Origin of the sequence: Pseudomonas macauensis (assembly GCF_047902425.1) — a bacterium.
GTDB lineage: Bacteria > Pseudomonadota > Gammaproteobacteria > Pseudomonadales > Pseudomonadaceae > Pseudomonas.
Map to the genome: position 1 here is coordinate 451,258 of NZ_CP138377.1, position 56,023 is coordinate 507,280.

The following is a 56,023-nucleotide window of genomic DNA, read 5'->3' on the forward strand; positions in this document are numbered from 1 at the left end:
TCGAGGGCGCTCTGGTAGTCGGCGGCCAGGTCGGCGGGAGCATGCTGCATGCCCGTTTGTACGGCCTGGGTGGCCTGCTGGAGGCCGTCGACGGCGGTATTTTCCAGCGCGGGATTGTCGACGCTGGTGTAGGCAAGCACCTGGAAGCGCGCTGCCATCACCTGGCGGCCCAGGCTGGCCAGTGTCTGCAGTTGCTGCAGGCTTTCGCTGCTGTCACTGGCGACCAGTTTCTGCTCGGCCTTCTCCAGGCCGCCGGTGATGAGCGCGGCATTGCGGATGAGGTTCTGCTTGGCGGCGTCACGGGCCGCGAAGGACTTCAGCAGTTCGTCATACAGCCGGCGGTACTCCGCGGACAGCTCATGCTGCTGGTCCAGCTTGCGGCGGTCCTGCGCTTCGCTGAACTTGTCGTAGAGGGCCTTGTGGCGCTGGTCCAGCTGGTCCAGGGCGTCGACCACCAGCTTGGCGTCTTCCGGCGCGCGGGTGGACTGGAACTTCAGGCGGGCGATGCGCAGGTCCTTGGCGCCGGCCACCAGCTCGGAAATCTCGCCGAGCTTGTCGCCACGGTTGATCACGTTGCCCAGGTTGATCCAGCCGGTGAGGGCGATCAGCAGGGTGAGCAACAGCACCAGGCCGAAGCCTGCGGCGAGTTTGAGTTTGACAGTCAGGTTGTTGAACCAGCGGAACATGGCGGTGGGGCTCCAGCGATGAACAGGGCCGGTACGCATGGCTGAGCGGGAGATGCGCAGAGTGGGAGCGACCGGTATTGCGGATATCGGCGCCTGCGCTCGGAACTGAAGCCTGTCGCGGTGTTTTTCTGACTGGTGGTTCACGCTGGACACCGCATGGTTGCTGGCCTGGAGCCAGCCTGGACTAGAACAGGCGTGCCAGGAGCGCGGTGACGGCGGTTTCGACGCGCAGGATGCGCTCGCCGAGCTGGACGGGGTTGAGCCCGGCTTCGCGGAGCTTTTCCACTTCGTAGGGAATCCAGCCACCCTCCGGGCCGATGGCCAGGGTGACGGGCTCGGCGAGGGCGCGCGGGCACTCGGGCCAGGGGCCAGGGTGGCCGATCAGGCCGAGGCTACCGGCGGCCAGGGCGGGCAGGCGGTCCTCGACGAAGGGCTTGAAGCGCTTCTCGATGATCACCTCCGGCAGCACGGTGTCGCGGGCTTGTTCCAGGCCGAGGATCAGTTGCTCGCGCACCGCCTCGGGTTCGAGGAAGGGGGTCTGCCAGAAGCTCTTTTCCACCCGGTAGCTGTTGAGCAGCACCAGGCGCGGCACGCCCATCGCGGCCACGGTCTGCAGCACGCGGCGGAGCATCTTCGGGCGGGGCAGGGCGAGCAGCAGGGTGAGCGGCAGCTTGGCCGGCGGCGCCTGGTCGAAACTGACCCGCAATTCGGCTTCGTTGGCGTCCAGGCGCAGCAGGCGGCCTTCGCCCATCAGGCCGCCGAGGCGGCCGACACGCAGGCTGTCGCCGCTTTCGGCACGGTGGACTTCCTGCATGTGGGTAAGGCGGCGGTCGCGCAGGATCACGCGATCCGCCGCGACGAAGTCGGCGTCGTCGAGCAGCAGCAGGTTCACGGACGGGTAGCCGGCGGCTGGTCGCCCTTGGACTCGTCTTCTTCCGTCTCCGGGCCGCGCTTGCGGATCAGGTGGCTGAACAGCACGCCGGCCTCGAACAGCATCCACATCGGCACCGCCAGCAGGGTCTGCGACAGCGGGTCCGGCGGGGTGAGGATCATGCCAACGACGAAGCAGCCGATGATCACGTAGGGGCGGATCTTCTTCAGGTAGGCCACGTCGACCACCCCGATCCACACCAGCAGCACGGTGGCCACCGGAATCTCGAAGGCCACGCCGAAGGCGAACAGCAGGGTGAGGAAGTCCAGGTAGCTGTTGATGTCGGTCATCGGCGTCACCCCTTCCGGGGCCTGGCCGAGGAAGAAGTGGAACATCAACGGGAACACCAGGAAGTAGGCGAAGGCCATGCCGGCATAGAACAGCACGATGCTGGAGGCCAGCAGCGGCAGGGCGACGCGCTTCTCGTGCTTGTACAGGCCCGGCGCGATGAAGCCCCAGACCTGGCCGAGGATCACTGGCATGGCCAGCAGCACGGCGACGATCATGGTCAGCTTCAGCGGCGCGAGGAAGGCCGACGCCGGGTCGATGGCGATCATCGTCGCGCCTTCGGGCAGGAAGCGCCGCAGCGGCTCGGAAGCCAGGGCGTAGATCTTCTGCGAGAAGTACAGCAGGCCGATGAAGATCACGAAGATCGCGATCACGCAACGCAGCAGGCGGGTGCGCAGCTCGGTCAGGTGCGAGACCAGGGGCATTTCCTGGTCGTTTTCGGGCTGGTCGGGTTTTTCGGCGCTCATGGGTTACGCGGCGTCTCGGACGAAGCGGGCGGCTGGCTCGCGGCGGTCGGTTGGCTGGCTTCCGGCGCTTGTGGCGCGGCGGCAGGCGCCGATTCCGGGGTGGCCGGCGGGACGATGCCCGCGCCCGGCAGGCTGTTCAGGCGGCTGTTGGGCGCGATGGTCGGCGCCGCGGGTGGCTCGATGGGCGCGCCCTGACCTTCGGGCTGGGCCGGCTGCTGCGGGTTGAAGGTTTCCCGAGCCTGGAATTGCAGGTCGGTCAGCGGCGCCATCAGCTTCTTGGCTTCCTGTTCCATCTGCAGGATGTGTTCGTTGTGCAGCTGACGGCGGATTTCGTCCGCACCCAGCTCACGCTCCACTTCCGTCTTGATGGCGTTGAAGCTGCGCTTGAGCCGGCCGATCCACAGCCCGGCGGTGCGCGCGGCACCGGGCAGGCGGTCAGGACCGAGCACCAGCAGGGCGACGAGGCCCACCAGCAGCAGTTCGCTGAAGCTGATACCGAACATGGTTTATCCCATCAGTCCTTGCGAGCCGGCTCTTCGACCTTCTGCGCCGTGGCGTCGATGGTGTGCGGTTGGTTCAGCGGCGGGGTGCCGGCAGCGGCGTTGGGGTCTTTCTTCTCGTCTTCCTCGGTATTCATCGCCTTGCGGAAGCCCTTGATGGCTTCGCCGACGTCCGAACCCAGGTTCTTCAGGCGCTTGGTGCCGAAGACCAGGACCACGACGATCAGGATGACGACCCAGTGTTTCCAGTCAAAGATGCCCATCTTGTTCTCCTTGAGGTAATCGGGTTCAGGCCGACGGTTGGCGGGCTGCCTTCTCGTCGTGCCCGGAAAGGCCGAAGCGGCGGTCCAGCTCGTCCAGTACCGCCTGTGGGTGCTGGCCGAGGGCGGCGAGCATGACCAGGGAGTGGAACCAGAGGTCGGCCGTTTCGTAGATCAGGTCCGTGCAGTCACCGCTTGCGGCGGCGTCCTTGGCGGCCAGGATGGTTTCCACCGACTCCTCGCCGACCTTTTCCAGAATCTTGTTCAGGCCCTTGTGGTACAGGCTGGCCACGTAGGAGCTGTCCGGTGCGGCATTCTTGCGCGCTTCGAGGACTTCCGCCAGACGGGCGAGGGTATCAGTGCTCATGGGGTTTTCCTGTACCTACGTGGGAGTAGATGGCATCCGGGTCCTTCAGGACCGGGTCGACGGTCTGCCAGGCGCCGTTCTCGAACACCCGGTAGAAGCAGCTTTCGCGACCGGTATGGCAGGCGATGCCGCCCAGTTGCTCGACCATCAGGATCACCACGTCGGCGTCGCAGTCCAGGCGCAGTTCGTGCAGCTTCTGCACGTGCCCGGAATCCTCGCCCTTGCGCCATAGCTTGCCGCGCGAGCGCGACCAGTAGATGGCGCGGTTTTCCGCCGCGGTCAGGGCCAGGGCCTCGCGGTTCATCCAGGCCATCATCAGCACGCGACCGGTGCGATGGTCCTGGGCGATCGCCGGCACCAGTCCATCGGCATTCCACTTGATTTCGTCCAGCCAGTCTTTCATCTCGGGTTCCGTACGGCGGGCACACGCGGTGCCCGGAGCCACTGTCTACAACGCTTAAGTGTGCCAGCCGGGGCGGCGACTGGCTATCGGCGCAGGATCAGATATAGACCGCCGGCCAGCATCGCCCAGGCCGGCCAGGCCGCGAGGCTGTGGGTGGCCAGGCCGGTTTCGGCGGCGCCGGCGACCAGCACCGCGCCAATCAGACGCGCCGGCCAGGCGCTGGCCATGCCTGCCTGGCCGTTGCCGTCGCGGGCTTCGTTCTGCGGTTCGCGGGACAGCCGTTCGAGCGTGTCGCGGGTCATCTGCGCGAGGTGCGGCAGCTGCTCAATGTGTTGCTGGGCGTTGCGCAGCAACTGGCCGGGGCTGACGCGGTCGCGCATCCAGCGTTCGAGGAAGGGCTGGGCGGTGGTCCACAGGTCCAGCTCCGGGTAGAGCTGGCGGCCCAGGCCTTCGATGTTCAGCAGGGTCTTCTGCAGCAGCACCAGCTGCGGCTGCACTTCCATGTTGAAGCGCCGCGCGGTCTGGAACAGGCGCAGCAGCACCTGGCCGAAGGAGATGTCCTTGAGCGGCTTCTCGAAGATTGGCTCGCACACGGTACGGATCGCCGCTTCGAAGTCGTTGACCTTGGTCTCGGCCGGTACCCAGCCCGAATCGATGTGCAACTGGGCGACCTTGCGGTAGTCGCGCTTGAAGAAGGCGATCAGGTTGCGCGCCAGGTAGTCCTGGTCCTCGTCGGTGAGGCTGCCGACGATGCCGCAGTCCACCGCAATGTACTGCGGGCTCCAGGGCGTACGGGTGCTGACGAAGATGTTGCCCGGGTGCATGTCGGCGTGGAAGAAGCTGTCGCGGAACACCTGGGTGAAGAAGATCTCCACGCCACGTTCGGCCAGCGCCTTGAAGTCGGTGCGCTGGTCGCGCAGGGTGTCCAGGTCGGTGACCGGGATGCCGTAGATGCGCTCCATCACCAGCACCTTGGGGCGGCACCAGTCCCAGTAGACCTGGGGTACGTAGAGCAGCGGCGAGCCGTCGAAATTGCGCCGCAGCTGCGAGGCGTTGGCGGCTTCGCGCAGCAGGTCGAGCTCGTCGTAGATGGTCTTCTCGTAGTCGCTGACCACTTCCGCCGGGTGCAGGCGGCGGGCGTCGGCGGAGATGCGTTCGGCGGTGCGGGCGAGGATGTGCAGCCAGGCGATGTCGGAGCGGATCACCGGCTCCAGGTTCGGGCGGATCACCTTCACCACCACTTCTTCGCCGCTCTTGAGCTGCGCGGCATGGACCTGGGCCACCGAGGCCGACGCCAGCGGTTCGCGCTCGAAGCGCGAGAACACCTGCTCGATCTTCGCCCCCAACTGCTCCTCGATGCGCGCCACGGCGAGCTCGGGCGGGAAGGGCGGAACCTTGTCCTGCAGGCGCGCCAGCTCGTTGGCGATGTCGTCCGGCAGCAGGTCGCGGCGGGTGGAGAGGATCTGGCCGAACTTGATGAAGATCGGCCCGAGGTCTTCCAGGGTCAGGCGCAGGCGCTCGCCGCGCGTGAGCTGCAAGGGTTTGCGCGGCAGCCAGCGCCACGGCAGCAGTCCGCCGACCAGTCGCAGCCACCAGGGCAGGAAGGGCAGTTCGAGGACCATGTCGTCGAGTCGGTAGCGGATCGCCACGCGCTGGATGCGCAGCAGGCGGCGGAAGGCGAGCAGCTTCATGCGTCGGGCTTGATCTTCTGGGTCAGGCGGGTAATCCGCGCGTCGAGGCGGTCGAGGGATATCTTCAACTGGTCCAGCTCTTCGAAGCGGGCTTCGGCTTCATGCTGGCCGACCAGGGTACGGCTTTCTTCGGCCAGGTAGTCGGCCAGGCTCAGGCGCAGGCTTTCCAGGCTGTCGCCGGCCCAGGCCATGCCGCCGCGCAGGCGCGCGCCGAGCAGGTGCGCGGGCACCGGGCCGAGCCAGCGGGAGACTTCGTATTCCCAGTCCAGCTCCAGGCTCTGCAGGATGTCGGCAATCTCCAGCAGCATGGCGCTGTCGCCGCTCATCTCGACTTCCGGGCTGTGCAACACGCGGGTCTTGTCCCGCGCCAGGGCCAGTTGCAGCAGGCTGCCGGCTGGTGCGCGCAGGGTGCAGTCGACTTCGGCCTCAAAGTGCGCGGCCAGGTGCAGACCGTCGGCGTCGGGGAGGATGAATAGCCTGAGCGCGGGCGCCTGGCAGTCCACCTCCAGCACTTCGCCGGCCAGTCGGCCCAGGCGCTGCAGCGCCACGCCGTCCAGCCGCAGGACGCGGTTCAGGGTGGCTTCGGCGCTGGCCAGCACGGCCTGGGTCAGCAGGGTCATCAGGGCTTGATGCCGCGATGCAGGGCGACGATACCGCCGGTCATGTTGTGGTAGGTGACGCGGTCGAAGCCGGCTTCCACCATCATCGACTTCAGGGTTTCCTGGTCCGGGTGCATGCGGATCGACTCGGCGAGGTAGCGATAGCTTTCCGAATCGTTGGTGACCAGCTTGCCCATCAGCGGCAGGAGGGTGAAGGAGTAAGCGTCATAGGCCTTGGACAGCAGGCTGCTGGTGGGCTTGGAGAATTCCAGTACCAGCAGGCGGCCGCCCGGCTTGAGCACGCGCAGCATGGAGCGGATGGCTTCGTCCTTGTGGGTGACGTTGCGCAGGCCGAAGGCGATGGTCACCGCGTCGAAATGGTTGTCCGGGAAGGGCAGCTTCTCGGCATCGGCCTGGACGAAGCTGACGTTGCCGGCAACGCCGCTGTCGAGCAGCTTGTCGCGGCCGACCTTGAGCATCGAGGCGTTGATGTCGGCCAGCACCACTTCGCCGGTCGGGCCGACCAGGCGGGAGAACTGGCGGGTCAGGTCACCGGTGCCACCGGCGATGTCCAGCACCCGGTTGCCGGCGCGCACGCCCGACAGCTCGATGGTGAAGCGCTTCCACAGACGGTGGACGCCACCGGACATCAGGTCGTTCATCAGGTCGTACTTGGCCGCCACCGAGTGGAAGACCTCGGCGACCTTCTCGGCCTTCTCGCTCTCGCGCACGGTCTTGTAGCCGAAGTGCGTGGTGGGATCGGCGCTGTCCTGGCCGGCTTGGGGCTTGCGCGGTTCGCTCATGGCATTTCTACCCTGGAAGTCAGTGGCGGGCATTCTAACAGGAAGCACGGAAAACGCCGCCCCGCTCGCAGCCCGGGCGGGGTGCGGCGATACGGCGCGGCGCGTATGATCGCGGAGTCAGTCAGTCACGGAGTCCCAGCATGTCCCGTATCCACGTCGAACGTCCCCATTCCCTCGGCCGCGAGGCCGCCCGCGCCAAGGCAGAGAAGCTTGCCGACAAGCTCACCCGCGAGCACGGCGTGAGCAGCGAGTGGCAGGGCGACACCCTGGTGATCAAGCGCAGCGGCGTGGACGGGCGCATCGAGGTGGGCGAGGACAAGATCGCGGTGGACGTGAAGCTGGGCCTGATGCTCTCGGCCATGAGCGGCCTGCTCAAGGGCGAGATCGAGCGCGCGCTGGACAAAGCGTTGGCGTGATTCTCTGCGGCCCCGTTCCCCACGGGGCCATGCCGTTTTGCGGACGGCGCCGGCGCTCCCGCGAACGCTGGTATGTGTTTTCTAATTTTCCCCGATACCTTGGCTCACAGTCCCGCCTTTCGCGGGCAGCTATTCGACATCATCGAATCTGAATCCTGTGAGGTGCCACCATGGCCAAGGCTGTCAGCAAGAAGAAAGTCGCAGAACTCGAATCCTCCCTCTACTCCGACGCCAAGCACTACGCGCGGCAGATCTGGCTCGCGGGCCTGGGCACCTACGCCAAGGTCGGCCACGAAGGCAGCGAGTACTTCAAGGAACTGGTCAAGTCCGGCGAGTCGGTGGAGAAGAAGGGCCGCGAGCTGGTCACCACCCAGATCGATGCCGCCAATGACAGCGTCAAGGGCCGCCTGCACGGCGTGAAGGCCAAGTTCAACCTGGACAAGATCGAAGAGGCTTTCGACGTCCGCGTCGCTGCCGCTCTCAATCGCATCGGAATTCCCTCCAGGCGTGATGTAGCGGCGCTCTCTGCTAAGCTGGATTCGCTGAGCGAAGCGCTCGAGCGTGTCGCGAGAACTCAATAAGGAGAGCAGGATGGCTGGCAAAAAAACTACCGATAAAGAGTCCAGTTGGATCGGCGAGATCGAGAAGTACTCGCGGCAGATCTGGCTGGCCGGCTTGGGGGCCTACTCGAAGGTCAGCAAGGACGGCAGCAAGTTGTTCGAGACCCTGGTCAAGGACGGCGAGAAGGCTGAAAAGGAAGCCAAGACCGAAGTGGACAAATCCGTTGGCGCGGTGAAGTCTTCCGCGCGTTCGGCCAAGTCCAAGGTCGAGGCAGTCAAGGGCAAGGCGATCGACAAGTGGGGCGAGCTGGAGGAAGCGTTCGACAAGCGTCTGAACAGCGCGATTTCCCGCCTGGGCGTGCCGAGCCGCAATGAGGTGAAGGATCTGCACAGCAAGGTCGAGAGCCTGACCAAGCAGATCGAGAAGCTCACGGGCGTCAGTGTGAAGCCCGCCGCGAAACCGGCTGCCAAGGCTGCCGCCAAGCCTGCAACCAAGGCCGCTGCCAAACCCGCCGCGAAAGCCGCAGCCAAGCCGGCCGCGAAACCCGCTGCGAAGACCGCTGCTGCCAAACCTGCTGCCAAGCCTGCGGCGAAACCGGCCGCCAAGCCGGCTGCTAAAGCTGCTGCGAAGCCTGCTGCCAAGGCTGCCGCCAAACCGGCTGCGAAGCCGGCGGCCAAGCCCGCTGCAAAACCGGTCGCCAAGGCTGCTGCCAAGCCCGCTGCGGCGAAGCCTGCCGCTGCGAAACCGGCTGCCGCGAAGAAGCCGGCGGTGAAGAAAGCCGCTGCGCCCAAGCCTGCTGTTGCCAAGCCTGCTGCCGCCAAGCCGGCGACTCCGGCCGCCACTCCGGCACCGGCGGCGCCTGCCGCTGCTCCGTCCGTGACGCCCGCTGCCGCTCCGGTGACGCCGCCGACCCAGGCCTGATAAGCCTGTCGCCGTACCCACGCCCGGCCCCGTGCCGGGCGTTTTCATTTCAGCGTTCCAGGTAGCGCTCGGCCAGGCGCTCGGCGAACAGCCGCGACTCTTCCCGCAGGTGCGGAGCCACCAGCATCATCACCTGGTAGACCACATGGCGCACGTCGCCCGGGTGGCCGAGGATGCGCTGGTAATCGAGGGAGAACAGCAGGGTCAGGGTGATCTGCTCGACCAGTTGTCCGAGGGATTCGGTATCGCTGCGCAGTTCGCCGCGGGCCTTGAGCTGCGCCAGCAGGGTCGCCAGGGTGCGCTTGAGTCCGTTGAGCCAGCTGCGCATGCCGCGCGCCAGCTTAGGCAGGCGCCCGGCGAGGTTGGAGAGGTCCTGGAACAGGAAGCGGTAGTGCGCCAGCCGCTCGACGATCAGGTGCAGGAACAGCCAATAGTCCTCGGCGCCCAGGCGGACGTCTTCCGGTGGGTCCAGCAGCGGCGCCAGCTCGTCCTGGAAGCGCTCGAACAGCGCCAGCACCAGCGGCTCCTTGCCGTGGAAGTGGTAGTAGAGGTTGCCGGGACTGATGCCCAGCTCGGTGGCGATCTCCAGGGTGGAGACATTGGGTTCGCCCCGCTCGTTGAACAGCAGCAGAGCACACTCGAGGATCCGGTCGCGCGTTTTCATCCGTGTTCTGGTTCTGGCCGCAGTGGGGCCGACGATAGCTTCAGGGGAGGGTGGCTGCCAATCGGCCGATTTCAAACTTCCGCATGGTGCTGCCTAGGCACGCCGCATGGGCGCGAATCGCGGGCATGGCCCGCTCCCGCAACTACAGGGGAACTCCTTCGTAGGATGGCGTGGCGCGAAGCGATACCCATCAGTGGTGCATGCCCGTGACTCGATGGGTATCGCTTCGCGCCACGCCATCCTACAGATGCCTCTCACCGTGCCAGCTGCAGGTGCGGAGGGAACAACCCGCAACGGGTTGTCCGCTCAACGCACGTGCACGTAGGTGCCCGGCGCATCTTCCTTCGCCGGGTACTCGGCGTTGCCCAGCTCGAAACTCACCGGTCGGCGCTCGCCGGAACGCTGCTGTATCCATTCCAGCCACAGCGGCCACCAGCTGCCTTCGTGGCGCTGGGTGTCGTAGTACCAGGCGCGCGGGTCGGAGCTGAGCTTGCCGTTGTCGAAGTAGCAGGCCTTGGGGTTGCCCGGCGGGTTGAGGATGCTCTGGATGTGCCCGCTGTTGGACAGGATGAAGCGGCTCTCGCCGCCCAGCAGCAGGGCCGAGCGATAGACCGCGTCCCAGGGCGTGATGTGATCGGTGATGCCGGCGACGTGGAAGTTGTCCACCGCGACCTTCTTCAGGTCGATGGCCGTGCCGTTGACTTCCATCGCTCCCGGCCGGGCCAGCGGGTTGTGCTTGAAGAAGTCGAGGAAGTCGCCGTGCAGCGCGGCCGGCAGGCGGGTGTTGTCGTTGTTCCAGTAGAGGATGTCGAAGGCCGGCGGCTCCTTGCCCAGCAGGTAGTTGTTCACCCAGTAATTCCAGATCAGGTCATTGGGCCGCATCCAGGCGAACACCTTGGCCATGTCGCGGCCGTCCAGCACGCCCTGCTGGTAGGAGCGGCGCTTGCTGCTTTCCAGGGTCTGCTCGTCGGCGAACAGTGCGGCGGGGGTTTCCACCTGGCTGTCGAGCAGGCTCACCAGGTAGGTGGCGCTGGCGATCTTGCGCAGCTGCCGGCGCGCCTGCAGATGCCCCTGCAGCGCAGCGATGGTCAGACCGCCGGAGCAGGCGCCCATCAGGTTGACGCTGCGGCTGCCGGTGATCGAACGGCAGGCTTCGATGGCCTCGTCCAGCGCGCTGACGTAGGTCGACAGGCCCCACTCGCGGTGGCGCGCATCGGGGTTGCGCCAGCTGACCATGAAGACCTGCAGATTGTTCTTCAGGGCGTACTGGACGAAGCTCTTCTCCGTCGTCAGGTCGAAGATGTAGTACTTGTTGATCTGCGGCGGCACGATCATCAGGGGCTTGGCGTGCAGGTGCTCGCCCATCGGCTTGTACTGGATCAGCTCCAGCACTTCATTGCGGAACACCACGGCGCCGGGCGTGGTGGCGACGTTATGGCCGATCTCGAAGGCGTTGCGGTTGACCTGGCTGGGCATGCCGCCGTTGTGCATCAGGTCGTCGAGCAGGTGCTGCGCACCCTTGAGCAGGCTCTGGCCGCCGGTGTTGAACAGTTCCTTCACCGCCAGCGGGTTGAGCAGGGTGTTCGACGGCGAGGCGGCATCGGACAGGATCGACAGCAGAAAGCGCGCGCGGGCGCGGTCGTCGCTGTCCAGGTCGCTCTCGTCGATCCATGCCAGCAACTGCTTCTGCCAGGCCAGGTAGGCCTGCACGGTGCGCCGGTAGATCGGGTTGAGGCGCCAGGACGGGTCCTGGAAGCGCGCGTCCTGCGGATTGGGTTGCAGCGGCGAGTCGCCGATCAGCACCCGGCCCATCTGCTTGCCGAAGGCTGCCAGGTGCCGCGCCGAGTGGATCGGCTGGCGCACCCCCTGCACAGCGAGCAGGCGCAGGGTGGACAGCAGGTCCTTGCCGCGCAGGCCGACGATGGCGCTCTGCGCATTCATGAACTCGGTGGGGACGGGGACGTTACCCGGCTCAGCTTTCTCTCGCATGAATTGCACTCCGAAAATGGGCCGACCTGATAATGGCAAAGCAAGGCCTGTACCGGAGTCAGGGAGACCCCATCGCAGGCGGCTGCCGCCGGTTCGAGGGATGCACGGGTATCGACGCAAGAGGAAAAACTGCTCGAAAACAGAGCAGCGGATCAGCAGTCGGGCAGCAGTCGGCCTCCTTTTGGGGCGACCCGGAGCTGCTGTCCCGAATCAGGCGCTACGTGTCGATACCCGCGAACACGCCTGTTTGTTGTTAGTAACTGCGAAACGATTGGTCAAGGCAGGGTGCCTGCCGGCCATGACGAAGCCATGACACCTAGCTGGCCTTTGGCGTGAACGGTCGCGGGTGGATGATTGCGCGCTGCCGCTCCTCCTGGAGGAACTTCATGATGATCGGCGCCACGGTCTCGGCGCGGGTCACCAGGAACAGGTGGCCGTCGTCGATCACGTGCAGCTCGGCGTTGGGGATGCGCCAGGCGATCAGGCGCATGTTGATCAGCGGGATGATCGGGTCGTCATCGCCAGCCAGGACCAGTGTCGGCTGGCGGATCTTGTGCAGCCAGTGGATGCTGGTCCAGCCAAGGCCCGCGAAGAGCTGCCAGTAGTAGCCCATCTTGCCCGAGGAGCGCGCCTTGCTGGCGAACGCCAGGGCCAGCTTGGGATCGCGGCGGAAGGCGCCGCCATAGATGTCCGGGGCGATATGTATGCCGTAGGACGGCTGGATATAGCGGCGTGGACTGGCCATGCGCCAGAGCACCTTGGGCTTGCCGGGCACCATCACCGCGCCGGCGGCGGTGGCGGCGAGGATCAGCTTCTTGCAGCGCTCGGGGTAGTCATGGGCGAACTGCTGCGCCAGCGCGCCGCCCCAGGACACGCCGATGGCCGTCACCTGGCCGTAGTCCAGGTAGTCGAGCATCCGCGCGGCCAGCTTGGCCAGGCCGGGGAAGCGGTACGGCGTGTTGGGCGTGGACGAGCCGCCGACGCCGGGGACGTCGAAGGCGATCACCTCCAGGTCCGGGTCCAGCGCGGCAACGAAGGGAAATACCAGTTCCAGGTTGGCGCCGATGCCGTTGAAGATCAGCAGCGGCGTCATGTGCTCCTTGCCCGGCCGCACGGCGGTGCGGATGGTCTGCCCGTCGAGTTCGATGGTGCGGAACTCGAAGGGCTGGGCAGCCGGCGCCTTGTCCGGCAACACCTCCGGGCTGCTGCGCCGGGTTTTGGCGCGGCGGGGCCCGGCGACCACTTCGGTGGTCGCTGTCGGTTGCGGGGAGGCGTCGTCCAGGGCGGCGTCGACGGGCGGGACAGGTTCTGTCTTCATCGTTCGTGTACGTAGGTTCCGGGGGCGGCTTCGGCGGCCGGGTGGGCCTTGCTGCCCAGTGCGGTAGGCGCCTTGCGGGTCTTGCCCGAGCGCTCGGCCAGCCAGTTCTGCCAGTGCAGCCACCAGGAGTCGGCGTGCTTGCTGGCGTTTTCCTGCCAGGTCTTCGGATCGGTGGAAAGCTCCGGTCCGGTCATGAAGCGTGCCTTGGGGTTGCCCGGCGGGTTGAGGATGCTCTGGATGTGCCCGCTGTTGGACAGGATGAATTCACACTTGCCACCCAGCAGCCGCGCGGAGCGGTAGCAGGCTTCCCAGGGCGTGATGTGGTCGGACAGGCCGGCCACGCAGTAGAAATCGCAGGTGACCTGCTTGAGGTCGATTGGCGTGCCGGACACTTCCAGGGCGCCTGCGCGGGTCAGCGGGTTGGTCTTGAACATCTCCACCAGCTCGCCGTGCAGCGCGGCTGGCAGGCGGGTGGTGTCGTTGTTCCAGAACAGGATGTCGAAGGCCGGTGGCTCGTTGCCCAGCAGGTAGTTGTTGACCCAGTAGTTCCAGATCAGGTCGTTGGGGCGCATCCAGGCGAACACCTTGGCCATGTCCTTGCCTTCCAGCACGCCGGACTGGTACGAGCGGCGCTTGGCGGCTTCCAGGGTTTTCTCGTCGGCGAACAGCGCGACCTGGGTGTTCAGCTCGAAGTCGAGCACGCTGACCATCTGGGTGAAGGCGTGCACCTTGTCCTCGCCCAGGGCCGCGTAGTGGCCCAGCAGCGTCACGGTGGTGATGCCGCCGGAGCAGGCGCCGAGCATGTTCAGGTCCTTGCTGCCGGTGATGGCCAGGACCACGTCGATGGCTTCCTTGAGCGCCTCGATGTAGGTGGTCAGGCCCCACTCGCGCTGCGCCTTGGTCGGGTTGCGCCAGCTGACGATGAAGGTCTGCACGCTGTTGCGCAGGCAGAAGCGCGCCAGGCTCTTCTCCGGCGACAGGTCGAAGACGTAGAACTTGTTGATCTGCGGCGGCACCACCAGCAGCGGGCGCTCGTGCACGCTCTCGGTGATCGGCTTGTACTGGATCAGTTCCAGTACGTCGTTGCGGAACACCACTGCGCCTTCGGTCAGGGCCAGGTTCTTGCCGACCTCGAAGGCTTCCATGTTCACCTGGCTGGGCATGCCGCCGTTGTTCACCAGGTCCTTGGCCAGGTGGGTGAGGCCGTCGAGCAGGCTCTTGCCGCCGGTCTCGAAGAAGCGTTTGACCGCCGCCGGGTTGGACAGCGTGTTGGTCGGCGCCATGGCCTCGGTCATCAGGTTGATGACGAACTGGCCGCGGCTGATGTCCTGGGCCGACAGGTCGCTGTCGCCGATCCATGAATGCAGTTCCTTGCGCCAGGCCAGGTAGGTCTGCAGGTAGCGGCGGTAGAGCGGGTTCTGGCTCCAGGCCGGGTCGTTGAAGCGACGATCATCGTCGGCCGGCTTGAGTTCGGACTTGCCAAGCAGCACGTTCTTCAGCTCTAGGCCGAAATGGGTCACGTGCTTGGCACTGTGGAAGGGCTGCTTGATCGCTTGCAGCAGCACCATGCGGGCAGACGTAAGCAGGTCCTTGCCGCGAATGCCGATCACCGGGTTGAGGTTGAGTGTGTTTTCCGCGGCTTGCTGAGGCAGATCGTTGTTCTTCTTCTGGGTCATCGGCGACGCTCCATTGTCCTGAGACGAATACTGGCGAGGCTCATCTGGAGTGACGCGGCCAAGTACTGCTCGGGTTGGCGGAACGTGGAGAACACTCCACGCGGTTCATCACTTGGCGGCGTCACTGGAAGTCAGGAACCTCAAGTGCGATGCATTGCACTGTCTTGGTTACCCGAGTTTCCTTCACCGCGCAAGCTGGTGCAGCGTGGGCCTTCTCCTAGGAGTATGTCGGGAAAAGTTAGAAAACGCGCTCTAGAGAGGGGGGATCTTCCGAACTCGTCCACGGCAACCACGCAAGAACCAGTCTGCATGGCGAATGTTGCAAATGGCGTGCCCCGGAATGATTGCCCGACGAAGGTTTGTGCGGAGGGCGGAAGTTTCGAATTACTTCTAGCGGTAATTTGTCTTGGCTAGGACTGTGGGATGGCGTGGAGCGAAGCGATGCGCGTCACAACGACGAAGAGCATCGCGGACGGAGTCCGCTCCTACGAGAGCCGCACCGGAGTCGATCTGTAGGATCGAACTTGGTTCGCGATTGCGCCCGTGGGGCGCTCCTACAGGGAAAGCTGTCAGAGCATCAGCTTGACCACGGACTCCGACGGATCGCGCGACTTGCCTGCTTTCTCCAGCTGCGCCAGGTAATCTGCCCACATCTCGTCCTGGCGGGTGCACAGCTCGTAGAGGTAGTCCCAGGTGAACAGGCCGCTGTCGTGGCCGTCGTCGAAGGTCAGCTTGAGCGCGTATTGCCCGGCGGGCTCCAGTCCGGATAGGCCGACATTGAGCTTGCCGACCTGCAGCACCGGATTGCCATGCCCCTGCACCTCCGCCGAAGGGGAGTGCACGCGTAGGAACTCGGCCGAGAGGTCGTAGGACTGCTCCCCATAAGTCAGCGAAAGCTTCTTCGAGGCCTTGTGCAGCTTGATGGCGGTGGGAATGCGCATGGACGGCTCCTGATACGTGCGTGTGGCCATTGTAGCGCCGGCGCAAACGAGCGGGGCGCCCAGAGACGCCCCGTCGCAGCGATGCGGATCGCTTACAGGATGTAGCGGGACAGGTCTTCGTCCTGGGCCAGTTCGCCCAGGTGGCCGTTGACGTAGGCCGCGTCGATCACGATCGGCTTGTCGCTGTGCTCGCTGGCCAGGTCCGCGGCATCGAAGGAAACCTCTTCCAGCAGGCGTTCGAGCAGGGTGTGCAGGCGACGGGCACCGATGTTCTCGGTCTTCTCGTTGACCTGGTAGGCGATCTCCGCCAGGCGCTTGATGCCGTCGGCGGCGAACTCGATGCCCAGGCCCTCGGTGTTGAGCAGTGCGGTGTACTGCTCGGTCAGCGAGGCGTGCGGCTCCTTGAGGATGCGCTCGAAGTCGCTCGGGGTCAGGGCTTTGAGCTCGACGCGGATCGGCAGGCGGCCCTGCAGTTCCGGCACCAGGTCGCTGGGCTTGGACAGGTGGAACGCGCCCGAGGCGATGAACAGGATGTGGTCGGTCTTCACCATGCCCAGCTTGGTGTTCACGGTGCAGCCTTCGATCAGCGGCAGCAGGTCGCGCTGCACGCCCTCGCGGGAGACGTCGGCGCCGCCGGTGTTGGCGCGCTTGGCGATCTTGTCGATCTCGTCGATGAAGACGATGCCGTTCTGCTCCACCGCTTCCAGGGCGCGGGCCTTGAGGTCTTCTTCATTGACCAGGCGCTGGGCTTCCTCGTCGCGGATCAGCTTCATGGCCTCGGCGACCTTCAGCTTGCGGGTCTTGCGCTTGCCCTTGCCCATGTTGGAGAAGAGGTTCTGCAGCTGGTTGGTCATTTCTTCCATGCCGGGCGGGGCCATGATTTCCACGCCCGAGGGAATGTCGGCCACTTCGACGTCGATTTCCTTGTCGTCCAGCTGGCCTTCGCGCAGGCGCTTGCGGAACAGCTGGCGGGTGTTGGAGTCCTCGCGCGGCGGCTCGTCGCCGAAGCCCCCGGTGCGCGCCGGCGGCAGCAGGGCGTCGAGGATGCGCTCTTCGGCGGCGTCTTCGGCGCGGTACTTCACCTTCTGCACTTCCTGCTCGCGGAGCATCTTGATCGCGGCATCGGCGAGGTCGCGGATGATCGACTCGACGTCACGGCCGACGTAGCCGACCTCGGTGAACTTGGTCGCTTCGACCTTGATGAAGGGGGCGTTGGCCAGCTTGGCCAGGCGACGGGCGATCTCGGTCTTGCCGACGCCGGTCGGGCCGATCATCAGGATGTTCTTCGGCGTCACCTCGGCGCGCAGCTCGGCGGGCAGCTGCATGCGCCGCCAGCGGTTGCGCAGGGCGATGGCCACGGCGCGCTTGGCGTCTTCCTGGCCGATGATGTGACGGTTGAGTTCGTGGACGATCTCACGGGGAGTCATGGACATTTGATGCGTTACTCCGGAACGACAACGCCTCAGATGGCGCTGTCGAGCTCCTCGATGGTCAGGTTCTGGTTGGTGAACACGCAGATGGAGCCGGCGATGTTCAGGGCGGTCTCGGCGATCTCGCGGGCGCTCATGTCGTCGCTGGCCTTCTGCAGCAGGGCCATGGCCGCTGCCTGGGCGAAGCCGCCACCGGAGCCCATGGCGATCAGGCCATGCTCGGGTTCGACCACGTCGCCGTTGCCGGTGATGATCAGGGAAGCGTCCTTGTTGGCCACGGCGAGCATGGCTTCCAGTCGGCTCAGGGAACGGTCGGTGCGCCAGTCCTTGGCCAGTTCGACGGCGGCGCGCACCAGGTGGCCCTGGTGTTTTTCCAGTTGCTGCTCGAAACGTTCGAAGAGGGTGAAGGCATCGGCGGTGGCGCCGGCGAAGCCGGCCAGCACTTCACCGTGGTACAGGCGGCGGACTTTCTTCGCGTTGCCTTTCATCACGGTGTTGCCCAGGGAAACCTGGCCGTCGCCGCCCATGACGACTTTGCCGTTACGGCGGACAGATACGATGGTGGTCAAGGGTCTTACTCCACACTGCGGGGCGATGTGCCCGAATGCAGAGTCAGATGGGGACTACAAAGGCGGGGTTCAAGTCCTGCGCCGAGCGGTGAACGCGCTTTTCGCACACCGCCTGTCGGCGCAGGGCTCGATTCTTCCTGGGGATCAGCGGGTCTGGCGCTGCTGTAACAGTAGATTGCTGAAGCCGTTGCCGGCCAGTTGCTTCTGCGCGGCCGAGGCCTTGGTGCGGTCGCCATAGGGGCCGACCATCACCCGGTACCAGGTTTCGTCGCGCACGGTGCCGGATTCCACGCGGGCGTTCTGGCCCATCATGATGATCTGTGCGCGCAGGTGGTCGGCGTCGGACTGCTTACGGAACGAGCCGGCCTGCAGGTAGTACTGGGTGGCGGCCACGGCCGGCGGCGGCGTGGGCTTGGCCGGTGCGGTCGGGGTTGCCGGGGGCTGCGCCTGCTTCTGTGCCGTAGCCGTCGGGGTGGTGGCGGCAGCGGTAGCCGGGGTTGCCGGAGTAGCGGCGGGCTTGACCACCGCGGGCGGCGGCGGATTCTGTCCGCTCAGGGCGGCCAGGGCGCGCTGGGTGTCGATCTTCTCGGCTTCTTCCTTGGTGGCGACCACGGTCGGCGGTTGCGGCGGTTGCGCAGGCTTGGCCGGCGGCGGTACGGCCTCCGGCGGTACCGCAACTTCCGAGCCTGGCAGCAGGGTGTAGAAGTCGTACTTGGGCTTCACCCCGGTCGGCGCGCCGGACTGTTGCTGCTGCACGGTGCCCGACGGCTTGTTGGAGCCCACGACGGCCTTGGGCGCCTCGGGCTTCTCGCGTTTGACGTCGTTGCGACCCGGCTCCAGTTTCATCAGGAACATGATGAAGCCGCCGATGGCCAGGCCGGCGACCAGCCAGACCCAGCCGGGGACCGAACTCTTCTTGGCCGGGGCCTGGTAGCGGCTGGCGCCGCGCTTGGGAGCGGGTTTCTTCTTCGCCATGGGTGCTTACATGCGCTCCAGGGTTTCCAGGCCCAGCAGCTCCAGGCCCTGCTTGAGGGTACGGCCGGTCAGCGCGGCAAGGCGCAGGCGGCTTTCCTGTTGCGCCGGGTCTTCGGCGGTGAGGATCGGGCAGTGTTCGTAGAAGCTGGAGAACAGGCCGGCCAGCTCGTACAGGTAGGCGCAGAGGATGTGCGGCACACCCTTGATCGCCACGTTGTTGAGCAGGTCAGTGAACTGCGCCAGCTGCGCGGCCAGGGCGATTTCCTGGGGTTGCTCGAGGACGATCTTGCCGCCCACTTCGTCATAGCCCTTGCCCAGCTTGCGGAAGATGCTCGCCACGCGGGTGTACGCATACAGCAGGTACGGCGCGGTGTTGCCTTCGAAGCTCAGCATCAGGTCGAAGTTGAAGCTGTAGTCGCTGGTGCGGTGCTTGGACAGGTCGGCGTACTTCACCGCGCCGATGCCGACGGCATGGGCGATCTGGCGCAGGTCCTGCTCGCTGAAGTCGGGATTCTTGCCCTTCACCAGGGTGTAGGCGCGCTCCTCGGCCTCGATCAGCAGGTCGATCAGCTTCACGGTGCCGCCGTCGCGGGTCTTGAACGGCTTGCCGTCGGCGCCGTTCATGGTGCCGAAGCCCATGTGCTCCAGCTCCATGCTGGCGGGGACGAATCCGGCGCGGCGAGCCACTTCGAACACCTGCTGGAAGTGCAGGGCCTGGCGCTGGTCGACGAAGTACAGCACGCGGTCGGCGTGCAGCACCTTGTGGCGGTAGCGCATGGCGGCGAGGTCGGTGGTGGCGTAGAGGTAACCGCCGCCGGCCTTCTGCACGATCACCGGCAGCGGCTCGCCTTCGGCATTCTTGAACTCGTCGAGGAACACGCACAGGGCGCCGTCGCTCTCGACCAGCAGGCCCTTGGCGGTGAGGTCGGCGACCACGTTGGCCAGGTCGTCGTTGTAGGCGCTCTCGCCCTTCACGTCGGCCATGGTCAGCTTCACGCCCAGCAGGTCGTAGACCTTCTGGCAGTGGGACAGGGAGATGTCGTTGAAGCGGGTCCACAGGGCGATGCACTTGGGATCGTTGGCCTGCAGCTTCACCACCAGCTCACGGGCGCGGTCGGCGAACTCGGGGGACTCGTCGAAGCGCTTCTTGGCGGCGCGGTAGAAGACTTCCAGGTCGTGCAGTTCGGCCTGGGCGTCCACCGGTTGTTCCTCCAGGTAGGCCAGCAGCATGCCGAACTGGGTGCCCCAGTCGCCCACGTGGTTCTGGCGGATCACGGTGTCGCCGAGGAATTCCAGCACGCGGCTGACGGCGTCGCCGATGATGGTCGAGCGCAGGTGGCCAACGTGCATTTCCTTCGCCAGGTTCGGCGAGGACAGGTCGACCACCACGCGCTGCGCGGCACCGGCCTTGCGCACGCCGATGTGGTCATCGGCCAGGGCCTTGTCGAGGCTGGCGGCGAGCCAGGCCTGGTCCTGGAAGAAGTTCAGGAAACCGGGGCCGGCGATCTCGACCTTGGCCACTTCCGGGCTCTGCGGCAGCGCCTCGACCAGCTTGGTGGCGAGGTCGCGCGGCTTCATGCCGGCCGGCTTGGCCAGCATCATGGCGATGTTGCTGGCGAAGTCCCCGTGGGTTCGGTCCTTGGTGTTCTCCACCTGGATGTCGGGCGTCAGGCCGGCCGGCAGGGTGCCGTCTTCGGTGAGGCTGACAAGGGCTTGCTGGATCAGGTGGCGAATCGTGTCTTTCATGGTTTTCTCCGTGCTCGCGTGCATCCGGCGCGCGCGACCGGTTATCGGGCTCAGAACCGCGCATTATCCGTGGCTGGGCATGGCTTGCCAACCGCGGCGCACTCCTTGCTCAGTCTCGCCGCTGTGCCGTCCGTCGCGGCTGATGGAAGTCAATGTAGGACGGATGCGCAAGGCCGGGTGGTTTCTTGGGAAGAGATCGTCCGGGCGAGTCGTCAGAAAAGGTCGATCGGGTCGACGTCCAGAGACCAGCGCACCTGGCGCCCACTGGGCATGCCTTCGAGCGTCTGCAGCCAGGGTGTGAGCAGTCGGTGCAGCGGCGCGCGGGCGGAGCTCATCAGCAGCAGTTGGGCGCGGTAGCGGCCGGCGCGGCGTTCCATGGGCGCCGGCACCGGGCCGAGAAGCTCCACGTCGCTGCCCAGCGTGGCCTGCAAGCGCTCCGCTTCGGCGCAGGCCTCATCGAGGAAACCCTCGGCCTGCCCCGGCTTGTGCGCCTCGGCGCGCAGCAGCGCCAGGTGCGCGAAGGGCGGCAGGCCGGCGGCGCGGCGTTCGGCCAGGGCCTGGTCGGCGAAGGCGAAGTAGCCCTGTTCGGTGAGCTGCACCAGCAGCGGGTGGTCGGCCAGGTGGGTCTGGATCAGCACGCGGCCCGGTTCCTCGGCGCGCCCGGCGCGGCCGGCGACCTGGACGATCTGCTGGGCCATGCGTTCGCTGGCGCGGAAGTCGGCGGAGAACAGCCCGCCGTCGGCATCGAGGATCGCCACCAGGGTGACGCGCGGGAAGTGGTGCCCCTTGGCGAGCATCTGGGTGCCCACCAGGATGCACGGCTCGCCTTTATTGATAGTGGCGAACAGGTCGCGCATGGCGTGCTTGCGCGAAGTGCTGTCGCGGTCGATGCGCAGCACGGGATAGTCGGGGAAGAGGATGCGCAGGCGCTCCTCGGCGCGCTCGGTGCCGGCGCCCACCGGGCGCAGGTCCACGGTGCCGCATTTGGGGCAGTTACGCGGTGGCCGCTCGCGGTGGTCGCAGTGGTGACAGCGCAGTTCGCCGCTGCCCTGGTGCACGGTCATCCGTGCATCGCAGCGCGGGCACTGGCTGATCCAACCACAGTCGTGGCACAGCAGGGTCGGGGCGAAGCCGCGGCGGTTCAGGTAGACCAGCACCTGTTGGCCGGCGGCCAGGGTTTCCTTGATCGAACGCTGCAGCGGCATGGAAATGCCCGAATCCAGCGGCAGGCTCTTCACGTCCAGACGCTGGAACTTTGGCTGGTGCGCGCCGCCGGCCCGCTGGGTCAGGCGCAGCAGGCCGTAGCGGCCGCTCTGGGCGTTGTGCAGGCTTTCCAGGGCGGGCGTGGCCGAGCCCAGCAGGATCGGCACGTTCTCCAGCCGCGCGCGCACCATGGCCAGGTCGCGGGCGTGGTAGCGCAGGCCTTCCTGCTGCTTATAGGAAGCGTCGTGTTCCTCGTCGATGATGATCAGCCCCGGATTCTTCAGCGGGGTGAACAGCGCCGAGCGGGTGCCGATGATGATGTCCGCCTCGCCGTCGCGGGCGGCGAGCCAGGCGTCGAGGCGCTCGCGATCGGTCAGCGCCGAATGCAGCAGGGCGATGCGTGCGTTGAAGCGGCGCTCGAAGCGCGAGAGGGTCTGCGGGCCGAGGTTGATCTCGGGGATCAGCACCAGCGCCTGCTTGCCGGCCTCCAGGGTTTCGCGGATCAGCTGCAGGTAGACCTCGGTCTTGCCGCTGCCGGTGACACCAGCGAGCAGGAAGCTGTGGAAGCCGCCGAAGCCGGCGCGCACGGATTCGAAGGCGGCGCGCTGCTCGGCATTGAGCGGCAGCTCGGCTTGCGCGAGCCACGGGCCGTGGTGCGGCGGCACGCTGTGGACGCGCACCTCCAGCGAGACCAGCCCCTTTTCCTGCAACAGGTCGAGGCTGTCCTTGTTGATCTGCAACTGGCTGAGCAGTTCGTGGGCGACGCCGTGGGGGTGCTGCTTGAGAACCTTCAGCGTCTCGCGCTGGCGCGGCGCGCGGGCGAGGCGCGGGTCATCCTCGCGGGCGCCGGGTTCGGCATGCCAGAAGCGCTGCTGGCGTGCCTCGGCGGGGTCGCCCTGGCGCAGCAGGTTGGGCAGCGCCCAGGAAAGGGTGTCGCCCAGGCTGTGCTGGTAGTACTGCGCGGTCCAGCGGCACAGCTCCAGCAGGTGCGCCGGCATTGGCGGCTCGCGGTCGAGCACGGCCAGGGCGGGGCGCAGCTTGTCCGACGGGACGTCGGAAGTTTCCACCTTGTCCACCAGCACGCCGACCATCTCGCGGCGACCGAACGGTACGCGCAGCCGCACGCCAGGCTGCAGGCGCGACACATCGACGCCGCGCGGGGGCAGGTAGTCGAACAGGCGGCGCAGCGGCGAGGGCAGGGCGAGGCGTAGAATCGAGGGTGAGGGCACGCGGCGGATTCCGGAGCGGCGGGGAGCGGCGATCTTAGCACCCGGTGACCATCGGTCGAGGCTTGACTTGCGTGGAAAAACAGCTCTGGTATGATCCACGCCCTTAATTTGTGCGGTGCCCGGTAAAGATCCCGCCTGCGGTCCTCGATGACCGTGGCTCGGCTTCTGACAGAGACTGGGTGGCGGCACACCAACCAGAGAGAAGACATCATGAAACCGGAAATCCATCCCGCTTACGAAGAAATCGAAGCTACCTGCAGCTGCGGCAACGTGATCAAGACCCGTTCGACCCTGTGCAAGAGCATCCACCTGGACGTCTGCTCCGAGTGCCACCCGTTCTACACCGGTAAGCAGAAAGTCGTCGACACCGGCGGCCGTATCGATCGCTTCAACCAGCGTTTCGCCATGTTCGGTGGCAAGAAGTAAGATCGATTTCCGGGAAAGGCCCTCGATGGTTTTTCACGGTATCTCGAAAAAGGCGTCCCTCGTGGGCGCCTTTTTTATGGCCGTCTGCTTTGCGGCGGATGCGGCTGCCGCTGCATGCCCGAAGCCTGAGTCGCCCGAAACGGTGCGCGTGGCGCGGGTGGTGGATGGCGACACCCTGAAGCTCGCCGATGGCCGCAGCGTGCGCCTGATCGGCGTGAACGCCCCGGAGCTGGCCCATCGTGGTCGTCCGGAAGAGCCCTTCGCCGTCGCCGCGCAGCGCCGCTTGCAGGAACTGGTGGCGGCCAACAATGGCGAGGTTGGCCTGGTTGCCGGCCGCCAGGGTAAGGACAAGTACGGCCGCGCCCTGGCCCACGCCTATGATTCCCGCGGCGACAACCTCGAATCCCGCCTGCTCGCCGAAGGCCTGGGCTACCTTGTAGCTATTGCGCCCAACACCGACCTCACCGCCTGCCAGCAGCGCGCCGAGCGCGAGGCGCGCAGCGCCGGGCTGGGGTTGTGGAAGCGCACGCCGGTGCAGACCGCGCAGCAACTTCACGACAGCGGCTTTGCCGTGGTTCGCGGTCGCGTCGAACAGGTGCAACGTAACGGCGGTGGCCTGTGGATCGATCTCGATGGCCCGCTGGTGCTGCGCATCGATCCACGGCTGCTGAAGAGCTTCGACAGTGCAACCCTGCGTGACCTGCGCGGTCGACAGGTGGAAGCGCGCGGCTGGGTGATCGACCGGTCCGAGCGCGGTGCAATCAAACCAGGACAGGCACGCTGGATGCTGCCTTTGACCGACCCGGCGATGATGGAGGTATTGCCATGAGCGTGCGCTCGTTCGGAATCCTTGCCCTGCTGGCGCTGATGAGCGTCGTGGCGGGCTGCGCGGTCAACCCGGCCACCGGCAAGACCGACTTCGTGATGATGAGCGAGCAGGAGGAGCTCGGCCTGGGGCAGAAGTACAGCCAGGAAATCCTCAAGCAGTACCCGCGCTACGAGGACGAGAAGCTGCAGGCCTATGTGCAGCAGGTCGGCGAACGGGTCGCCCGCGCCGGCGACCGGCCCAACCTGCAATACCACTTCACCGTCATCGATACCCCGGACATCAACGCCTTCGCCCTGCCCGGCGGTTATGTCTACATCCATCGCGGCCTGATGGCCTACCTGGGCTCGGAAGCGGAGCTGGCCGCGGTGCTCGGCCACGAAGTCGGCCACGTCACCGCCCGCCACAGCGTGCGCCAGCAGAGCCAGTCCAGCGCCTGGAACATTCTCGGACAGGCCGTGGCCATCGGCACCGGGGTTGGTGCTGCCGCCGACCTCACCAACGTGCTGGGCACCGCCTTTGTGCGCGGCTACGGCCGCGACATGGAGCTGGAAGCCGACGGCCTGGGCGCCAAGTACCTGGCCCGCGCCGGCTACGACCCCACCGCGATGATCCAGGTGGTGCGGGTACTGAAGAACCAGGAAGACTTCGCCCGCGACGAGGCCAGGCGCAAGGGCCAGGCCACCCAGCCGGTGGGCTACCACGGCCTGTTCGACACCCACCCGGACAACGATCAGCGCCTGAAACAGGTGGTCGGTCCGGCCCAGGCCCTGGCCGGCAACAGCCAGCACGAAGTTGGCGCCGAACGCTATCTGAAGGCCATCGATGGCATGCCCTTCGGCGACTCCGCCTCCAGTGGCGTGCGCCGCGGGCAGAGCTTCTACCACTCCGAGCTGGACTTCACCCTGACCTACCCGGCGGGCTGGGGCATCCTCAACCAGCCGACCGCCCTGGTGGGCTTCACCGCCGACCAGCAGGCCTACATCGGCATGAAGCTGGTGCAGCGCGATGGCCAGTTGACGCCGGCGGAGTTCCTGCGCAAGGGCGCGGGCGGCCGCCTGGCGGGGGAGGAGAGTTTCCAGCAGGCCGGCCTGGACGTCGCCACCGGCGTGGTGCCCGGCTCGCCGGCGCGCCGTGTCGCGGTGATCTACCAGAAGGACCGCGCCTACCTGTTCGTGGGTGCGGTCAAAGGCCGCGCCTCCCTGGAGAGCGTGGATGACCAGTTCCTGCAGGTGATCCGCAGCTTCCGGCCGCTGCGCGCGGACGAGAAGAAACTGGCGCAACCGCGCCGGATCGCCGTCGTTCAGGTCAAATCCGGGCAGACTGTCGAGGAGTTTGCGAAAGCGGGGCCGGGTCTGGAAACTGACTCGATAAATCGTATACGCTTATTGAATGACTTGTATCCAATCGGCCAGCCAAAATCTGGAGATTGGCTGAAGGTCGTACGCTAGAGGTCTTGACAGCAGGGGCTTGGGCTACCTTGGCAGGTGCGGGCTTTCTGCGTATGCTCGGACCCCCGTCTGTCCAACAAGTAACAAAAGCGGAAGTGCCCAAATGTCTGATCTCAAGACCGCTGCCCTCGAATATCACGCCCAACCCCGCCCCGGTAAACTGAGTGTCGAGCTGACCAAGCCGACCGCCACCGCCCGCGACCTGTCGCTGGCGTACAGCCCGGGTGTTGCCGAGCCGGTGCGCGAAATCGCGCGTGATCCGGAACTGGCCTTCAAGTACACCGGCAAGGGCAACCTGGTCGCGGTCATTTCCGACGGCACCGCCATCCTCGGCCTGGGCAACCTCGGCCCGCTGGCCTCCAAGCCGGTCATGGAAGGCAAAGGCGTGCTGTTCAAGCGCTTCGCCGGTGTCGACGTGTTCGACATCGAAGTCGACGCCGAAAGCCCGCAGGCCTTCATCGATACCGTCAAGCGCATCTCCATCACCTTTGGTGGCATCAACCTGGAAGACATCAAGGCACCCGAGTGCTTCGAGATCGAGCGCGCGCTGATCGAACAGTGCGACATCCCGGTGTTCCACGATGACCAGCACGGCACCGCCATCGTGACCGCCGCCGGCATGCTCAACGCCCTGGAAATCGCCGGCAAGAAGCTGGAGTCCGCGAAGATCGTCTGCCTGGGCGCCGGCGCTGCCGCCATCTCCTGCATGAAGCTGCTGGTGAGCATGGGCGCCAAGGTCGAGAACATCTACATGATCGACCGCCAGGGCGTGATCCACGCTGGCCGTAACGACCTGAACCAGTACAAGGCCGTGTTCGCCACCGAGACCGACAAGCGCACTCTGTCCGACGCCCTGGATGGCGCCGACGTGTTCGTCGGCCTGTCCGGCGCCAACCTGCTGAGCGCTGAAGACCTCAGCCGCATGGCACCCAACCCGATCGTCTTCGCCTGCTCCAACCCGGACCCGGAAATCAAGCCGGAACTGGCCCACGCCACCCGCAATGACGTGATCATGGCCACCGGCCGTTCGGACTACCCGAACCAGGTGAACAACGTGCTGGGCTTCCCCTTCATCTTCCGCGGTGCCCTGGACGTACGCGCCACCCGCATCAACGAAGAGATGAAGATCGCCGCCGCCCTGGCCCTGCGTGACCTGGCCAAGCAGCCGGTACCCAAGGACGTGTGCGACGCCTACGGCGTGAGCGCCCTGGAGTTCGGCCGCGAGTACATCATTCCGAAGCCGATGGACAAGCGCCTGATCACCGTTGTTTCCGACGCCGTGGCCAAGGCCGCCATCGAGACCGGCGTGGCGACCCTGCCGTATCCGAAGCACTACCCGCTGAAGTCCGTCGAAGACGTCTTCAACGGCTGATTCGCAACGGCTCACGAGAAACCCCGCTTCGGCGGGGTTTTTCGTTTCTGGCGGGAGGCCGGGCCCGGAGGGCTATGCTTTAGGGAAGGGCGTCGTCCATTCACTCGCTGCGGCGCCCGCCGGCTGCGGCCGGGAGGCGCCATGTTGAGGCTGCTCCGTCGACTCGCCTGTTTCCTGCTGCTTGGCGCGGGCGGGACGCTGGCGGCTCCCACGGCGGTGGTGCTGGATGTGGACGGCGCCATCGGGCCGGCGACCGCCGACTACGTGGTGCGCGGCATCAGTCGTGCCGCCGACGAGGGCGCGGCGCTGGTGGTGCTGCGCATGGATACCCCCGGCGGGCTGGACAGTGCGATGCGCAGCATCGTCAAGGCGATCCTGGTCAGCCCGGTGCCGGTGGCCGGCTATGTCGCCCCCGGCGGCGCACGAGCGGCCAGTGCCGGGACCTACATCCTCTACGCCTGCCACATCGCGGCGATGGCGCCGGGTACCAACCTGGGTGCCGCGACGCCGATAGCGATCGGCATGCCCGACCCTGAACGCTCGCAGGACAAGGGCGCCGCCAAGCCCGACGACAACCGCAGCACCCTCGAACGCAAGCAGATCAACGATGCCTCGGCCTATATCCGTGGCCTGGCGCAACTGCGCGGACGCAACGCGGAGTGGGCCGAGCGCGCGGTGCGCGAGGCGGTCAGCCTGGCGGCCGACGAGGCGCTGAAGGAGAAGGTGGTGGATGTGGTGGCGCCGGACATTCCGATGCTGCTGACCATGATCGACGGCCGCAGCGTCAGCGTCGAAGGTCACGACCTGCGCCTGCATGTGGCTGGCGCGGCGCTGGTGCAGCGTGAGGCGGACTGGCGGACCAGGCTGCTGGCGGTGATCACCGATCCCAGCGTGGCGCTGATCCTGATGATGATCGGCATCTATGGGCTGATCTTCGAGTTCGCCAATCCCGGCATGACGCTGCCCGGCGTGCTGGGGGCGATCTGCCTGCTGCTGGGGCTGTATGCGCTGCAGATGTTGCCGGTGAGCTATGCCGGGGCGGCGCTGATCCTGCTTGGCCTGGCCTTCATGGTCGGCGAAGCCTTCATGCCCAGCTTCGGCGCCCTCGGGCTGGGCGGCATTGCCGCGTTCGTGGTCGGCGCGTTGATCCTGGTCGACACCGAAGCTCCCGGCTTCGGCATTCCCCTGGGGCTGGTGGTGGCGTTGGCGACTGTCAGCGCGCTGTTCATCGCCGGTGTCCTCAGTGTTGCGCTCAAGGCGCGCCGCCGCGCCGTGGTCAGCGGTCCGGCGGGCCTGGTGGGGAGCCTGGCGACCATCCAGTGGGTGGCCGATGACGATCCTTGCGCCGGCTGGGTAGTGCTGCAGGGCGAGCAATGGCAGGTCCACGCCAACCGGCCGCTGCACAGTGGCCAGCGGGTGCGGGTGATGGCGCGTAACGGCCTGAGCCTGGAAGTGGCGGCCAACGACGATTCAGGAGGTGTGTGATGGGTTTTCCCTTCGGGCTCTTGGTGGCGCTGATCCTGCTGCTGTTCCTGGTGCTCAGCGCGCTGCGAATCCTGCGTGAATACGAGCGTGGGGTGGTGTTCCAGCTCGGCCGCTTCTGGAAGGTGAAGGGACCGGGGCTGGTGCTGGTGATACCGGTGGTGCAGCAGATGGTCCGGGTCGACCTGCGCACGGTGGTGCTCGACGTGCCGCCGCAGGACGTGATCTCCCGCGACAACGTCTCGGTGAAGGTCAACGCGGTGGTGTACTTCCGCGTGCTCGACCCGCAGAAGGCGATCATCCAGGTGGAGAACTTCCTCGCCGCCACCAGCCAGCTGGCGCAGACCACCCTGCGCGCGGTGCTGGGCAAGCACGAGCTGGACGAGATGCTGGCCGAGCGCGAGCGGCTCAACATGGACATCCAGAAGGTCCTCGATGCGCAGACCGACGCCTGGGGCATCAAGGTCGCCAACGTCGAGATCAAGCACGTCGACCTCAACGAGTCGATGATCCGCGCCATTGCGCGCCAGGCCGAGGCGGAGCGGGAGCGGCGGGCCAAGGTCATCCATGCCGAGGGCGAGTTGCAGGCGTCCGAGAAGCTGATGCAGGCCGCCGAGATGCTCAGCCGCCAGTCCGGGGCCATGCAGTTGCGCTACATGCAGACGCTGGGCTCGATCGCCGGCGACAAGAACTCCACCATCGTCTTCCCCATGCCCATCGAGTTGCTCAAGGGCCTGCTGGAGCCCGGCGGCAAGTCTACCAAGCCTGACTGAAGGCAAATTCCTTCGGATAGTCAGCGTCTATAGTTCCAGGCTCATGCATTGATGCGTCCATTCCAGGACGAAGTGGGCGCCCTGGGGGAAATGATGAAACCTACCTTGCTGACGGCCCTGACGCTGGCCGTTACCACTGGCCTGCTCGGTTGCGCAGGCGCACCTCAGATGAGCTGGTCGCGAGTGGGCGATTCCGCCCAGCGCGCGGCGGTCAGCCCGGATGTCTGGGCGCCGGTGGCCGGCGCGGCGGTGATCGCCGCCGGTAACTGGGACCACAAATGGCAACGCTCGGCGAGCGATCACGACTGGTTCTTCGGTGGCGATGCCAACCAGGCCGCCGACCGCATGCTCAATCTTGCCACCGGGTTGAGCGTGGCCACTGCCCTGGTCGCTGCGCCGAAAGAGGCGGACACCGAGGAGAAATGGAGCTGGCGCGGGCGCAACCTGGCCCTGCTGGCGGCGGATCGCTACGCCGTGACCGGATTCGTCGAGGAGGCCAAGGAGTGGTCCGGGCGCGAGCGTCCCGATGGCGTTCCCGACGACTCCTTCCCGTCCAAGCACACTGCCGTCACCGCCGTGCACACCAGCTTCACCCGACGCAACCTGGACTACATCGACATGGACCCGACCCTGCGCTACACCGCCAAGGCCGGGCTCTACACGCTCGATGGGCTGACCGCGCTGGCGCGGGTCGAGGGCGACAAGCACTACCCCACGGACGTGCTGGTGGGCATGGCGGTGGGCAACTTCTTCGCCAACTTCACCTACAACCTGTTCCTCGAAGGGCCCGAGCGCGACCGCTACAACCTGACAGTGGTCCCCGAGACCGGCGGTGGCATGAGCCTGCGCGCGGCGATGCTGTTCTGATCGGGTTGGCGTAGCGGCGGGGGCTGCGGCTAGTCTTGCCTGATTCTTTCCCTGAATGAGTGCATCGATGCCGCGGCGCCTGCTGTTGTTGCTGTTATGTCTGATCAGTGTCGCGCCGCGTGCCGATGAAGTGCTGCGTATGGCAGCGGATCGCTGGCCACCCTACGCCGACGTCCGCCTGCCGGGTGGCGGCGTGGCGGTGCACCTGGTGCGCGCGGCCTTGCAGCGCGCCGGCTACGCCAGCGAATACGTCGAGGTGCCCTGGCCGCGCGTGCTGCACGGCGTGCGTGGCGGCGAGTACGACCTGGTGGTGGACGCCTGGTACAGCGCCGACCGCGAGACCTTCGGCGAATACTCAGAGGCCTACCTGACCAACCGCGTGCGCCTGCTCAAGCGCCGTGGCTCGCCCATTACCTTCGCGCACCTCGCCGACCTTCATCCGTACCGGATTGCCGTGGTGCGGGGCTACAGCTATTCCCCCGAGTTCGACCGCGACGCGCAGTTGCAGCGGGTGCCGGTGCTCAGCTTCGCCAACGCCGCGCTGATGTTGCAGGCCGGGCGGGTGGACCTGACGCTGGAGGACGAGGTCACTGCCCGCCACCAGTTCGCTGGAGAGCTGCTGGCGATCCGGGACCAGCTGGAGTTCCTGCCGGTGCCGCTGGCGGAGAAGGGGCTGCATATCCTGGTCAGCCTGCACAATCCCAAGCATGCGCAGATCGTGGCGGCGTTCAACGAGGCCATTCGTGCGATGCGCGCCGACGGCAGTTATGACGCGCTGATGCGGGAGCATGGGTTGTAGGTCAGCCGCGAATCCGTTCGCGAGCAAGCTCGCTCCTACAGGGAAGGACGCGTGCTCAGGCCGCCTCGGCCTGCTCCGCGCCAATATCCTTCTTCAGCAGATGTGCCGCCAGGGTGCGCAGGGGCGTGAGCTGCCGGCAGATCAGCGCCAGCTGGGTCTGCACCAGGCGATGCGCGTCGTCCTCCTCCTCGGGCAGCTCCTCCAGGCGCTTGGCCAGCGCATCTTCCTCGTCGCTGTAGATCGCCACCGGGCGCCGCTCGCTGAGGCGCGTGGCGATGTCGTCGAGGCTGGCGGTGAGGCGTTCGGCGGCTTCGCCGATCAGGGTGTCGCTCGGCGCCGGCGGCAGGCGGTCGCGGTGCGCGCCGAGGGCGGAAAGGTAGCTGAGCAGTGTGTGGGAGAGCACCAGGAAGCGGAAGCCGATCTCGGCGTCCTTCCGGAAGTGGCCAGGCTCCAGCAGCATGTTCGACAGCGTGGTGGAAAGCGTGGCGTCGGCGTTGTGCGCGTTGCGTCGGGCGGTGCGATAGGCGAGGTCGTCGCGCTTGCCGTTGGCGTACTGCTGCATGATCTCGCGCAGGTAACGGCTGTTGCAGGCCAGGGTGCCGCCGACCAGGCGGTGCAGGCTGCGGCCGTGCCAGTCGGGCAGGACCAGGAGCACCGCCGCGCCGGCGATCAGCGCGCCGAGCAGGGTATCGAACAGGCGCGGCAGGATCAGCCCGTAGCCGTCGCCCACCTGGTTGAAGCAGAACAGCACCAGCAGCGTGATCGCCGCCGTGGCCAGGGTGTAGCGGGTGCTTCGCGTGGCAAAGAAGGCAACCCCGGCAATCACCGCCAGCAGCGACTGGATCAGCGGGTTGGGGAACAGGTCGATCAGCGCCCAGCCGGCCACCAGGCCGATCAGCGTGCCGAAAATTCGCTGCACCAGGCGGATGCGCGTGGCGCCGTAGTTCGGCTGGCAGACGAACACGGTGGTCAGCATGATCCAGTAGCCCTGGGTCGGGTGGATCAGGTGCAGCACGCCGTAGCCGGCGGCCAGCGCCAATGACAGGCGCAAGGCGTGGCGGAACAGCAGCGAGGTCGGCGAGACCTGCAGGCGGATGCGCTCCAGCGCATCCTTGAACGAGCGTGGTGAGCGGTCCAGTAGGGTGCTGTCCTGCTCGTCGTCCAGTGCGTCGGGGTTGCTTGCGCCACTGAGCTTGCGGTCCAGCGTGGTGAGGTTGGCAGCCAGTGCGCCGAGCGAGCGCAGCAGTCCGCGCCAGGCCGGGTTGCCCTGCTGGCGCAGGTACTCCAGCGAGGCGTTGAGGTCGGCCAGGGCCAGTTCGCTGTCGTTGTAGTCGAACGGCTGGCGCAGCTGGATGGCTTTCGCCAGCGCCCTGCAGGCCTTGCCCTGCTGGTTGAGCAGGCGCTGGCAGCGGAACAGCACGTCGCTGTGGAAGAAGGCTTCTGCCAGCTGGTTGTACGGATAGTGCGAGGAGCTGGCGCGCTCGTGGACGTCCTGGGCGATGAAGTAGAGCTTCAGGTAACGGCTGATCTTCGGGCTCGGCCGGCCGTGGGAGAGGCGCGCGAGAATGGTTTCCTTGGCCTGGTTGAGCGCCACCACCACGCGGCCATTCTGCCGCGCCAGGGCCAGGCGCTGGGCCTCGACGTCGAGCTGGCGCAGCGGCTCCAGCAGGGTCGACTTGATCTTCAGGTACTGGCCCAGTTCGAGGAACAGCCGGGCCAGGCTCTGCTGCACCGGCTGGTTGGCGAACAGCGCGTTCCACAGCACCGACAGCAGGCCGTACCAGCCGGCGCCGATCACCAGCAGCGCCGGCTCGCGCCAGAAGTCGCTGGGCGTGCCGCCGCGCTGGTCGACCCCGATCATGGTGTAGATCGACAGGATCAGCGTGGCCGAGGCGATGGCTGCGTAGCGTTCGCCCAGGGCGCCGAGCAAGGTCATGGCGAAGGTCGAGAGCGCAAGGCCGGCGACGAAAATGAATGGGTAGGGGAACAGCAGCTCCACCGCCAGCGAGGCGATGCTGAAGCACGCCAGGGTCACCAGCAGCGCCTGCAGGCGGCCCAGCCAGTGATCGTCGGTTTCCGCCAGGGCGCTGGCGATGACCCCGAGGAACAACGGGATCACCAGCTCCGGCCGGCCCTGCAGCCAGCACACGAGCATGACCCCGCTGAGGGCGACGAACACCCGCAGGCTGTAGGCGAACTTGTCCAGCGCCCAGAGGCGCCGCAGGGACTGGAGCAGTGGGGAGGAGAACATGCGCGTGGGGGACTTCCGGGTGTCTGCGCTCAGACTAGCGGAACGTCTGCCGCGCTGCTATCGCGAGCGCGACACGCAACTGTCTTGGCTGCGCAGAGGGGCTTTTCGTAGGAGCGAGCTTGCTCGCGAACGGTGTTTGCCGGCGATACCGATGCCGTGCGGTTCGCGAGCAAGCTCGCTCCTACAGAAGAGCCACTCAGAGAATCCGCGCCTTGAACGAACGGCCCTTGATCTTGCCTTCGTTGAAGTGCTTCAGCGCCTGCCTGGCGACGTCGCGCTCCACGGCGACGAAGGCCTGGAAGTCGAAGATGGCGATCTTGCCGACCTGGGTACCTTTCAGGCCCGCGTCGCCGGTCAGCGCGCCGAGGATGTCGCCAGGGCGCAGCTTGTCCTTGCGCCCGCCGGCGATGGCCAGGGTGGTCATCGGCGGCAGCAGCGGGGCGTCGTTGGCCTTGAGGAAGTCGATGCGCTCCCAGTTCAGCGGCGCGCCCTGCAGGTCCTCGATGGCCTGGGCGCGGCTGGCCTCCGCGGGGGTGACCAGCGACAGCGCCAGGCCCTTCTCGCCGGCGCGGCCGCTACGGCCGATGCGGTGCACGTGGACCTGCGCATCGCGCGACAGTTCGACGTTGATCACCGCTTCCAGCGCGGCGATGTCCAGCCCGCGGGCGGCTACGTCGGTGGCCACCAGCACGCTGCAGCTGCGGTTGGCGAACATGGTCAGCACCTGGTCGCGCTCGCGCTGCTCCAGGTCGCCGTGCAGGGCCAGGGCGGAAATCTTGCGGGCGTTGAGCTGCTCCACCACTTCCATGCACTGCTGACGGGTATGACAAAAGGCCACGCAGGACTGCGGACGGAAATGCTGAAGCAGGCGTACGACGGCATCGAGACGCTGCTTAGGATCGATCTCGTAGAAGTGCTGTTCGATCTGGCTGTCGTCGTGCAGCGCTTCCACTTCCACGCGCTCGGGATTCTTCAGGAACTTGGCCGCCAGTTGCCCGATGCCTTCGGGGTAGGTGGCGGAGAACAGCAGGGTCTGACGGCGCGTCGGCAGCTGGCCGATGATGTCGGCGATGCTGTCGTAGAAGCCCATGTCGAGCATGCGGTCGGCTTCGTCCAGCACCAGGGTGTTCAGGCCGTCGAGTTTCAGGGTCTCGCGGCGCAGGTGCTCCTGCACCCGGCCCGGAGTGCCGACCACCACATGGGCGCCGTGTTCCAGCGAGCCGATCTGCGGGCCGAAGGGCACGCCGCCGCAGAGAGTCAGCACCTTGATGTTGTCGGCGGCGCGGGCCAGGCGGCGGATTTCCTTGGCCACCTGGTCGGCCAGTTCTCGGGTCGGGCACAGCACCAGCGCCTGGCAGCCGAAGTAGCGCGGATTCAGCGGACTGAGCAGGCCGATGCCGAAGGCGGCGGTCTTGCCGCTGCCGGTCTTGGCCTGGGCGATGAGGTCGCGGCCCTTGAGGATCGCAGGCAAGGCGGCGGCCTGGATCGGGGTCATCTCGCGGTAGCCGAGGGAATCGAGGTTGGCCAGCAGGTCGGCCGACAGGGAAAGGCTGGAGAATGCGGAGGTGGTCACGAAAGAGGCCCGGGTGAATCCATATGGCCGCGCAGTGTAGCAGGAGGGCGCCTTCCAGCGGGCCGGGATACCGGCGGTGCAAGGCTTTGCGGCCACTCGTCAGAAAACGCGCGACCGGGCACATATGGTTTTTTATACAGATTCGCTTTCCGCAGATTTTTGTCGTAGAGTGCCTGAACTGTGTTTGCATGGGTCGCCGTCGATCGTGACCTGATGCGGTCGGTTATTCCACCCCGTCCTGCTCGACTCCTTGTAACTCCTTGCAACTCAGTTCCTGGCCACTTGCGTGGCTAATTTCCAATTCGTTCCAAGGAGAACACCATGTCGAATCGTCAGAACGGCACCGTCAAGTGGTTCAACGAGACCAAAGGCTACGGCTTCATTACCCCGGAAAGCGGCCCGGACGTATTCGTTCACTTCCGCGCTATCGAAGGTAACGGCTTCAAGACCCTGGCCGAAGGCCAGAAGGTCAGCTTCGAAGTCGTGCAGGGCCAGAAAGGCATGCAGGCCGAGCGCGTTCAGGTGATCAACTAAGATCCCCTGGCGTCAGCCAAAGAACCCCGGGTGGAAACATCCGGGGTTTTTTATTGCCTAAAGCTGCCGTTATCCCTTCCGGAGTCTCCATCCATGTCGTCGCCTGTCCTCCGCCTGCTGGTCCTTGGTCTGTTTGCCTTTACCGGCACCTGCGCCATTGCGGCCGACGAGCCGGCTCAGCCCGTCCAGCCGGCCCAGCCCAGCACCTGGGGCTGGACCGAGACGATCAAGCTGATGCCCGAGGAAACCGCGCTCAAGGCCCGGCTGGATACCGGGGCGCAGACGTCCACGATGGACGCGCGCAACATCACCCGGATCAAGAAGAACAACGAGCGCTGGGTGCAGTACGACGTGATGGTCACCGACCCCGCGACCGGCAAGGAGCTGCGCCTGCCCTTCGAGCGCAAGATCGAGCGCGTCCTGAAGTTCCACTCCGCCAATGGCGTCGAGCGCAGCCCGGTGGTGCTGATGGACGTATGCCTGGGCAACAAGGTCTACCGTGAGCAGTTCTCCCTGCGCGACCGCCAGGCCCAGGAATTCCCGGTACTGCTCGGCCGCCGCAGCCTGGAGCACATGGGCACGGTGGACTCGTCCAAGACCCAGACTCTGGCGCCCAGCTGCAAGCCCTGATCAGTGCTCGTTGACGTCGTTTTCCGGGTCGACCCGGCGCGGCGTGGTGCGGCCGTCCTCTGAGTTGAGCTGGAAGAAGATCGCCGCCGCCAGCATCGACATCAGTCCGACGCTCAGATAGGTCGCGTGGAAGGCCGACAGCACGTCGCCCTGGGCGCTTTCCAGATCGCCATTGAAGCCCCCCAGCAGCGCCGCCGCACAGGCCACGCCCAGGCCGATGGACAGCTGCATCACCACCGAAAGCAGGCTGTTGCCGGCGCTGGCGTTGTCGTCGCGCAGGTCGATCAGGGTCAGGGTGTTCATCGCGGTGAACTGCAATGAGTTGATCCCGCCCAGCACCGCCAGCTGAACCAGCAGCAGCGGGTAGGAAACGTCCTGGTCCACCAGCCCGAGGCTGGCGATCATCGCCCCCAGCAGCAGCGTGTTGCCCACCAGCAGCCTGCGGTAGCCGAACAGCTCCAGCAGCGGCTTGGCCAGTGACTTGATGACCATGGCCGCCAGCGCCATCGGGATCATGGTCATGCCCGCCTTGGCCGGCGAATAGCCCAGCCCCACTTGCAACAGCAGCGGCGTGAGGAAGGGCAGGGAACCGCTGCCCAGGCGCGCAAACAGGTTGCCCAGCACGCCCACGGCGAAGGTGCGGGTCTGGAACAGCGCCGGCGGGAACAGCGGCGCTTCGATCTTCAGCGCGCGCAGCCAGTAGGCCGCCAGCAGTACCAGCCCTCCCACCAGCAGCAGGACCACGCGCACGTGGGGCATGTGCAGCTCGCCCAGGCCCTCCAGGGCGATGGTGATCAGCACCATGGCGCCGCCGAAGAGCAGGAAGCCGACGCTGTCGAAGCGCGTGGCGCGCACGCCGCGCAGGTCCGGCATCAGGCGCAGGGCGACGAGGAAGCCGACCAGCCCCACCGGCAGGTTGATCAGGAAGATCCAGTGCCAGCTGGCGTATTCCACCAGCCAGCCGCCCATGGTCGGGCCGGCCAGCGGGCCGAGCAGGCCGGGGATGGTGACGAAGCTGAGAATCCGCACCAGTTCGCTGCGCGGGTAGACCCGCAGGATCACCAGGCGCCCCACCGGCATCATCAGCGCCCCGCCGATACCCTGTACCACCCGCGCGCCGACCAGGGTGCCGAGGGTCGGTGAGAGCGCGCAGAGCAGCGAGCCGAGGCTGAACAGGAAGATCGCGAAGAGGAATACCCGGCGCGTGCCGAAGCGGTCGGAAATCCACCCGGAGGAGGGGATCAGCAACGCTACCGTGAGCAGGTAGGCGATTACCACGCCCTGCATGCGCAGCGGGTCTTCGTTGAGCGAACGGGCCATGCTCGGCAGTGCGGTGTTGAGGATGGTGCCGTCCAGGGCCTGCATGAAGAAGGCGATGGCCACCAGCCAGGGCAGCAGGCGGGCCACGCGGGGCGTCAGGGTGAAGGGTTCGCTCATGGTCGATCCATCGGTCAGGAATGGCTCTAGCTTAGGGAATCTTGGCGCGACTGGGGAAATCCACGTGCGGATCGCCGCCGGCGGTTCGCAACGCGCTCCAGTGGATCAGCTTCCCCACTCCGGAACCGCTGTGCTAGACCTTTACCGGTCACTTTTTTCCGCGCTTGCGATGGCGTGCCGGGTTTCGCCGCAAACGCCTGGCATGGCGGAACGATGTCACCCCCGGCCGGTCGATATGGCGTCCGGTCGCTTGCCGGAATTCCCAGAGGAGACAGCGATGTCCGTCAAACCCCGAATCACCCTCGCCCTGGCCACTGTGCTGGCGGCATCTTCCGCATTTGCCTTCAACCTCGGCGACGCCGCCAAGGCGGTGTCCGGTGCCACCGGCGGGAGCGCCGCCCAGGTCGCCACCACGCCGCAGACCAGCGGCCTGCTCGGCGCCCTGACCGGCCAGCTCGGGGTCAGCGACGAACAAGCCGTAGGCGGCACCGGGGCGTTGCTGGGGCTGGCCAAGAACAAGCTCAGCGGCGGCGACTACTCGCAGCTGCTCAAGGCCGTTCCCGGCCTCGACAAGCTGTCCGGCGCCAGTGCGCTGAGCGGTCTGGGCGGCCAGCTCGGCGGTACGGCGTCCAGCGGCATGCTGGGCAACGTCAGCAGCCTGGGCGATGTGAACAAGGCCTTCGGTGCGCTGGGCATGGACCAGAGCATGACCGGCAAGTTCGCCGGCGTGCTGCTGGACTACTTCGGCAAGCAGGGTGTGAACAGCCAGGTGCTGAGCAGCCTGAGCGGGCTGTGGGGCGCAGGCGCCTGAGTTAACGGGCCGCCGGACGGCGCGGAACCGCCGGCGGCCCGCTTTGTCATATCGACGACCCGGTCCCTGTTCGGGGCCGGGCATCCTCTCCGGAGCCGTCGATGTTCGCCAAATCCGCCGCTGTCCTGGCCGCCGCCTGGCTGGCCGTATCCCCCGTGTTCGCCGCCACCTTCACCGAGACCGCCGACCCGGCGCCCGCGGCTGAAGCGCCCGCGCAGACGGCCAACGCCCTGCTGGCCAACCTGACCCATCAACTGGGCGTTACCGAACAGCAGGCCATCGGCGGCACCGGCGCTTTGCTGGGGCTGGCGTTGAATACCTTGAAGGAAACCGACAGCACCCAGCTGCAGAAGGCCATGCCGAACGCACAGCAACTCGCCGGCAGCGGCTCCATGGGCGACCTGGGGGGAATGCTGGGTGGACTGGGCGGTGCTGCGGCACTGCTCGGCGGGATCAACAACCTGCAGGACGTCGACCAGATCTTCGGCGTGCTGGGCATGGACCAGTCGATGATCGGCCGCTTCGCCGGAGTGATCCTCGACTACTTCACCGAACAGGGCCTGAGCAGCCAGTTGCTCGGCACGCTCGGCGGCCTCTGGGGCATGCCCGCATCGCCAGCGCTGAAGGCTCCTGCGGTCAACGGACGCGGGGCATGAGCCCCGCTTCAGAATTCCTCGCGCAGCGCCTCGATGCGTGCGTCCTTCTCTTCCCACAGGCGTGATACCCAGGCCTGCACGTACTGGCGGAATTCCGGATCGTTCTCGTAATCGCCCTGCCACAGCGCAGGGTCGATCTCGCGCGCCTGGATATCCACGATCACCCGTGGCACGCGCCCGCACAGCAGGTCCCAGAAGCCCGGCCGCGGGCCCTTGGGGTAGACCAGGGTGACGTCCAGCAGGGTATCGAGCTGCTCGCCGAGGGCCGCTAGCACGAAGGCCACGCCCCCCGCCTTGGGCCGTAGCAGGTGCCTGTAGGGCGACTGCTGCTGGGCCTGCTTGGCCGGGGTGAAGCGGGTGCCTTCGAGGTAGTTCACCACGGTCACCGGCATGCGCTTGAACTTCTCGCAGGCGGCCCTGGTGATCTCCAGGTCCTTGCCCTTGAGCTCCGGGTGCTTCTCCAGGAAGGCCTTGCTGTAGCGCTTCATGAAGGGGTAGTCGAGCGCCCAGAAGGCCAGGCCGAGGAAGGGTACCCAGATCAGTTCCTTCTTCAGGAAGAACTTGAAGTAGGGCGTCTTGCGGTTGAACGCCTGCACCAGCGCCGGGATGTCGACCCAGGACTGGTGGTTGCTGATCACCAGATAGGAGGTGTCGCGGCGCAGGTCGTCGCCGCCGCGGATGTCCCAGACGGTCGGGGTCATCAGCGCGAAGATGGCCTTGTCGATCTCGGCCCAGGTCTCGGCGATCCACATCACCCCGCGCGAGCAGGCGTCCTTGGCTGCCTGGCCGGGGACCACCAGCTTGAGCAGGGCGATCAGCAGCATCGGGCCGATCAGGACCAGGGTGTTGAACAGCAACAGGAGGCTGGCGATGAGGCCGGCCAGTGTGTGCTTGGAGAGTGCCCGCATGGAGATCCGATTCCTTGTGCGACGATGGCGCGGCCATGATACGCAGACAATTCCCGTGGCCCAAGCGGGATGCTATGGCGAACCAAGGGCCGTCGTGCTAGTCCTATGCGCACATGCCTCACCCCGGAGACTCCGCGTGAAACGCGCCCTCGCACTGCTTTCCCTGCTCGCCCTCCCCAGCCTGGTGCTGGCCGCTGAACCCAAGCTCTATGGTCGCTACGAATGGGTCAGCCTGCCCGAACTCGACCAGACGCTGCAGGCGAAGATGGACACCGGCGCCTACACCTCGTCGCTGTCGGCCAAGGACATCCAGATCTTCCAGCGCGACGGCGAGGACTGGGTGCGCTTCAAGCTGGCCACCAAGGACGGCGGCGACTCGGTGTACGAGCACAAACTGCTGCGCATTTCCAAGATCAAGAACCGCGCCGAAGGCGCCGCCGAGGACGAGGAGGAAGACAGCAATCCCGGCCTCAGCCAGCGCCCGGTGATCGAGTTGCCGGTATGCCTGGGCGGCGACCAGCGCACCATCGAGGTCAACCTTACCGACCGCAGCCACTTCAACTACCCCTTCCTGATGGGCACCAAGGGCCTGCGCAAATTCCACGTCGCGGTTGACCCCGGCGAACGCTTCAGCGCCGGCAAGCCGAACTGCTCCGGCGGCTGAGGCCGCGATTGACGCGGTGCCGGGCTTGCGGCACCGTGCCGGCAGTTTCCACGGAGCCGGAATCTCATGCCGCACATCCTCATCGTCGAAGATGAAGCCGCCATCGCCGACACGCTGCTCTACGCGCTGCAGGCCGAGGGCTTCGAGACCACCTGGCTGAGCCTGGCCGGCGTGGCGCTGGAGCGGTTGCAGCGCGAGGCCTTCGACCTGGTCATCCTCGACGTCGGCCTGCCGGACATCAGCGGCTTCGAAGCCTGCAAACGGCTGCGGCGCTTCTCCGAGGTGCCGGTGATCTTCCTCACCGCCCGCGATGCCGAGATCGACCGCGTCGTGGGCCTGGAGATCGGCGCCGACGACTATGTGGTCAAGCCGTTCAGCCCGCGCGAAGTCGCCGCGCGGGTGAAGGCCATCCTCAAGCGCACCGCGCCGCGCGAGACGCCCGCCAGCGCCGCTGCCGGCAACGGTCCGTTCGAGGTGGACGAGGAGCGGGTGCTGATCCGGTACCACGGCCAGCCGTTGACGCTGACCCGCCACGAATTCCGCCTGTTGCAGACCCTGCTGGCGCGCCCGGAACGGGTGTTCAGCCGCGAGCAGTTGCTCGATGCGCTGGGCGTGGCCGCTGACGCCGGCTATGAGCGCAACGTCGACAGCCACATCAAGAGCCTGCGTGCCAAGCTGCGCCAGGTCGCCGCCACCGCCGAGCCGATCCAGACCCATCGCGGCCTGGGCTACAGCTACGCGCCGGACAAGAGCTGATGCGCCTGTCGCTGCGGATCTTCCTGGTCTACTTCTTCTTCGTCGGGCTGACCGGCTGGTTCGTTCTGCGCACGGTGATGGACGAGATCCGCCCCGGCGTGCGCCAGTCCAGCGAAGAGACCCTGGTGGACACCGCCAACCTGCTGGCCGAGGTGCTGCAGGCCGACGTGAAGAACGGTACCCTCGACCAGAGCCGGCTTCCCGAGATGCTTCGCGCCTATGGCGCGCGCAGCCCGCAGGCGGACATCTGGGGGGTGAACAAGACGGCGGTGAACCACCGCATCTACGTCACCGATGCGCGCGGCATCGTCCTGCTGGATTCCCTCGGGCAAGCGGTGGGCCAGGACTATTCGCGCTGGAACGACGTCTACCTGACCCTGCGCGGCCAGTACGGCGCGCGCTCCAGCCGCGAGTCGGCGGACGATCCGGAGTCCTCGGTGATGTACGTCGCCGCGCCCATCCGCGATGGCGAGAAGATCATCGGCGTGGTCTCGGTCTCCAAGCCCAACCGCACCCTGCAACCTTACATCGACCGCTCGCAGCGTCGCCTCGCCTGGCTGGGCGCGGGCCTGATCGTCCTTGGCCTGCTGGTCGGCGCGCTGCTGTCCTGGTGGCTCAGCCGCTCCCTGGAGCGCCTGACCCGCTACGCCCAGGCGGTCAGCGAGGGACAGCGCGCCGAGCTGCCGCGCTACCGGGGCGGCGAGATGGCGCAACTGGCCGGCGCGGTGGAGCGCATGCGCGTGCAACTGGAGGGCAAGGCCTACGTCGAGCGCTACGTGCACACCCTGACCCACGAACTGAAAAGCCCGCTGGCGGCGATCCGTGGCGCGGCGGAACTGCTCGAAGGCGAGATGCCGGCCGAGCAGCGTGCGCGCTTCGTCGGCAACATCGCCGGGGAAAGCGAGCGCTTGCAGCAGCTGATCGAGCGCCTGCTGAACCTGGCCCAGGTGGAGCAGCGCCAGGGCCTGGAGGAGCGGGTGCCGGTGGACCTGCACGAGCTGGCCGATGAGTTGATCGCCGAGCGCCTGGCGCGGGTGCAGGCTGTGCAGTTGGCGAACGATATTCCGCAGGAGGTGAGCGTGCTGGGCGAGCGTTTCCTGCTGCGCCAGGCGCTGGGCAACTTGCTGGACAACGCGCTGGATTTCACCCCGGCGGGCGGCGCCATCCGTTTCGACGCGCAGCCGGAAGGTAACGGCTGGCGCGTCGAACTGTTCAACCAGGGCGAGGCGATTCCCGATTTTGCCCTGCCGCGCCTGACCGAGCGTTTCTACTCCCTGCCGCGCCCCTCCAGCGGGCGCAAGAGCACCGGGCTCGGGCTTAACTTCGTCGCCGAGGTGGCGGCGCTGCATGGCGGTGAGCTGCGCGTCGAGAACGCCGAGGGTGGGGTGCGGGCGAGTCTGTCGATCCCGGCGCAGGGCTAGGCGTAGGGCGTATAACGTTCGACGTTATACGCCGTTTGACCTAGATCTCAGTGCACTCCGTGTTCAGCCCCGGAGGCGCCGAGGAGGCAAGGTGTAACGGCGTACAACCGCGAACGGTTGTATGCCCTACGGCAGCGCCACCCTCCACACAAACTCCACAGACTCTCCACATTCCACTCCCGGCGCCCCCATGTCCGCGCCCCAAGCTCTCCCCGTCCCCATCCCACGGAGAGCCCTCCCCATGAATCGCCAACTCGGCATCAAGCTCGGCGCCATCGCGCTCTTGATCGTCCTCCTGCTGATCCCCCTGCTGATGATCGACGGTCTGGTCGACGAGCGTCAGAACTACCGCGACGAGGTCCTGCAGGACATCGCCCGCAGCGCCAGCTACAGTCAGCAACTCACCGGGCCGCTGGTGATCGTGCCTTACAGCCGCACCGTTCGCAGCTGGCGCATCGACAAGGGCAGCCAGCAGCGCGTGCTGCAGGAGCGCGAGGTGCGCGGCCGCCTGTTCTTCCTGCCGGAGACCTTCCTGCTCGACGGGCAGATGCGCACCGAGGTACGCCATCGCGGCATCTACGAGGCGCGCCTGTACCACGCCGACAGCAAGGTCAGCGGCGGCTTCGTGCTGCCGGCCAACTACGGCATCAGCAGCGACCTGGACAGCTATCGCTTCGACGCCCCCCTTCTGGCGGTGGGCATCAGCGATGTGCGCGGCATCGAGAACGCGCCGAAACTGAAGGTCGAAGGCGAACTGCGCGACTTCCAGCCCGGCACCCAGAGCCAGTTCCTCGGCAACGGCGTGCACGCCGTCCTGCCGTTCAAGGCGAGTGACCGTGAGCAACGCTTCGACTATGCCTTCGAGCTGTCGCTGCTGGGCAGCAGTCGCCTGGACATCATCCCGGTCGGCCGCGACAGCCAGGTCAACCTGGTTTCGGACTGGCCGCACCCGAGCTTCGGTGGCGAGTTCCTGCCCACCGAGCGCAGCACCAGCGACCAGGGGTTCAGTGCGCGCTGGCGTACCAGCTTCTTCGCCACCAACCTGGAAGAACAGCTCAAAGCCTGTACGGCGCCGTCCCAGGCCGACGCCGCCCGCGCGGTGACCGCGGATGACTCGGACCTGGTCCGCGTCGCTCCGGCGGTGTGTAGCGAATTCGGCAATCACCGCTTCGGCGTGGCGCTGGTGGACCCGGTAGACCAGTACCTGAAGACCGACCGCGCGGTGAAGTACGCGCTGCTGTTCATCGGCCTCACCTTCGCCGGCTTCTTCCTCTTCGAAGTGCTCAAGCGCCTGGCCGTGCACCCGGTGCAGTACGCCCTGGTAGGCATGGCGCTGGCGCTGTTCTACCTGCTGCTGCTGTCGCTGTCCGAGCACCTGGGCTTCGAGCTGGCCTACCTGATTTCCGCCGGCGCCTGTGTCGGGCTGATCGGCTTCTACCTCTGTCATGTGCTGCACAGTCTGTGGCGCGGCGCCGGCTTCAGCGTCGGGCTCGCCGGGCTCTACGGGATGCTCTACGCGCTGCTCAGCGCCGAGGACTACGCGTTGCTGATGGGCTCGCTGCTGCTGTTCGGCGTGCTCGGTGGCGTGATGGTGCTGACCCGCCGGCTGGACTGGTACGGCATCGGCAAGCCGGCGCGCGGCGATGACCTGGAGTTTTCCCTGGACGAAGTGCGCGTGCAGCGCTGAGGAGAATCGAGATGCCGAATCTGATGCGTTTTTCCCTGTGCCTGCTGGTTGGCCTGCTGCTCGCCGGACTGTGCCTGCCGGTGCTGATGCTGCTCGGTCGCTTCGACTGGATTGCGCTGCTGGTCGCCAGCGGCAAGCCGTTGGCGCACCTTGCCCTGCTGCTGCCGGGCGGACTCTGGGAGCAGCTCAGCGGGGTGGAGGACGCGGCGCACAATCCCCATGTGCGCTCCTTCCTGGAGATGTGCATGGGCGTTGCGCAGATGGGCTTGCTGCTGGCGCTGCCGATCTACCGCCTGGGGAACAAGTCATGAGCGCCTGGCGCGGATTGCGCGAGGAGCGTGAGATGGGACGGCGGCTGGCACGGCGGATCGCCGGGTTGTTCGGGGAAGTGAAGGGCACGCGGGTGGTGCGGGATGAGCGGTTTCAGCGGCGGGTGGTGTGCCGAACCGGCGTTGCTCGTGACTTTGGGCACTGGGGCTTGCCCCTCACCCCAACCCTCTCCCAGAGGGAGAGGGGGCTGGGCGGTGCCGGATGGCGGGTCTGGAGTTCGCCGGCTCGCTCCTCCGGTGGCATTGCGTAATGGGTATCAGGCCGGCACGGTCGCCTGCAGCGAAGGCCGCTGGCTGACCTCGGCGAACCACTTGGCCAGCCGCGGGTACTCGGCGCGCCAGTCCCAGTGTGGTTGGCGGAAGTCCAGGTAGCCGAGGGCGCAGGCCACGCCGATGGCGGCGACGTCGAAGCGTTCGGCCAGTTCGGTGTGGGCCGGGCCGTCGAAGTAGGCGAGGGTGCGGACGATCTTCAGTTGCTGGTTGTCGAGCCAGGTGTCCCAGTGCTTTTCCGGCGGGCGCATGGCGGTCTCGTAGCGGATCAGCACGGCGGCATCCAGCACCGCGTCGGCCAGCGAGGCCAGGGTCAGGCGCCGCCAGCGGGCCGGGCCTTCACGGGGAATCAGCGGCTCGCCGCTGTGCTGCTGGTCGAGGTACTCGAAGATCACCCGGCTGTCGTGCAGGTCCTGGCCGTCGGCCAGCCGCAGGGCGGGAATCTTGCCGGCGGGGTTGTCCCGCAGCACGCCGGCGTCCGGTGCGATGGGGGTGTGGACGGCGGCGTAGAGTTCGACCTGGTCGAGCTGACCGGTCTCGTGCAGCAGGACCATGACCTTGCGCACGAAGGGCGAGGCGGCGGCGTGGAACAGGATGGGACGGACGCTCATGGGTTCTCCTCGGCGTTCATTCGTGGATGACCACCAGGCGGTCGGTGCCGGATTCGGCGCCCCAGACCTCGCCTGGTCGGCCCAGCAACTGGCGCACGTTGGCGTGCTCGCGGTCGCTCGGATAGGCGGTGAAACGTTCGCTCTGCGGGTCGAAGCGCAGGATGGCGTTGCTGGCGAAGTCGCTCAGCCAGACCTGGTCCATGGCGTCGACGTAGAGAGCATAGGGCTGCGGATGATCGCCCGGCAGCTTCCAGGTTTTCCACTGGTTGTTGTCCGGATCGAAGCGTGCCAGCCGGCCGTCGCTCCACTGGCTGATCCACAGCCGCCCGACCGAGTCGGACCACAGCCGGCGCGGGCCGCTGCCGGAGCTGGGCGTGTCGATGCGGGTGACCTTGTCGCCGACCGGGTCGATATGGCCGAGGTAGTCGCCGGCCAGCGAGGCGTACCAGAGTTCGCCGTCGGGCGTCACGGCGATGCCGTACGGCCCCTTGCCCTTGGGCGCCGCCCAGACCTTGAGTTCGCGGGTCGCGGGGTCGAGGCGGCCGTAGAAACCGTTCTGGCCGGTGAACCACAGAATGCCATCGTCATCGAATACACCGGTATTGAGGTTGGCCTTGGCCGCCTCCTTGGGCAGCGGAATGACTTCCACTCCCAGGCGTTCGCGATCGACGTGGACAATGGCATTGAGCCCGCCGTCGGTGATCCAGGCGTCGCCATCGGGCCCGGCGACCACGCCGTGGGGCGCGGAGCCCTTGCCCAGGTCGACCTGCTCGGTGGCGCCGGTCTGCGGGTCGAGCCGGCCGAGCGCGCCGGCATGCTGCGCGGTGTACCAGATCTTGCCGTCCTCCGTGGGGGCGACATCGTGCGGGCCGGAGCCTTTGGGCAGGTCGAAGTACTTCACGCTGGCGGCGTCGGCGCCGCCAGCCAGCAACAGGCCGGCGAGCAGCAGGGGCAGGGCGCGCAGGGTGGTGGACATGGGGCTCTCCTTGGCGGGTCCGGAATTGGCTGAGACTGTACGCCGGGCTTGGCGTTCGGCGATATGGAGGAGTGAAGCGCGTGACAACGATACAACTACTGGGGGCGGCGTGCCGCCAGGGTTCGCCAGTCAATGACGACGCCATCGGCTATACCGCGGGCGCGGCCTGGGTGCTGGACGGCGCCACCAGCCTGGGGCCGGGGCTGGTGGATGTGCAGAGCGATGCGCGCTGGCTGGCGCAGTGCGCCAATGGTCACCTGCAGCGCCTGCTGGAGGACCAGCCGGGGTTGCCGACCGAGGCGCTGCTGCGGGCCTTGCAGCAGGGCATCGCCGAGGACTTCCGGCGTGACGCGGGTGTTGCCGCCACAGCGGAGCTGGACCTGCCCTCGGCCTGCCTGAGCCTGCTGCGGGTGCTGGACGACGGCGCGCTGGAGTTGCTCAACCTGTGCGACAGCCGCATCCACCTGGCCTGGGACGACGGACGCGTGGAGAGCTTCGGCGACACACCGCTGGAGGAACTGGACCGGCAATCGGTGGAGCGCCTGCTGGCGCTGCGCGAGAGGCATCCGGACTGGAGCCACGCCCAACTGTTCCAGGCCAGCCGCGAATGGGTGCGGCGCAACCGGGCGCTGGCCAACACGGCGCAGGGTTACTGGGTGCTCGACCCGACCGACCGCTGGCTGGGACAGGTGCAGCGGCGCGTGCTCGATCCCGCGCGGCTGAAGGCGTTCATGCTGGTGACCGACGGCTTCGACCGCCTGCTGGAGTTCCGCCGCTATGACCTGGAGGCGCTGTTCGCGGCGCTGCCCGAGCGCGGTGTGGAGGCGCTGATCGATGAGCTGCGCGCGCTGGAGTCCGCCGATGGCCAGGCGCTGGAGCATCCGCGCCTGAAGATTCACGACGATGCCAGTGTGGTCTGGGGGGAAATGCGCCGCTGAGCGTTACCCGGCAGCGCGGCCGGGTGGCAATTACGCAGGAGCGGACTCCGTCCGCGATCCGGGCCGAGTGGCCTCGAGTCGGGACTGGCCATGGTCAGGCGGCGTATAACGCGGAGCGTTATACGCCCTACGGTGAGCTCGACCCTGGCGTAGGGCGTATAACCGTTCGCGGTTATACGCCGGTACACCTGGCCTCCGATTCGCTCCGTGGCTGGGGCAGGCGCCCTCTCATCACCACTTGTAGGTCAGGCTCGCCACCACCTTGCGCTGGTCGCCGTAGTAGCAGTAGTAGCCGTCGCAGGTGGAGATGTAGTCCTTGTTGAACAGGTTGGTGGCGTTGACCTGTACCGACGCGCCATCGAGGCCGCTGGAGAGCTTGCCCAGGTCGTAGTGCACCGCGGCGTCGTACAGGGTGTAGGAGCCCGTGTAGCCGTCGTAGGAGTTGGCCTGGTCGCCATAGGTGTCGCCCACGTAGCGCACGCCGTAGCCGACGCCGAAACCGTCGAGGGTGCCGGCGTGCCAGGTGTAGTCGGCCCACAGTGCGGCCTGGTTGCGCGGCACCCGCTGCAGGCGGTTGCCGGCGTAGATACCCTTCTTCACCTCGGTGTCGGTGTAGCTGTAGCTGCCGATCAGCTTGAGGTTTTCGCTCAGGTTGGAGTTGGCCTCCAGCTCCAGGCCGGTGACCTTCACTTCGCCGGTCTGGCTGGTGACGGAGACGCCGCCGACGTTGTCGGTCACGCTCACGTTCTTCTGCCGCAGGTCGTAGACGGCGGCGGTCAGCAGGGTGTCGCTGCCCGGCGGCTGGTACTTCACGCCCAGTTCCCACTGCTTGCCTTCGGTGGGTTTGAACGACTCGGTGGCGGAGACGTCGGCGCCGCTGGCCGGCTGGAATGACTCGGCATAGGACAGGTACGGCGCCACGCCATTGTCGAAGAGGTAGCTCAACGCGGCGTTGCCGCTGAACTTGCTGTCCGACTCGGTACTGGTGGCGTCGCCCTTGTTGTGGAATTCGGTCCCGGTGTGCACCCAGTCCTGGCGGCCGCCCAGGGTCAGGCGCCAGTTGTCGAGGGCGATCTGGTCCTGCACGTAGGCGCCGGTCTGGAAGGTCTTCTGGTTGTAGTCGTAGTAGGCATCGGAGCGCGGTGGACGGACGATGGGCTGGCCGTAGATCGGATCGTTCACGTTGGTCGGCGGAACGTTGTAGCCGTAGATCGCCAGGTAGTTGGTGTTGTTGCGGTTGTGGTCCAGGCCCAGCAGCACGGTGTGCGCGAGCGCGCCGGTGTGGAAGTCGGCCTGGAAGTTGTTGTCCACCACGAACTGGGTGACGTCCTCGTCCACCGAGGTGCTGACGCGGTTGAGGGTGCCGTCGTCGCTGACGGTTTCCAGGTAGCCGCCCGGAGTCAGGGCATCGAAGGACAGATCGTTCTTCATGTAGCGCAGGTTCTGGCGGAACTGCCAGACGTCGTTCAGGCGGTGCTCGAAGCTGTAGCCCAGCCAGTAGGTGGTGCGGTCGTAGTTTTCCCAGTCCGGGTCGCCCAGGTTCTTGTGGTGCGAGATGTCGCCGAAGGGCGCGTCGTACTTGGTGCCTTTGAGCGGCAGGAACTGGGTGGTGATGCCGGTATCGTCGCGGGTGAACTGGCTGAGGAAGGTCAGCCTGGTGTCGTCGTCCGCGTTCCAGGTCAGGCTCGGCGCGAGGTTGTAGCGCTTGTCCGGGATGTGGTCGATCTGCGTGTTGCTGTCGCGCGCCACGCCGCTGACGCGATAGAGCAGGTTGCCCTGCTCATCCAGCGGGCCGGTGCTGTCGAAGTTGATCTGCTTGTGGTTGTAGTTGCCGCCCTGCACCTGGACGGTATTGGACTGCTCGGCCTGCGGGCGCAGGCTGCTCATGTCCAGCAGGCCGCCGGGCGGGGTCTGGCCGTAAACCGAGGAGGCCGGGCCGCGCAGCATGGCGACGCGCTCCAGGTCCCAGGTTTCCAGCTTCGGGTTGGCATAGATGCCGGTGGCCATCGGCAGGCCGTCGAGGAACTGGGTGGGCTTGAAGCCGCGCACGAGCAGCCAGTCGGAACGGGTATCGCTGCCGAAGCTGCTGGCGACGGTGCCGGGCATGTAGCGCACGGCGTCGTCGATGTTCTGCACCGCGCGGTCCTGCATTTGCTCGCGGGTTGCCACGGAGATCGACTTGGCGGTTTCCAGGATCGGCGTATCGGTCTTGGTGCCGATGCGCGAGCGGGTGGCGACGTAGCCGACCGCCGGGCCGTCCGGGTCTTCCTGGGCGGCGCTGATGGTGGTGGCGGACATCGACAGGGTGTCGTCCGGCGCCGGGCGCAGGCTGTAGCTGCCCGAGCCGCTTTCCACCAGATCCAGCCCGGTGCCTTGCAGTGCCTGGCGCAGCGCGCCGACGGTATCGAAGCGGCCGTGCACCGCGTGGGCGCTGCGGCCTTGGGCCAATGCCGGGTCCAGGCTCAGGCTCAGGCCGCCTTCGGCAGCAATGCGGTTGAGGGTGCTGGACAGCGGGCCGGCTGGCAGCTGGTAGTCACGCTGCGCATCGGCAGCGAAAGCCGGCGAGCCCAGCAGGATGGCCGTGGCCAGCAGGCAGGGGCGGAGCGAAAGGTCGAACGGGCGGCGCATGGACAACGACTCCTGGATGAAACGTTCTCGATGCCTCCTTGCCGAGCGAGAAATGAAAAGTGATAGGGCTGGGTGAAAATTTTTTTGGGGGATGCTCTTCGTAGGAGCGAGCTTGCTCGCGAACCGCATAACGCCGGTGCGCCGGATGTTCTGTTCGCGAGCAAGGGCTAGGCGCCCCCCTCGGTCCTACAGGAATGCGGTCCTCAGCGGCGGGGTACTACGCGCGACCACCAGGGGCCGTGCTTCTCGATCCGCACCGGCAGGCTCGGCTCCAGTGAGCTCAGGGCCAGGCCGATGTCGTGCAGCGGGAAGCTGCCGGTGATGCGCAGGTCGGCCACCGCCGGGTCGATGCCCAGGTAGCCCGGACTTTCCCGCGACAGGCGCTCGACCAGCTCGGCCAGGCGCACGTTGTCCACCACCAGCATGCCGCGGGTCCAGGCGTCGGCGACGGCGCTGTTGGCCTCTACCGGGCCGAGTCCGTCAGGCCTTACGCGCACGTGCTGGCCCTGGGCGATGACCTTTTCCTCCTCCCGCTGTTCGGGGCGTGCGGCAACCGCCGAGTGCAGGACGCTGAGCAGGGTGCCGTCTTCGCCGTCGCGCTCCACCAGGAAGCGCGTGCCCAGGGCGCGCAGGCGGCCGTCGCGGGTCTCGACGATGAAGGGCCGGCTGTCGCCGTGGGCGGTTTCCACCAGAATCTCGCCGCTGAGCAACACGATGCGCCGCTGCTCGGCGTCGAAGCGCACGTCCACGGCGGTGCGGCTGTTGAGCTTGACCAGAGTGTTGTCGGGCAGGCGCAGCTCGCGTTGCTCGCCGGTGCCGGTGAGCAGGTCGGAGAAGGCGTACTGCACGGGCAGGTAACGGTTGCCCACGCTGAGGGCCAGCGCGCCGACCAGCAGCAGCGACAGGCCGCTGCCCGCCAGTCGGCGGACCTTCTGCCGTGCCTCCCGCGGTGAGCGCAGCAGGGCGTTGCGCGCCGCCAGGGGCGCGGCGCCGGCGAGGTTGCGGTCGAGCATCCCCAGTTGGCTCCAGGCCCGCGCGTGCTCGCTGTGCTCGGCATGCCAGCGGCTGAAGGCCGCCTCGTCATCGGGGCGTGTCTCGCCAGAGCCCAGGCGCAACTGCCAGCTGATGGCCTCGTCGAGCACGCGCAGGGAGACCGGACCTTTCACGTCGGCGTTCCGTACAGCGCGATGTAGCACTGGCGCAGGCCCTGGGCGATGTACTGACGCACGCGCGGCACGGAGACGCCTAGCAGCTCGGCGATCTCGGCGTGACCCAGGCCGTCCAGGCGGTTGAGCAGGAAGGCCCGGCGTGCGCGGGTGGACAGACTGCCCAGCAGGCGGTCGATTTCGCGCAGGTCGGCGAGGATCAGGCAGTGCTCTTCCGCTGAAGGCTGCACGGCCTCGGGCAGATGGTGCAGCTCTTCCAGGTAGGCCTGTTCCAGCGCTACGCGGCGCCAGTGGTCCACCAGCAGGCCCTTGGCGATGGTCACCAGGAAGGCGCGGGGTTCGCGCAGGGACGGCAGCTCGCGGCGGCCGAGCACGCGGACGAAAGTGTCCTGGCTCAGGTCTTCGGCGCGCTGAACGCAGCCCAGGCTGCGGTTGAGCCAGGCGGTCAGCCAGTCGCGATGATCGCGGTACAGCACTCCAACGCGTTCGCCATTGCCAATCTGGACGGCCGACACCCCTTGCTCCCCCATGCCCAGGTCGGGCACTAATTTAGTAACGAGAACTATTTGCAAATGATCGCAGACTGCCGCTGGCGCTGCAATCACGCTCGTCGGCTTTTATCGGTCGATCGCCGATGGATCGACGGCGTTCTACAATCGATCCTCTTCCTTCTGGCGGACAACCGACATGCGCGAACCTCTGCTGATCATTGGCTCCTACCTCTCGCCCTACGTGCGCAAGGCACTGGTCATGCTCGAACTCAAGGGCGTGGATTACTGCGTCGATTCCGTCGTGCCCTTCTACGGCAACGCCGAATTCGAGCGCCTGAGCCCGCTGCGTCAGGTGCCGGTGCTGGTGGACGGCGACCTGGTGCTCAACGATTCCTCGGTGATCTGCCAGTACCTGGAGGAGCGTTATCCACAGCCCGCGTTGTACCCGGCGGACATCGCCGAGCGAGCCCGTGCCCGCTGGATCGAGGAGTTCGCCGACGCCCGCATGGGCCAGGTGGTGATCTGGCAACTGTTCGACCAGTTGGTGATCGGCCGTGGCGTGTGGGGCCGGGAGCCGGATGCGGCGCTGCTGGAGAAGACCTACCAGCAGGACTTGCCGGCGGTGTTCGACTACCTGGAGGCGCAGCTGCCGGCCAGCGGCTGGCTGTTCGGCGAGCTCTCCATCGCCGACATCAGCGTCGCCTGCTTCATGCGCAACGCGCAGTTCGCCCGTTACGAGCTGGACGCCCAGCGCTGGCCGAAGCTGGCGGCGATGCTCGACGCCGCCTTCGTGCTGCCGGCGTTCCAGAAGCTCAACCCGTTCGAACGCGCCATTGCCCGCACGCCGATCCTGCAGCAGCGCGAGGCCCTGCTGGCCGCTGGTGCGCCGGTCAGCGCCACCAGCCACATGCGCGAGCAGCCGGTGCGCGGGCCGATGAGCCGCAGCTGATCAGGCTTGCTGGAGGAAGCGCCAGAGCCGCTGCGCCACCGGCCCGTGGGAACGGTCGCGGCGGCGCGCGGCGACCAGTTCCTCGCGGCGGCCGGGCAGCTGCGCACCGCTGAGGTCGCGCAGGCGCCCAGCAGCCAGTTCTTCTCCAATCAGGTGACGCGGCAGGTGGCCCCAGGCCAGGCCGTGCAGCACCAGTTCCTTCTTCATCGCCTGGTCCGGCACCGTGCATTGCGGCGCGCCGTCGAGGGTGAAGTAGTCCACCGGCGGCGAGTGCCGGGCGCTGTCGCGCATCACGCACTGGGTGAGCGCGCGCAGGTGCTCGGGGGTGACGTTTTCCCTATCCGGAAGCAGCGTTGGTGCGATCACCGGGACGAAATCGACGTCGCCCAGGTCGATCCATTCCAGGCGCGGGTCGGCCTTTTCCACGCGGTGCAGGATCAGGTCGGCATCGTCATCCAGTAGCCGCTCCAGCGGGCCGCTGACGCTCTCGAAATACAGTTGCAGACGCGTCTGCGGTTCCTCGGCGAAGAAACGCGCGAGCTTTTCCAGCAGCGCCGGACGTGGACAGAAGTCGCCGAGCACTACGCGCAGTTCGCTTTCCTCGCCAGCCGCCAGGTGCGCGGCGTGGTCACGCAGGTTGCCCAGCTCGCGGAGCAGCCCCTGGGCGCGGCGGTGGAAGGACGCCCCGGCGGCGGTCAGGCCGACGCGGTAGCCGCTGCGGTCCAGCAGTTCGAAGCCCAATTGCCCCTCCAGCCGGGCGACGGCGGCGAAGATCGCCGGGTGCGAACGGTGCAGTCGCTGCGCCGCCGCCTGGAAACCGCCCGCCTCGACGACGGCGTCGAAGCAGTGCAGGTCGTGCAGGGTGAAATCGTGCATGTCAGCTTTCCTGACAATCTGGTTCAGGTCTTTGTAATTTCTTCGGAATCCTGCCGCAACTACCTTCGTCTCCACATTCACTCGAGGAGACGCTCCCATGAGCTCGCTGCACTACCTGACCACCCGCGACAACGCCCGCATCGCCTACCGCCTCGACGGCGCCGCCGGGCTGCCGCTGCTGTTGCTGTCCAACTCCATCGGCACCGACCTGCACATGTGGGATGGGCAGGTCGCCACGTTGACCGAACACTTCCGCGTGCTGCGCTATGACGCTCGCGGCCATGGTGCGTCCAGCGTGCCGCCGGGGCCCTATTCGCTGGCGCGGTTGGGCGAAGACGTGATCGAGCTGCTGGATGCGCTCGGCGTACAGCGCGCGCATTTCCTCGGTCTCTCGCTCGGCGGATTCGTCGGCCAGTGGCTGGCGGTGAATGCGCCGCAACGCGTCGAGCGGCTGGTGCTGGCGAACACTTCCGCCTGGCTCGGGCCGCAGGATCAGTGGGACGCGCGCATTGCCGAGGTGCTGGACGCGGAAGACCTGCAAGGCACCGCCGCCACCTTCCTCGCCAACTGGTTCCCGGCGTCCTGGCTGGCGCAGCGGCGGCCGGAAGTGGAGCCGTTCCGCGCCACGCTGCTGGCGACCAACCGGCATGGCCTGGCCGGTTCCTTTGCCGCCGTCCAGGGGGCCGATCTGCGGGAAGCGCTGAAGGCGGTTCGCCTGCCGACACTGGTGATCGCCGGGCAGTTCGACACCGTGACCGCCGCCAGCCACAGCGAGCTGATCGCCGAGGCGATTCCTGGGGCGCGCCTGCTGACGCTACCGGCGGTGCACCTGTCGAACATCGAGTTTCCCCGCGAGTTCGAGGGCGCGGTGCTGGATTTCCTGCTGGCGCTCTGAACGAAAAGGCCGCCCGAGGGCGGCCTTTGTCTTGTCGCCAGATCAGTGGTGCGCCGCATCCACCGCGATGGGCTCACCGGAAACCTCCGCATAGCTGCGTTTGCGGTCGGCCAGGGCGTAGTGGATCAGCGCGCCCAGGCCGGCGCCGAAGAACCAGGAGAACTGCGACAGCGCGTCGAATGCCGGCACCAGCGCCAGCACGATGGCGATCAGCGCCGCCGGAATGAAGGCCGCCACGGCCCGCAGGTTGACGCCGCCGCGGTAGTGGTAGGCAGCCTCGCGGCTTTCGCTGTAGAGCTCCGGCAGGTTCACCCGGCCACGGCGCACCAGGTAGTAGTCGGTGACGATGATGCCGTACAGCGGGCCGAGCAGGGCGCCCAGGCCGCCGAGGAAATACACGATCACCGCCGGGCTGTTGTACAGGTGCCACGGCAGGATCAGCACCGCAATGGTGGCGCTGAGCAGGCCGGCGCGGCGGAAGTTCAGCAGGTTCGGCGCGAGGTTGGTGAGCACGTAGGCCGGGGCTACAAAGTTGGCCATGATGTTCACCGCCACGGTGACAATCAGGAACGCCAGGCAGGCCAGCACCAGGCCGGCGGTGTTGGGGATGGCGGCGACGATCTCGGTCGGCCCCTGCACCAGCTTGCCGTCGATGCTGAATTGCGCGCCGGCCAGCACCACGGCGATCAACGCAAAGCCCAGCATGTTCACCGGCAAGCCCCAGAAGTTGCCCACGCTGATGGTGCGGCGGTCCGGGCAGTTACGGGTGAAGTCGCAGAAGTTGAGGATCATGGTGCCGTACAGCGACACCCACAGCGCGGCGGCGCCGAACACTTTCAGCCACATCGTCGAGCCGGTTGGCGCGTTGCCGCTGGACCAGGAGATGGACAGGCCGCTGCGCCAGTACATCCAGCCCGCCAGGGTGGCGAAGGCGACCAGGATGATCGGGCCGGCGAAGGATTCGTAGCGCCGCACCATTTCCATGCCGTAGGCGAAGATCGCCAGTTGCACGCACCAGATGCCGAGGAAGGTGATCCAGCCCAGGGTGGAGAGGCCGAGGATCGAGTTCTGGTCGTAGGGCTTGAGGTCGGGTGCGATGGCGGTGAGCAGCACGCGCAGGACCACCGAGGCGAGGTAGGTCTGGATGCCGAACCAGGCGATGGCGATTACCGCGCGGATCAGCGCCGGAACCTGGGCGCCATGGATGCCGAAGCTGATCCGGCACATCACCGGGTAGGGCAGGCCGGTCTTCTGGCCCATGTAGCCGGACAGGTTCATCAGCCCGTAGATCACCAGCGCGCCGAGGGCGAAGGCGGCGAGGATCTGCGCACCGCTCATGCCGAGGGCGAAGAGCCCGATGGCGAAGGAGTAGTTGGCGATGTTGTGCACATCGTTGGTCCACAGCGCGAACAGGCTGTAGCGCCCCCAGCTGCGGCCCTGGGCCTTGGTCGGGGCGAGGTCGGCGCTGTACAGGCGCGGGCTCAGGGTTGGCGCGGCATCATGGCTGGACGCCGCGCTGTCGACAGGTTGGATGGAGGAAACGCCGGACAGATGAGTGGGACTGGAATTCATGGGCTACTCGGATTTTGTATGCACGGCTTTTTAGGTTTGTATGCAAAAGCCAAATCCGTGCCAGTCCGCGCCGGGCGCGTCCCGATGTCTTTCCGGTCTCGATGGCTGACCCGGCAGGAGCCCTGATTTGGTGCGGGCTTTGCGCCTGTCTGATCGGTCAGGAAAATATTTCTCCAGATTTATCATTGACTTACAGGTCAGGTTTTCTGGTGTGCGGCGAGTGTGTGAATGGGGATTTTGTACACAAAAATTGTGCACAGACGTTACGTGTGGGGATCTGGTGCGGCGGCGGGCATCACGGATGAAGTTAGCTCCTACGAGAACATCGCGTTCTGTTTCCTGCGAGTTCGTGCCGTTGGTTCTCT

Annotated in this window: 53 protein-coding genes and 1 pseudogene (1 of these 54 cut by a window edge); 23 read left to right on the forward strand and 31 right to left on the reverse strand. The window is 66.6% G+C overall.

Annotation, left to right across the window (positions count from 1 at the left end; genetic code table 11):
• The 10 genes and pseudogenes from SD196_RS02065 to ubiE all read right to left on the reverse strand — a co-directional run.
• A pseudogene (locus SD196_RS02065) lies at window positions 1-725 on the reverse strand (methyl-accepting chemotaxis protein); its annotated part reaches 307 nt to the left of the window's first position; the annotation flags it as partial.
• A 145-nt stretch (window positions 726-870) separates the two neighbouring features.
• The gene (locus tag SD196_RS02070; protein WP_275609824.1) at window positions 871-1,578 is read right to left on the reverse strand and encodes a 16S rRNA (uracil(1498)-N(3))-methyltransferase; all 708 of its coding nucleotides are present in this window, start codon (window positions 1,576-1,578) and stop codon (window positions 871-873) included.
• A complete protein-coding gene (tatC, locus tag SD196_RS02075) occupies window positions 1,575-2,372 on the reverse strand; it encodes a twin-arginine translocase subunit TatC (protein WP_331315705.1) in 798 nt (265 codons plus the stop codon). The genes SD196_RS02070 and tatC overlap by 4 nt, the downstream gene beginning before the upstream one ends.
• Window positions 2,369-2,875: a Sec-independent protein translocase protein TatB gene (tatB, locus tag SD196_RS02080; RefSeq protein ID WP_343578136.1), complete on the reverse strand. Its 507-nt coding sequence runs from the start codon at window positions 2,873-2,875 to the stop codon at window positions 2,369-2,371. Before tatB ends, tatC begins: the two co-directional genes overlap by 4 nt.
• An 11-nt stretch (window positions 2,876-2,886) precedes the next feature.
• Window positions 2,887-3,135 carry a twin-arginine translocase TatA/TatE family subunit gene (locus SD196_RS02085; protein ID WP_275609827.1) on the reverse strand — a complete coding sequence of 83 codons (249 nt, stop codon included), beginning with the start codon at window positions 3,133-3,135 and terminating at the stop codon, window positions 2,887-2,889.
• 25 nt (window positions 3,136-3,160) lie between these two features.
• Window positions 3,161-3,499, reverse strand: coding sequence for a phosphoribosyl-ATP diphosphatase (locus SD196_RS02090; protein ID WP_045212901.1), 339 nt, complete (start codon window positions 3,497-3,499; stop codon window positions 3,161-3,163).
• Window positions 3,489-3,902 (reverse strand): phosphoribosyl-AMP cyclohydrolase, encoded by a 414-nt coding sequence (hisI, locus tag SD196_RS02095; protein WP_024766215.1) that lies wholly within the window; start codon window positions 3,900-3,902, stop codon window positions 3,489-3,491. Before hisI ends, SD196_RS02090 begins: the two co-directional genes overlap by 11 nt.
• Before the next feature lie 83 nt (window positions 3,903-3,985).
• Entirely contained in the window at window positions 3,986-5,593 is a 1,608-nt protein-coding gene (gene ubiB, locus SD196_RS02100; protein ID WP_275609828.1) for a ubiquinone biosynthesis regulatory protein kinase UbiB, read from the reverse strand.
• Entirely contained in the window at window positions 5,590-6,216 is a 627-nt protein-coding gene (locus tag SD196_RS02105; protein WP_275611868.1) for a ubiquinone biosynthesis accessory factor UbiJ, read from the reverse strand. Before SD196_RS02105 ends, ubiB begins: the two co-directional genes overlap by 4 nt.
• Entirely contained in the window at window positions 6,213-6,995 is a 783-nt protein-coding gene (ubiE, locus tag SD196_RS02110) for a bifunctional demethylmenaquinone methyltransferase/2-methoxy-6-polyprenyl-1,4-benzoquinol methylase UbiE (RefSeq protein ID WP_275609829.1), read from the reverse strand. The genes SD196_RS02105 and ubiE overlap by 4 nt, the downstream gene beginning before the upstream one ends.
• 140 nt (window positions 6,996-7,135) lie before the next feature.
• Between ubiE and SD196_RS02115 the strand changes: the two genes are divergently transcribed.
• The 3 genes from SD196_RS02115 (at window position 7,136) to SD196_RS02125 (ending at window position 8,893) form a co-directional block, all read left to right on the forward strand.
• Window positions 7,136-7,411, forward strand: coding sequence for a polyhydroxyalkanoic acid system family protein (locus tag SD196_RS02115; RefSeq protein ID WP_275609830.1), 276 nt, complete (start codon window positions 7,136-7,138; stop codon window positions 7,409-7,411).
• A gap of 170 nt (window positions 7,412-7,581) precedes the next feature.
• On the forward strand, window positions 7,582-7,992 hold the full coding sequence (locus SD196_RS02120) for a phasin family protein (protein WP_275609831.1): 411 nt from the start codon (window positions 7,582-7,584) through the stop codon (window positions 7,990-7,992).
• A 10-nt stretch (window positions 7,993-8,002) separates the two neighbouring features.
• Complete coding sequence (locus SD196_RS02125) at window positions 8,003-8,893, forward strand: phasin family protein (RefSeq protein ID WP_343578138.1); 891 nt, start codon at window positions 8,003-8,005, stop codon at window positions 8,891-8,893.
• A 49-nt stretch (window positions 8,894-8,942) separates the two neighbouring features.
• Here SD196_RS02125 and SD196_RS02130 read toward each other — a convergent pair whose 3' ends face one another.
• The 10 genes from SD196_RS02130 to SD196_RS02175 form a co-directional block, all read right to left on the reverse strand.
• Window positions 8,943-9,557 (reverse strand): TetR/AcrR family transcriptional regulator, encoded by a 615-nt coding sequence (locus SD196_RS02130; RefSeq protein WP_275609833.1) that lies wholly within the window; start codon window positions 9,555-9,557, stop codon window positions 8,943-8,945.
• A gap of 306 nt (window positions 9,558-9,863) precedes the next feature.
• Window positions 9,864-11,546 carry a class II poly(R)-hydroxyalkanoic acid synthase gene (gene phaC, locus SD196_RS02135; protein ID WP_416311013.1) on the reverse strand — a complete coding sequence of 561 codons (1,683 nt, stop codon included), beginning with the start codon at window positions 11,544-11,546 and terminating at the stop codon, window positions 9,864-9,866.
• A 316-nt stretch (window positions 11,547-11,862) separates the two neighbouring features.
• Window positions 11,863-12,864 carry a poly(3-hydroxyalkanoate) depolymerase gene (gene phaZ, locus SD196_RS02140; protein ID WP_275609835.1) on the reverse strand — a complete coding sequence of 334 codons (1,002 nt, stop codon included), beginning with the start codon at window positions 12,862-12,864 and terminating at the stop codon, window positions 11,863-11,865.
• Entirely contained in the window at window positions 12,861-14,540 is a 1,680-nt protein-coding gene (gene phaC / locus SD196_RS02145; protein WP_275609836.1) for a class II poly(R)-hydroxyalkanoic acid synthase, read from the reverse strand. The genes phaZ and phaC (SD196_RS02145) overlap by 4 nt, the downstream gene beginning before the upstream one ends.
• 569 nt (window positions 14,541-15,109) lie before the next feature.
• The gene (locus SD196_RS02150; RefSeq protein WP_275609837.1) at window positions 15,110-15,481 is read right to left on the reverse strand and encodes a DUF971 domain-containing protein; all 372 of its coding nucleotides are present in this window, start codon (window positions 15,479-15,481) and stop codon (window positions 15,110-15,112) included.
• 92 nt (window positions 15,482-15,573) lie between these two features.
• Complete coding sequence (gene hslU / locus SD196_RS02155) at window positions 15,574-16,914, reverse strand: ATP-dependent protease ATPase subunit HslU (protein WP_331315725.1); 1,341 nt, start codon at window positions 16,912-16,914, stop codon at window positions 15,574-15,576.
• 29 nt (window positions 16,915-16,943) lie between these two features.
• Window positions 16,944-17,480 carry an ATP-dependent protease subunit HslV gene (gene hslV / locus SD196_RS02160; protein WP_275609839.1) on the reverse strand — a complete coding sequence of 179 codons (537 nt, stop codon included), beginning with the start codon at window positions 17,478-17,480 and terminating at the stop codon, window positions 16,944-16,946.
• Window positions 17,481-17,624: 144 nt separating this feature from the next.
• On the reverse strand, window positions 17,625-18,455 hold the full coding sequence (locus SD196_RS02165) for an SPOR domain-containing protein (protein WP_331315728.1): 831 nt from the start codon (window positions 18,453-18,455) through the stop codon (window positions 17,625-17,627).
• 6 nt (window positions 18,456-18,461) lie between these two features.
• Window positions 18,462-20,201: an arginine--tRNA ligase gene (argS, locus tag SD196_RS02170; RefSeq protein WP_343578140.1), complete on the reverse strand. Its 1,740-nt coding sequence runs from the start codon at window positions 20,199-20,201 to the stop codon at window positions 18,462-18,464.
• Between the two features lie 212 nt (window positions 20,202-20,413).
• Window positions 20,414-22,633 (reverse strand): primosomal protein N', encoded by a 2,220-nt coding sequence (locus SD196_RS02175; RefSeq protein ID WP_275609842.1) that lies wholly within the window; start codon window positions 22,631-22,633, stop codon window positions 20,414-20,416.
• Between the two features lie 210 nt (window positions 22,634-22,843).
• Here SD196_RS02175 and rpmE point away from each other — a divergent pair, with 210 nt between their 5' ends.
• The 8 genes from rpmE to SD196_RS02215 all read left to right on the forward strand — a co-directional run bounded on the left by rpmE (window position 22,844) and on the right by SD196_RS02215 (window position 30,629).
• A complete protein-coding gene (rpmE, locus tag SD196_RS02180; protein WP_090264577.1) occupies window positions 22,844-23,059 on the forward strand; it encodes a 50S ribosomal protein L31 in 216 nt (71 codons plus the stop codon).
• Window positions 23,060-23,120: 61 nt separating this feature from the next.
• Window positions 23,121-23,888, forward strand: a complete 768-nt coding sequence (locus tag SD196_RS02185) for a thermonuclease family protein (protein ID WP_416311014.1) — start codon at window positions 23,121-23,123, stop codon at window positions 23,886-23,888.
• A 38-nt stretch (window positions 23,889-23,926) separates the two neighbouring features.
• On the forward strand, window positions 23,927-25,336 hold the full coding sequence (locus SD196_RS02190) for a M48 family metalloprotease (RefSeq protein WP_275611869.1): 1,410 nt from the start codon (window positions 23,927-23,929) through the stop codon (window positions 25,334-25,336).
• A 103-nt stretch (window positions 25,337-25,439) separates the two neighbouring features.
• A complete protein-coding gene (locus SD196_RS02195; protein ID WP_275609844.1) occupies window positions 25,440-26,708 on the forward strand; it encodes a malic enzyme-like NAD(P)-binding protein in 1,269 nt (422 codons plus the stop codon).
• A 141-nt stretch (window positions 26,709-26,849) separates the two neighbouring features.
• Window positions 26,850-28,193, forward strand: a complete 1,344-nt coding sequence (locus SD196_RS02200) for a nodulation protein NfeD (protein ID WP_343578141.1) — start codon at window positions 26,850-26,852, stop codon at window positions 28,191-28,193.
• Window positions 28,193-28,963 carry a slipin family protein gene (locus tag SD196_RS02205; protein ID WP_416311015.1) on the forward strand — a complete coding sequence of 257 codons (771 nt, stop codon included), beginning with the start codon at window positions 28,193-28,195 and terminating at the stop codon, window positions 28,961-28,963. The genes SD196_RS02200 and SD196_RS02205 overlap by 1 nt, the downstream gene beginning before the upstream one ends.
• A 51-nt stretch (window positions 28,964-29,014) precedes the next feature.
• On the forward strand, window positions 29,015-29,830 hold the full coding sequence (locus tag SD196_RS02210) for a phosphatase PAP2 family protein (RefSeq protein ID WP_275609847.1): 816 nt from the start codon (window positions 29,015-29,017) through the stop codon (window positions 29,828-29,830).
• Between the two features lie 67 nt (window positions 29,831-29,897).
• A complete protein-coding gene (locus tag SD196_RS02215; protein ID WP_343578142.1) occupies window positions 29,898-30,629 on the forward strand; it encodes a substrate-binding periplasmic protein in 732 nt (243 codons plus the stop codon).
• A gap of 55 nt (window positions 30,630-30,684) precedes the next feature.
• Here the strand turns inward: SD196_RS02215 and yccS are convergent, their stop codons facing one another.
• Both yccS and dbpA read right to left on the reverse strand, forming a co-directional pair.
• Entirely contained in the window at window positions 30,685-32,880 is a 2,196-nt protein-coding gene (gene yccS, locus SD196_RS02220) for a YccS family putative transporter (RefSeq protein WP_343578143.1), read from the reverse strand.
• Between the two features lie 196 nt (window positions 32,881-33,076).
• Entirely contained in the window at window positions 33,077-34,453 is a 1,377-nt protein-coding gene (dbpA, locus tag SD196_RS02225) for an ATP-dependent RNA helicase DbpA (RefSeq protein ID WP_343578144.1), read from the reverse strand.
• A gap of 321 nt (window positions 34,454-34,774) precedes the next feature.
• On the opposite strand from dbpA, the gene SD196_RS02230 reads away from it, so the two are divergent.
• Both SD196_RS02230 and SD196_RS02235 read left to right on the forward strand, forming a co-directional pair.
• The gene (locus SD196_RS02230; RefSeq protein WP_015475193.1) at window positions 34,775-34,987 is read left to right on the forward strand and encodes a cold-shock protein; all 213 of its coding nucleotides are present in this window, start codon (window positions 34,775-34,777) and stop codon (window positions 34,985-34,987) included.
• A 93-nt stretch (window positions 34,988-35,080) separates the two neighbouring features.
• The gene (locus SD196_RS02235) at window positions 35,081-35,617 is read left to right on the forward strand and encodes an ATP-dependent zinc protease (RefSeq protein ID WP_275609851.1); all 537 of its coding nucleotides are present in this window, start codon (window positions 35,081-35,083) and stop codon (window positions 35,615-35,617) included.
• On the opposite strand, the gene mdtD is transcribed toward SD196_RS02235, so the two are convergent.
• The gene (gene mdtD, locus SD196_RS02240) at window positions 35,618-37,054 is read right to left on the reverse strand and encodes a multidrug transporter subunit MdtD (protein ID WP_275609852.1); all 1,437 of its coding nucleotides are present in this window, start codon (window positions 37,052-37,054) and stop codon (window positions 35,618-35,620) included.
• 277 nt (window positions 37,055-37,331) lie between these two features.
• Between mdtD and SD196_RS02245 the strand changes: the two genes are divergently transcribed.
• Window positions 37,332-37,865: a DUF2780 domain-containing protein gene (locus tag SD196_RS02245; protein WP_343578145.1), complete on the forward strand. Its 534-nt coding sequence runs from the start codon at window positions 37,332-37,334 to the stop codon at window positions 37,863-37,865.
• A gap of 101 nt (window positions 37,866-37,966) precedes the next feature.
• Window positions 37,967-38,521, forward strand: a complete 555-nt coding sequence (locus SD196_RS02250) for a DUF2780 domain-containing protein (RefSeq protein WP_343578146.1) — start codon at window positions 37,967-37,969, stop codon at window positions 38,519-38,521.
• Between the two features lie 8 nt (window positions 38,522-38,529).
• On the opposite strand, the gene SD196_RS02255 is transcribed toward SD196_RS02250, so the two are convergent.
• Window positions 38,530-39,429 carry an acyltransferase gene (locus SD196_RS02255; protein ID WP_343578147.1) on the reverse strand — a complete coding sequence of 300 codons (900 nt, stop codon included), beginning with the start codon at window positions 39,427-39,429 and terminating at the stop codon, window positions 38,530-38,532.
• A 136-nt stretch (window positions 39,430-39,565) separates the two neighbouring features.
• Here SD196_RS02255 and SD196_RS02260 point away from each other — a divergent pair, with 136 nt between their 5' ends.
• From SD196_RS02260 to SD196_RS02280, 5 genes are all read left to right on the forward strand, one after another.
• Window positions 39,566-40,093: an ATP-dependent zinc protease gene (locus tag SD196_RS02260; RefSeq protein ID WP_275609856.1), complete on the forward strand. Its 528-nt coding sequence runs from the start codon at window positions 39,566-39,568 to the stop codon at window positions 40,091-40,093.
• Between the two features lie 66 nt (window positions 40,094-40,159).
• Entirely contained in the window at window positions 40,160-40,849 is a 690-nt protein-coding gene (gene creB / locus SD196_RS02265) for a two-component system response regulator CreB (RefSeq protein WP_275609857.1), read from the forward strand.
• On the forward strand, window positions 40,849-42,270 hold the full coding sequence (gene creC / locus SD196_RS02270) for a two-component system sensor histidine kinase CreC (RefSeq protein ID WP_275609858.1): 1,422 nt from the start codon (window positions 40,849-40,851) through the stop codon (window positions 42,268-42,270). The genes creB and creC overlap by 1 nt, the downstream gene beginning before the upstream one ends.
• 241 nt (window positions 42,271-42,511) lie before the next feature.
• Entirely contained in the window at window positions 42,512-43,957 is a 1,446-nt protein-coding gene (gene creD, locus SD196_RS02275; protein ID WP_331315761.1) for a cell envelope integrity protein CreD, read from the forward strand.
• Window positions 43,958-43,968: 11 nt separating this feature from the next.
• On the forward strand, window positions 43,969-44,268 hold the full coding sequence (locus SD196_RS02280) for a hypothetical protein (RefSeq protein ID WP_275609860.1): 300 nt from the start codon (window positions 43,969-43,971) through the stop codon (window positions 44,266-44,268).
• 275 nt (window positions 44,269-44,543) lie between these two features.
• Here the strand turns inward: SD196_RS02280 and SD196_RS02285 are convergent, their stop codons facing one another.
• Together SD196_RS02285 and SD196_RS02290 are read right to left on the reverse strand one after the other, a co-directional pair.
• Window positions 44,544-45,167, reverse strand: coding sequence for a glutathione S-transferase family protein (locus tag SD196_RS02285; RefSeq protein ID WP_343578148.1), 624 nt, complete (start codon window positions 45,165-45,167; stop codon window positions 44,544-44,546).
• A gap of 16 nt (window positions 45,168-45,183) precedes the next feature.
• Window positions 45,184-46,143, reverse strand: coding sequence for a lyase (locus SD196_RS02290; protein WP_343578149.1), 960 nt, complete (start codon window positions 46,141-46,143; stop codon window positions 45,184-45,186).
• Window positions 46,144-46,223: 80 nt separating this feature from the next.
• Between SD196_RS02290 and SD196_RS02295 the strand changes: the two genes are divergently transcribed.
• A complete protein-coding gene (locus SD196_RS02295; protein WP_275609863.1) occupies window positions 46,224-47,081 on the forward strand; it encodes a protein phosphatase 2C domain-containing protein in 858 nt (285 codons plus the stop codon).
• 231 nt (window positions 47,082-47,312) lie between these two features.
• Here SD196_RS02295 and SD196_RS02300 read toward each other — a convergent pair whose 3' ends face one another.
• The 3 genes from SD196_RS02300 to SD196_RS02310 form a co-directional block, all read right to left on the reverse strand.
• The gene (locus tag SD196_RS02300) at window positions 47,313-49,709 is read right to left on the reverse strand and encodes a TonB-dependent siderophore receptor (protein ID WP_416311016.1); all 2,397 of its coding nucleotides are present in this window, start codon (window positions 49,707-49,709) and stop codon (window positions 47,313-47,315) included.
• 203 nt (window positions 49,710-49,912) lie between these two features.
• Window positions 49,913-50,875 (reverse strand): FecR domain-containing protein, encoded by a 963-nt coding sequence (locus SD196_RS02305; protein WP_416311017.1) that lies wholly within the window; start codon window positions 50,873-50,875, stop codon window positions 49,913-49,915.
• Window positions 50,872-51,390 (reverse strand): RNA polymerase sigma factor, encoded by a 519-nt coding sequence (locus SD196_RS02310; RefSeq protein ID WP_275609866.1) that lies wholly within the window; start codon window positions 51,388-51,390, stop codon window positions 50,872-50,874. The genes SD196_RS02305 and SD196_RS02310 overlap by 4 nt, the downstream gene beginning before the upstream one ends.
• A 172-nt stretch (window positions 51,391-51,562) precedes the next feature.
• Between SD196_RS02310 and SD196_RS02315 the strand changes: the two genes are divergently transcribed.
• Complete coding sequence (locus tag SD196_RS02315; protein WP_416311018.1) at window positions 51,563-52,315, forward strand: glutathione S-transferase family protein; 753 nt, start codon at window positions 51,563-51,565, stop codon at window positions 52,313-52,315.
• Here the strand turns inward: SD196_RS02315 and SD196_RS02320 are convergent, their stop codons facing one another.
• The gene (locus SD196_RS02320) at window positions 52,316-53,191 is read right to left on the reverse strand and encodes a LysR family transcriptional regulator (protein ID WP_416311019.1); all 876 of its coding nucleotides are present in this window, start codon (window positions 53,189-53,191) and stop codon (window positions 52,316-52,318) included.
• Window positions 53,192-53,288: 97 nt separating this feature from the next.
• Between SD196_RS02320 and pcaD the strand changes: the two genes are divergently transcribed.
• Complete coding sequence (gene pcaD, locus SD196_RS02325) at window positions 53,289-54,086, forward strand: 3-oxoadipate enol-lactonase (protein WP_416311020.1); 798 nt, start codon at window positions 53,289-53,291, stop codon at window positions 54,084-54,086.
• 42 nt (window positions 54,087-54,128) lie between these two features.
• Here the strand turns inward: pcaD and SD196_RS02330 are convergent, their stop codons facing one another.
• Entirely contained in the window at window positions 54,129-55,658 is a 1,530-nt protein-coding gene (locus SD196_RS02330) for an NCS1 family nucleobase:cation symporter-1 (protein WP_343578156.1), read from the reverse strand.
• Window positions 55,659-56,023 lie beyond the last annotated feature (365 nt).

Coding starts and splice junctions, on each gene's coding strand:
- tatC (WP_331315705.1), bottom strand. CDS start 2,372: ATGAGCGCCGAAAAACCCGACCAGCCCGAAAACGACCAGGAAATGCCC.
- tatB (WP_343578136.1), bottom strand. CDS start 2,875: ATGTTCGGTATCAGCTTCAGCGAACTGCTGCTGGTGGGCCTCGTCGCC.
- SD196_RS02085 (WP_275609827.1), bottom strand. CDS start 3,135: ATGGGCATCTTTGACTGGAAACACTGGGTCGTCATCCTGATCGTCGTG.
- SD196_RS02090 (WP_045212901.1), bottom strand. CDS start 3,499: ATGAGCACTGATACCCTCGCCCGTCTGGCGGAAGTCCTCGAAGCGCGC.
- hisI (WP_024766215.1), bottom strand. CDS start 3,902: ATGAAAGACTGGCTGGACGAAATCAAGTGGAATGCCGATGGACTGGTG.
- ubiB (WP_275609828.1), bottom strand. CDS start 5,593: ATGAAGCTGCTCGCCTTCCGCCGCCTGCTGCGCATCCAGCGCGTGGCG.
- ubiE (WP_275609829.1), bottom strand. CDS start 6,995: ATGAGCGAACCGCGCAAGCCCCAAGCCGGCCAGGACAGCGCCGATCCC.
- SD196_RS02115 (WP_275609830.1), top strand. CDS start 7,136: ATGTCCCGTATCCACGTCGAACGTCCCCATTCCCTCGGCCGCGAGGCC.
- SD196_RS02120 (WP_275609831.1), top strand. CDS start 7,582: ATGGCCAAGGCTGTCAGCAAGAAGAAAGTCGCAGAACTCGAATCCTCC.
- SD196_RS02125 (WP_343578138.1), top strand. CDS start 8,003: ATGGCTGGCAAAAAAACTACCGATAAAGAGTCCAGTTGGATCGGCGAG.
- SD196_RS02130 (WP_275609833.1), bottom strand. CDS start 9,557: ATGAAAACGCGCGACCGGATCCTCGAGTGTGCTCTGCTGCTGTTCAAC.
- phaC (WP_416311013.1), bottom strand. CDS start 11,546: ATGCGAGAGAAAGCTGAGCCGGGTAACGTCCCCGTCCCCACCGAGTTC.
- phaZ (WP_275609835.1), bottom strand. CDS start 12,864: ATGAAGACAGAACCTGTCCCGCCCGTCGACGCCGCCCTGGACGACGCC.
- phaC (WP_275609836.1), bottom strand. CDS start 14,540: ATGACCCAGAAGAAGAACAACGATCTGCCTCAGCAAGCCGCGGAAAAC.
- SD196_RS02150 (WP_275609837.1), bottom strand. CDS start 15,481: ATGCGCATTCCCACCGCCATCAAGCTGCACAAGGCCTCGAAGAAGCTT.
- hslU (WP_331315725.1), bottom strand. CDS start 16,914: ATGTCCATGACTCCCCGTGAGATCGTCCACGAACTCAACCGTCACATC.
- SD196_RS02165 (WP_331315728.1), bottom strand. CDS start 18,455: ATGGCGAAGAAGAAACCCGCTCCCAAGCGCGGCGCCAGCCGCTACCAG.
- argS (WP_343578140.1), bottom strand. CDS start 20,201: ATGAAAGACACGATTCGCCACCTGATCCAGCAAGCCCTTGTCAGCCTC.
- rpmE (WP_090264577.1), top strand. CDS start 22,844: ATGAAACCGGAAATCCATCCCGCTTACGAAGAAATCGAAGCTACCTGC.
- SD196_RS02190 (WP_275611869.1), top strand. CDS start 23,927: ATGAGCGTCGTGGCGGGCTGCGCGGTCAACCCGGCCACCGGCAAGACC.
- SD196_RS02195 (WP_275609844.1), top strand. CDS start 25,440: ATGTCTGATCTCAAGACCGCTGCCCTCGAATATCACGCCCAACCCCGC.
- SD196_RS02200 (WP_343578141.1), top strand. CDS start 26,850: ATGTTGAGGCTGCTCCGTCGACTCGCCTGTTTCCTGCTGCTTGGCGCG.
- SD196_RS02205 (WP_416311015.1), top strand. CDS start 28,193: ATGGGTTTTCCCTTCGGGCTCTTGGTGGCGCTGATCCTGCTGCTGTTC.
- SD196_RS02210 (WP_275609847.1), top strand. CDS start 29,015: ATGCGTCCATTCCAGGACGAAGTGGGCGCCCTGGGGGAAATGATGAAA.
- SD196_RS02215 (WP_343578142.1), top strand. CDS start 29,898: ATGCCGCGGCGCCTGCTGTTGTTGCTGTTATGTCTGATCAGTGTCGCG.
- yccS (WP_343578143.1), bottom strand. CDS start 32,880: ATGTTCTCCTCCCCACTGCTCCAGTCCCTGCGGCGCCTCTGGGCGCTG.
- SD196_RS02230 (WP_015475193.1), top strand. CDS start 34,775: ATGTCGAATCGTCAGAACGGCACCGTCAAGTGGTTCAACGAGACCAAA.
- SD196_RS02235 (WP_275609851.1), top strand. CDS start 35,081: ATGTCGTCGCCTGTCCTCCGCCTGCTGGTCCTTGGTCTGTTTGCCTTT.
- mdtD (WP_275609852.1), bottom strand. CDS start 37,054: ATGAGCGAACCCTTCACCCTGACGCCCCGCGTGGCCCGCCTGCTGCCC.
- SD196_RS02245 (WP_343578145.1), top strand. CDS start 37,332: ATGTCCGTCAAACCCCGAATCACCCTCGCCCTGGCCACTGTGCTGGCG.
- SD196_RS02250 (WP_343578146.1), top strand. CDS start 37,967: ATGTTCGCCAAATCCGCCGCTGTCCTGGCCGCCGCCTGGCTGGCCGTA.
- SD196_RS02255 (WP_343578147.1), bottom strand. CDS start 39,429: ATGCGGGCACTCTCCAAGCACACACTGGCCGGCCTCATCGCCAGCCTC.
- creB (WP_275609857.1), top strand. CDS start 40,160: ATGCCGCACATCCTCATCGTCGAAGATGAAGCCGCCATCGCCGACACG.
- creC (WP_275609858.1), top strand. CDS start 40,849: ATGCGCCTGTCGCTGCGGATCTTCCTGGTCTACTTCTTCTTCGTCGGG.
- creD (WP_331315761.1), top strand. CDS start 42,512: ATGAATCGCCAACTCGGCATCAAGCTCGGCGCCATCGCGCTCTTGATC.
- SD196_RS02280 (WP_275609860.1), top strand. CDS start 43,969: ATGCCGAATCTGATGCGTTTTTCCCTGTGCCTGCTGGTTGGCCTGCTG.
- SD196_RS02285 (WP_343578148.1), bottom strand. CDS start 45,167: ATGAGCGTCCGTCCCATCCTGTTCCACGCCGCCGCCTCGCCCTTCGTG.
- SD196_RS02290 (WP_343578149.1), bottom strand. CDS start 46,143: ATGTCCACCACCCTGCGCGCCCTGCCCCTGCTGCTCGCCGGCCTGTTG.
- SD196_RS02300 (WP_416311016.1), bottom strand. CDS start 49,709: ATGCGCCGCCCGTTCGACCTTTCGCTCCGCCCCTGCCTGCTGGCCACG.
- SD196_RS02315 (WP_416311018.1), top strand. CDS start 51,563: ATGCGCGAACCTCTGCTGATCATTGGCTCCTACCTCTCGCCCTACGTG.
- SD196_RS02320 (WP_416311019.1), bottom strand. CDS start 53,191: ATGCACGATTTCACCCTGCACGACCTGCACTGCTTCGACGCCGTCGTC.
- pcaD (WP_416311020.1), top strand. CDS start 53,289: ATGAGCTCGCTGCACTACCTGACCACCCGCGACAACGCCCGCATCGCC.
- SD196_RS02330 (WP_343578156.1), bottom strand. CDS start 55,658: ATGAATTCCAGTCCCACTCATCTGTCCGGCGTTTCCTCCATCCAACCT.